This is a genomic window from uncultured Pontibacter sp., assembly GCF_947495565.1.
In the GTDB taxonomy this organism is placed as follows: Bacteria; Bacteroidota; Bacteroidia; order Cytophagales; family Hymenobacteraceae; genus Pontibacter.
Window position 1 is genome coordinate 115,344 of sequence record NZ_CANLZM010000008.1, and the last position, 56,539, is coordinate 171,882.

55 protein-coding genes and 2 pseudogenes (1 of these 57 running past the window's edge) are annotated in these 56,539 nt (G+C 48.4%); 24 read left to right on the plus strand and 33 right to left on the minus strand.

The window, feature by feature from the left end:
- The 9 genes and pseudogenes from Q1B04_RS11750 to Q1B04_RS11790 form a co-directional block, all read right to left on the minus strand.
- Positions 1–185, minus strand: partial view of a SusD/RagB family nutrient-binding outer membrane lipoprotein gene (locus Q1B04_RS11750; RefSeq protein WP_299759009.1) — the 5' end (the start) only. Its footprint begins 1,372 nt before the window's first position; only the first 185 of its 1,557 coding nucleotides appear in the window; it begins with the start codon at positions 183–185; its stop codon lies beyond the left edge, outside the window.
- Positions 186–217: 32 nt separating this feature from the next.
- Positions 218–3,427, minus strand: a complete 3,210-nt coding sequence (locus Q1B04_RS11755; protein WP_299759010.1) for a SusC/RagA family TonB-linked outer membrane protein — start codon at positions 3,425–3,427, stop codon at positions 218–220.
- A gap of 742 nt (positions 3,428–4,169) precedes the next feature.
- Positions 4,170–4,397, minus strand: coding sequence for a hypothetical protein (locus Q1B04_RS11760; protein ID WP_299759102.1), 228 nt, complete (start codon positions 4,395–4,397; stop codon positions 4,170–4,172).
- Positions 4,313–4,702: pseudogene (locus tag Q1B04_RS11765) on the minus strand (SusD/RagB family nutrient-binding outer membrane lipoprotein). The gene Q1B04_RS11760 and the pseudogene Q1B04_RS11765 overlap by 85 nt, the downstream one beginning before the upstream one ends.
- Positions 4,651–5,637, minus strand: a pseudogene (locus tag Q1B04_RS11770) (TonB-dependent receptor plug domain-containing protein); the annotation flags it as partial. The pseudogenes Q1B04_RS11765 and Q1B04_RS11770, both read right to left, overlap by 52 nt.
- A 15-nt stretch (positions 5,638–5,652) precedes the next feature.
- A complete protein-coding gene (locus Q1B04_RS11775) occupies positions 5,653–6,033 on the minus strand; it encodes a carboxypeptidase-like regulatory domain-containing protein (protein WP_299759011.1) in 381 nt (126 codons plus the stop codon).
- Positions 6,034–6,218: 185 nt separating this feature from the next.
- Entirely contained in the window at positions 6,219–8,372 is a 2,154-nt protein-coding gene (feoB, locus tag Q1B04_RS11780; RefSeq protein ID WP_299759012.1) for a ferrous iron transport protein B, read from the minus strand.
- Positions 8,373–8,381: 9 nt separating this feature from the next.
- Positions 8,382–8,624, minus strand: coding sequence for a FeoA family protein (locus Q1B04_RS11785; RefSeq protein ID WP_299759013.1), 243 nt, complete (start codon positions 8,622–8,624; stop codon positions 8,382–8,384).
- Between the two features lie 262 nt (positions 8,625–8,886).
- Positions 8,887–11,343, minus strand: coding sequence for a bifunctional UDP-N-acetylmuramoyl-tripeptide:D-alanyl-D-alanine ligase/alanine racemase (locus Q1B04_RS11790; RefSeq protein ID WP_299759014.1), 2,457 nt, complete (start codon positions 11,341–11,343; stop codon positions 8,887–8,889).
- Positions 11,344–11,603: 260 nt separating this feature from the next.
- On the opposite strand from Q1B04_RS11790, the gene Q1B04_RS11795 reads away from it, so the two are divergent.
- Positions 11,604–12,551 (plus strand): EamA family transporter, encoded by a 948-nt coding sequence (locus tag Q1B04_RS11795; RefSeq protein ID WP_299759015.1) that lies wholly within the window; start codon positions 11,604–11,606, stop codon positions 12,549–12,551.
- Between the two features lie 31 nt (positions 12,552–12,582).
- Here Q1B04_RS11795 and Q1B04_RS11800 read toward each other — a convergent pair whose 3' ends face one another.
- From Q1B04_RS11800 to Q1B04_RS11815, 4 genes are all read right to left on the minus strand, one after another.
- A complete protein-coding gene (locus Q1B04_RS11800; protein ID WP_299759016.1) occupies positions 12,583–13,002 on the minus strand; it encodes a hypothetical protein in 420 nt (139 codons plus the stop codon).
- A gap of 115 nt (positions 13,003–13,117) precedes the next feature.
- Positions 13,118–13,423 (minus strand): hypothetical protein, encoded by a 306-nt coding sequence (locus Q1B04_RS11805; RefSeq protein ID WP_299759017.1) that lies wholly within the window; start codon positions 13,421–13,423, stop codon positions 13,118–13,120.
- 86 nt (positions 13,424–13,509) lie between these two features.
- Entirely contained in the window at positions 13,510–16,101 is a 2,592-nt protein-coding gene (locus Q1B04_RS11810) for a DUF5686 and carboxypeptidase regulatory-like domain-containing protein (RefSeq protein ID WP_299759018.1), read from the minus strand.
- 106 nt (positions 16,102–16,207) lie between these two features.
- Positions 16,208–17,086, minus strand: a complete 879-nt coding sequence (locus Q1B04_RS11815) for a DMT family transporter (protein WP_299759019.1) — start codon at positions 17,084–17,086, stop codon at positions 16,208–16,210.
- A 233-nt stretch (positions 17,087–17,319) separates the two neighbouring features.
- On the opposite strand from Q1B04_RS11815, the gene Q1B04_RS11820 reads away from it, so the two are divergent.
- The 4 genes from Q1B04_RS11820 (at position 17,320) to Q1B04_RS11835 (ending at position 20,701) form a co-directional block, all read left to right on the plus strand.
- Positions 17,320–17,805, plus strand: coding sequence for a regulatory protein RecX (locus Q1B04_RS11820; protein ID WP_299759020.1), 486 nt, complete (start codon positions 17,320–17,322; stop codon positions 17,803–17,805).
- A gap of 157 nt (positions 17,806–17,962) precedes the next feature.
- Positions 17,963–18,511, plus strand: coding sequence for a DUF6252 family protein (locus tag Q1B04_RS11825; protein WP_299759021.1), 549 nt, complete (start codon positions 17,963–17,965; stop codon positions 18,509–18,511).
- A gap of 138 nt (positions 18,512–18,649) precedes the next feature.
- Positions 18,650–19,210, plus strand: a complete 561-nt coding sequence (locus tag Q1B04_RS11830) for a hypothetical protein (RefSeq protein ID WP_299759022.1) — start codon at positions 18,650–18,652, stop codon at positions 19,208–19,210.
- 576 nt (positions 19,211–19,786) lie between these two features.
- Positions 19,787–20,701: a GyrI-like domain-containing protein gene (locus tag Q1B04_RS11835; RefSeq protein ID WP_299759023.1), complete on the plus strand. Its 915-nt coding sequence runs from the start codon at positions 19,787–19,789 to the stop codon at positions 20,699–20,701.
- A gap of 109 nt (positions 20,702–20,810) precedes the next feature.
- Here the strand turns inward: Q1B04_RS11835 and Q1B04_RS11840 are convergent, their stop codons facing one another.
- The 6 genes from Q1B04_RS11840 to carB form a co-directional block, all read right to left on the minus strand.
- Positions 20,811–21,446, minus strand: a complete 636-nt coding sequence (locus Q1B04_RS11840; RefSeq protein ID WP_299759024.1) for a DUF4230 domain-containing protein — start codon at positions 21,444–21,446, stop codon at positions 20,811–20,813.
- A gap of 63 nt (positions 21,447–21,509) precedes the next feature.
- Entirely contained in the window at positions 21,510–22,412 is a 903-nt protein-coding gene (locus tag Q1B04_RS11845) for a pyridoxal-phosphate dependent enzyme (RefSeq protein ID WP_299759025.1), read from the minus strand.
- A gap of 162 nt (positions 22,413–22,574) precedes the next feature.
- Positions 22,575–25,028 carry a YfhO family protein gene (locus Q1B04_RS11850; protein ID WP_299759026.1) on the minus strand — a complete coding sequence of 818 codons (2,454 nt, stop codon included), beginning with the start codon at positions 25,026–25,028 and terminating at the stop codon, positions 22,575–22,577.
- A 42-nt stretch (positions 25,029–25,070) separates the two neighbouring features.
- Positions 25,071–25,349, minus strand: a complete 279-nt coding sequence (locus tag Q1B04_RS11855) for a DUF4834 family protein (RefSeq protein WP_299759027.1) — start codon at positions 25,347–25,349, stop codon at positions 25,071–25,073.
- Positions 25,350–25,498: 149 nt separating this feature from the next.
- A complete protein-coding gene (locus Q1B04_RS11860) occupies positions 25,499–25,648 on the minus strand; it encodes a hypothetical protein (protein WP_299759028.1) in 150 nt (49 codons plus the stop codon).
- 500 nt (positions 25,649–26,148) lie between these two features.
- Positions 26,149–28,962: a carbamoyl-phosphate synthase large subunit gene (gene carB, locus Q1B04_RS11865; RefSeq protein WP_299759029.1), complete on the minus strand. Its 2,814-nt coding sequence runs from the start codon at positions 28,960–28,962 to the stop codon at positions 26,149–26,151.
- Between the two features lie 160 nt (positions 28,963–29,122).
- On the opposite strand from carB, the gene Q1B04_RS11870 reads away from it, so the two are divergent.
- The gene (locus Q1B04_RS11870) at positions 29,123–29,344 is read left to right on the plus strand and encodes a hypothetical protein (RefSeq protein ID WP_299759030.1); all 222 of its coding nucleotides are present in this window, start codon (positions 29,123–29,125) and stop codon (positions 29,342–29,344) included.
- Positions 29,345–29,518: 174 nt separating this feature from the next.
- Positions 29,519–29,926: a hypothetical protein gene (locus tag Q1B04_RS11875; RefSeq protein WP_299759031.1), complete on the plus strand. Its 408-nt coding sequence runs from the start codon at positions 29,519–29,521 to the stop codon at positions 29,924–29,926.
- 1 nt (position 29,927) lies between these two features.
- Here the strand turns inward: Q1B04_RS11875 and Q1B04_RS11880 are convergent, their stop codons facing one another.
- Positions 29,928–30,581: a DsbA family protein gene (locus tag Q1B04_RS11880; RefSeq protein WP_299759032.1), complete on the minus strand. Its 654-nt coding sequence runs from the start codon at positions 30,579–30,581 to the stop codon at positions 29,928–29,930.
- 323 nt (positions 30,582–30,904) lie between these two features.
- On the opposite strand from Q1B04_RS11880, the gene Q1B04_RS11885 reads away from it, so the two are divergent.
- The 3 genes from Q1B04_RS11885 to Q1B04_RS11895 all read left to right on the plus strand — a co-directional run bounded on the left by Q1B04_RS11885 (position 30,905) and on the right by Q1B04_RS11895 (position 33,371).
- Complete coding sequence (locus Q1B04_RS11885) at positions 30,905–31,426, plus strand: hypothetical protein (RefSeq protein ID WP_299759033.1); 522 nt, start codon at positions 30,905–30,907, stop codon at positions 31,424–31,426.
- A gap of 82 nt (positions 31,427–31,508) precedes the next feature.
- Positions 31,509–33,032, plus strand: coding sequence for an HTTM domain-containing protein (locus Q1B04_RS11890; protein WP_299759034.1), 1,524 nt, complete (start codon positions 31,509–31,511; stop codon positions 33,030–33,032).
- Between the two features lie 75 nt (positions 33,033–33,107).
- Positions 33,108–33,371: a hypothetical protein gene (locus tag Q1B04_RS11895; RefSeq protein WP_299759035.1), complete on the plus strand. Its 264-nt coding sequence runs from the start codon at positions 33,108–33,110 to the stop codon at positions 33,369–33,371.
- Between the two features lie 82 nt (positions 33,372–33,453).
- Here the strand turns inward: Q1B04_RS11895 and Q1B04_RS11900 are convergent, their stop codons facing one another.
- Together Q1B04_RS11900 and Q1B04_RS11905 are read right to left on the minus strand one after the other, a co-directional pair.
- Positions 33,454–33,912 carry a hypothetical protein gene (locus Q1B04_RS11900; protein WP_299759036.1) on the minus strand — a complete coding sequence of 153 codons (459 nt, stop codon included), beginning with the start codon at positions 33,910–33,912 and terminating at the stop codon, positions 33,454–33,456.
- 73 nt (positions 33,913–33,985) lie between these two features.
- Positions 33,986–35,071 (minus strand): DUF3616 domain-containing protein, encoded by a 1,086-nt coding sequence (locus Q1B04_RS11905; protein ID WP_299759037.1) that lies wholly within the window; start codon positions 35,069–35,071, stop codon positions 33,986–33,988.
- Positions 35,072–35,159: 88 nt separating this feature from the next.
- Between Q1B04_RS11905 and msrA the strand changes: the two genes are divergently transcribed.
- Positions 35,160–35,660, plus strand: a complete 501-nt coding sequence (msrA, locus tag Q1B04_RS11910; RefSeq protein ID WP_299759038.1) for a peptide-methionine (S)-S-oxide reductase MsrA — start codon at positions 35,160–35,162, stop codon at positions 35,658–35,660.
- A 74-nt stretch (positions 35,661–35,734) separates the two neighbouring features.
- Here msrA and Q1B04_RS11915 read toward each other — a convergent pair whose 3' ends face one another.
- The 5 genes from Q1B04_RS11915 to Q1B04_RS11935 all read right to left on the minus strand — a co-directional run bounded on the left by Q1B04_RS11915 (position 35,735) and on the right by Q1B04_RS11935 (position 38,609).
- Positions 35,735–36,280: a hypothetical protein gene (locus tag Q1B04_RS11915; RefSeq protein WP_299759039.1), complete on the minus strand. Its 546-nt coding sequence runs from the start codon at positions 36,278–36,280 to the stop codon at positions 35,735–35,737.
- A gap of 293 nt (positions 36,281–36,573) precedes the next feature.
- Positions 36,574–36,999, minus strand: coding sequence for a hypothetical protein (locus Q1B04_RS11920; protein ID WP_299759040.1), 426 nt, complete (start codon positions 36,997–36,999; stop codon positions 36,574–36,576).
- A 66-nt stretch (positions 37,000–37,065) separates the two neighbouring features.
- Positions 37,066–37,554, minus strand: a complete 489-nt coding sequence (locus tag Q1B04_RS11925; protein WP_299759041.1) for a zinc dependent phospholipase C family protein — start codon at positions 37,552–37,554, stop codon at positions 37,066–37,068.
- 54 nt (positions 37,555–37,608) lie between these two features.
- On the minus strand, positions 37,609–37,773 hold the full coding sequence (locus Q1B04_RS11930) for a hypothetical protein (protein WP_299759042.1): 165 nt from the start codon (positions 37,771–37,773) through the stop codon (positions 37,609–37,611).
- Between the two features lie 47 nt (positions 37,774–37,820).
- Positions 37,821–38,609 carry a phosphatase PAP2 family protein gene (locus Q1B04_RS11935; protein ID WP_299759043.1) on the minus strand — a complete coding sequence of 263 codons (789 nt, stop codon included), beginning with the start codon at positions 38,607–38,609 and terminating at the stop codon, positions 37,821–37,823.
- Between the two features lie 138 nt (positions 38,610–38,747).
- On the opposite strand from Q1B04_RS11935, the gene Q1B04_RS11940 reads away from it, so the two are divergent.
- From Q1B04_RS11940 to Q1B04_RS11950, 3 genes are all read left to right on the plus strand, one after another.
- The gene (locus tag Q1B04_RS11940; protein WP_299759044.1) at positions 38,748–39,308 is read left to right on the plus strand and encodes a DUF4864 domain-containing protein; all 561 of its coding nucleotides are present in this window, start codon (positions 38,748–38,750) and stop codon (positions 39,306–39,308) included.
- A 129-nt stretch (positions 39,309–39,437) separates the two neighbouring features.
- Positions 39,438–40,454, plus strand: coding sequence for a membrane dipeptidase (locus tag Q1B04_RS11945; RefSeq protein ID WP_299759045.1), 1,017 nt, complete (start codon positions 39,438–39,440; stop codon positions 40,452–40,454).
- Positions 40,455–40,901: 447 nt separating this feature from the next.
- Positions 40,902–41,561, plus strand: coding sequence for a hypothetical protein (locus Q1B04_RS11950; RefSeq protein WP_299759046.1), 660 nt, complete (start codon positions 40,902–40,904; stop codon positions 41,559–41,561).
- A gap of 27 nt (positions 41,562–41,588) precedes the next feature.
- Here the strand turns inward: Q1B04_RS11950 and Q1B04_RS11955 are convergent, their stop codons facing one another.
- Together Q1B04_RS11955 and Q1B04_RS11960 are read right to left on the minus strand one after the other, a co-directional pair.
- Entirely contained in the window at positions 41,589–42,149 is a 561-nt protein-coding gene (locus tag Q1B04_RS11955; protein ID WP_299759047.1) for a DUF4142 domain-containing protein, read from the minus strand.
- A 122-nt stretch (positions 42,150–42,271) separates the two neighbouring features.
- Complete coding sequence (locus Q1B04_RS11960; protein ID WP_299759048.1) at positions 42,272–44,548, minus strand: M20/M25/M40 family metallo-hydrolase; 2,277 nt, start codon at positions 44,546–44,548, stop codon at positions 42,272–42,274.
- Between Q1B04_RS11960 and Q1B04_RS11965 the strand changes: the two genes are divergently transcribed.
- A complete protein-coding gene (locus Q1B04_RS11965; protein WP_299759049.1) occupies positions 44,547–44,750 on the plus strand; it encodes a hypothetical protein in 204 nt (67 codons plus the stop codon). The two genes, Q1B04_RS11960 and Q1B04_RS11965, sit on opposite strands and share 2 nt — an antisense overlap.
- A 39-nt stretch (positions 44,751–44,789) precedes the next feature.
- Here Q1B04_RS11965 and Q1B04_RS11970 read toward each other — a convergent pair whose 3' ends face one another.
- Positions 44,790–45,572 (minus strand): TerC family protein, encoded by a 783-nt coding sequence (locus tag Q1B04_RS11970; protein WP_299759050.1) that lies wholly within the window; start codon positions 45,570–45,572, stop codon positions 44,790–44,792.
- Between the two features lie 156 nt (positions 45,573–45,728).
- The gene (locus tag Q1B04_RS11975; protein ID WP_299759051.1) at positions 45,729–46,226 is read right to left on the minus strand and encodes a YajQ family cyclic di-GMP-binding protein; all 498 of its coding nucleotides are present in this window, start codon (positions 46,224–46,226) and stop codon (positions 45,729–45,731) included.
- 263 nt (positions 46,227–46,489) lie between these two features.
- Between Q1B04_RS11975 and Q1B04_RS11980 the strand changes: the two genes are divergently transcribed.
- From Q1B04_RS11980 to Q1B04_RS12005, 6 genes are all read left to right on the plus strand, one after another.
- Entirely contained in the window at positions 46,490–46,921 is a 432-nt protein-coding gene (locus tag Q1B04_RS11980) for a GNAT family N-acetyltransferase (RefSeq protein WP_299759052.1), read from the plus strand.
- A gap of 28 nt (positions 46,922–46,949) precedes the next feature.
- Positions 46,950–47,504 (plus strand): lipocalin family protein, encoded by a 555-nt coding sequence (locus tag Q1B04_RS11985; RefSeq protein WP_299759053.1) that lies wholly within the window; start codon positions 46,950–46,952, stop codon positions 47,502–47,504.
- A gap of 176 nt (positions 47,505–47,680) precedes the next feature.
- Positions 47,681–47,890 (plus strand): hypothetical protein, encoded by a 210-nt coding sequence (locus Q1B04_RS11990; RefSeq protein WP_299759054.1) that lies wholly within the window; start codon positions 47,681–47,683, stop codon positions 47,888–47,890.
- A gap of 114 nt (positions 47,891–48,004) precedes the next feature.
- Positions 48,005–48,580, plus strand: a complete 576-nt coding sequence (locus Q1B04_RS11995; RefSeq protein ID WP_299759055.1) for a hypothetical protein — start codon at positions 48,005–48,007, stop codon at positions 48,578–48,580.
- Between the two features lie 54 nt (positions 48,581–48,634).
- Positions 48,635–49,747: a DUF4236 domain-containing protein gene (locus Q1B04_RS12000; RefSeq protein ID WP_299759056.1), complete on the plus strand. Its 1,113-nt coding sequence runs from the start codon at positions 48,635–48,637 to the stop codon at positions 49,745–49,747.
- Between the two features lie 143 nt (positions 49,748–49,890).
- Positions 49,891–50,532, plus strand: a complete 642-nt coding sequence (locus Q1B04_RS12005; RefSeq protein ID WP_299759057.1) for a hypothetical protein — start codon at positions 49,891–49,893, stop codon at positions 50,530–50,532.
- 74 nt (positions 50,533–50,606) lie between these two features.
- On the opposite strand, the gene Q1B04_RS12010 is transcribed toward Q1B04_RS12005, so the two are convergent.
- Positions 50,607–51,581: a sterol desaturase family protein gene (locus tag Q1B04_RS12010; RefSeq protein WP_299759058.1), complete on the minus strand. Its 975-nt coding sequence runs from the start codon at positions 51,579–51,581 to the stop codon at positions 50,607–50,609.
- Between the two features lie 301 nt (positions 51,582–51,882).
- Between Q1B04_RS12010 and Q1B04_RS12015 the strand changes: the two genes are divergently transcribed.
- Positions 51,883–52,824, plus strand: coding sequence for a glutamate--tRNA ligase family protein (locus Q1B04_RS12015; RefSeq protein WP_299759059.1), 942 nt, complete (start codon positions 51,883–51,885; stop codon positions 52,822–52,824).
- 240 nt (positions 52,825–53,064) lie between these two features.
- Here the strand turns inward: Q1B04_RS12015 and Q1B04_RS12020 are convergent, their stop codons facing one another.
- The gene (locus Q1B04_RS12020; RefSeq protein WP_299759060.1) at positions 53,065–53,589 is read right to left on the minus strand and encodes a DUF2911 domain-containing protein; all 525 of its coding nucleotides are present in this window, start codon (positions 53,587–53,589) and stop codon (positions 53,065–53,067) included.
- Between the two features lie 188 nt (positions 53,590–53,777).
- Between Q1B04_RS12020 and Q1B04_RS12025 the strand changes: the two genes are divergently transcribed.
- Complete coding sequence (locus Q1B04_RS12025) at positions 53,778–55,181, plus strand: mechanosensitive ion channel domain-containing protein (protein WP_299759061.1); 1,404 nt, start codon at positions 53,778–53,780, stop codon at positions 55,179–55,181.
- A gap of 223 nt (positions 55,182–55,404) precedes the next feature.
- The gene (locus Q1B04_RS12030) at positions 55,405–56,478 is read left to right on the plus strand and encodes a J domain-containing protein (protein ID WP_299759062.1); all 1,074 of its coding nucleotides are present in this window, start codon (positions 55,405–55,407) and stop codon (positions 56,476–56,478) included.
- Positions 56,479–56,539: the final 61 nt, after the last annotated feature.

Below are 56,539 nucleotides of genomic sequence, written 5' to 3' on the forward strand. Positions count from 1 at the left end.
ATACGGGCGTTGTTCCATGCATCTCCTATGTTTGTGGCAAAGTTGTACTGTGCAGTAGCCATTAACTGCGCAGACGTAGCATTTGCCGGTTGGTTAGGGCTAATGTTCATCTCCTCGAAGTCTTCTGTACAAGACGCCATAGAGAACAATGCTGCCCCGAGCAATAGCTTATTATATAACTTCATATTTATTCTATTTGAAATCGTTTATCTAAATATTACAGTCCCAGCGTTAATGTGAATCCATAAGAACGAACGGACGGTAACGCACCACCTTCAATACCCTGCACGTTTGTGATAGAGTTTGTGATGTTTGATGGATCAACGTGATCAGAGTTTGACTGGATCAGCCATAGGTTTCTGCCTACAAATGCAAGTCTCACATTGTTGAAAGGAGTCTTCTCCACTAAGCTAGTTGGCAGGCTGTAGCCTAAGCTAGCCTCACGCAGGTAGATGTAGCTTGCATCAACAATATCAGCCGCATGCACTCTGTAGCCACCGTTAGCATAGAAGTAAGTTTCTGCACCAATAACTGTAGTATTTTCAGTTCCGTCAGCAAGTACACCTGGAGTTACCATTCCTTCTTCACGGATGTCACCTTCAGCTGTTCCTTTTAGCATACCTGAGTAGTTACCCCACATTTGCGTAGTAGAGAAGAAGTCACCGCCTTTCTGGAAGTCAACCAGTGCTGAAAGGCTCACGCCTTTGTAACGGAATGTGTTTGTTACACCACCTGTAAAGTCAGGCAGTACAGATCCGATCACTTTTTGCTCATCAGAACGTGCATACACACCGCTTGCTAGTACAATTTTTCTACCCTGATCGTCATACTTGTAGTCATAACCTACGATAGATCCAAATGACTCACCTTCACGAGCCTGCAGCTGAACTGCAAACGGAGCGTTTGTGATAACCATTGTTTTCTGGTCGTCTGTCAGCTTAACGATTTGGTTTTCGTTCTTAGCCCAGCTAACATTAACATCCCAGCTGAAATCGTTTGTTCTTACCGGAGTACCGTACAGGTTAACTTCAACACCTTTGTTTTCTACTTCACCAGCGTTGATGTATCTGTAAGTGAAGCCTGTAGCGGCTGAAAGGCTAAGTGGAATAATCTGGTTCTCAGTCTTTCTGTTGTAGTAAGTAGCATTCAAACCTAATCTGTCGTCGAATACACGCCACTCAGTACCAAATTCATATTCAGTTGAGATCTCTGGCTTCAGCACTGAGTTAGGCAGTGTGTTTGGCACAGAAACTCTTGACTCTGAACCAAAAGGCATGTTCAACTGGTAAGTCAGGATAGTGTTGTACGGGTCAGTATCGTTACCAACCTGTGCTACGGCAGCACGAACTTTAGCCATGTTCAACCAAGAAGCATCAATCAGATCTGAGAATACATAAGAAAGAGATGCAGCTGGGTAGAAGTATGAGTTCTCATCAGCAGGAAGTGTTGATGACCAGTCGTTACGCGCGCTCAGGTCTAAGAATAGCTGATCCTGGAAACCTAAGGAAGCACTAGCGAACACAGAGTTGATTTGCTTCTCTGTCTTGCTGTCAACGATAGAAGGACGGCCAACTGATGCACCCAGGTTGTATACTTCTGAGCTCAATCCATCCACAGTAGAACCTGCAAATACGTTACGAGTACGCGTCATTCTGTTCACACCTGCAAAAGCGTTCAATGAGAATACATCAGAAAGGTCTTTGTTGAAGTTCAATAAACCTTGGATGTTGTTCTCCATAAAGTCGATCTTGTACAGAGTGTAATCAGAAATACCTTGAGAACCTGGAGCGATACGCTCTTCCTGCGTTTCAGAATATGTATCCGTAGACACTCTTACATCAGCGCTTAGGTAATCAGTAAGCTTATAGTTAGCGTTTACGTTACCGAAGATACGATCTCTACCGTCGTTCTGGTAGTTCTTGTAACGAACCCAGTAAGGGTTGTCAGAGTATTTAGGAGTTGGGTTGTCCCAAGAAGTACGGTTCCAAGTCAGCTGTGTGCCGTCTGGCAACATGTAAGTTTCTTGTCTCTCGATGTCTAGTTGGCGCTGTCCCCACTGCGTAAACTGCTGCAGTACGTTGTTTCCGTCGTAACCAGTACCTGGGCGGCCTTTCGCCTCGTGCGTTACATAGTTCGCGCTGGCAGATACGCTAAGCTTCTCTGTTACATTGTAACCACCGTTAAAGCTTAGGTTATGGCGTACAAGCTCAGAGTTTGGAAGTATAAAGTTCTGATCCAGATTTGAGTAAGACAAACGGAAAGAACCTTTGTCATTAGAGCCGTCTACAGAGACAGAGTTTGTTAGAGTAGTACCAGTCTCGAAGAAGTCACGGATGTTGTCTGGCTGAGCTTCCCATCTAGCTAACTCACCGAAGTTAGGGTTGCCAAGCTCTTTGTCCCAGCTCCAGTAAGGACGGTACAGTTGTCCTTCAAATGCAGGACCCCAAGATTCATCCACATCGTAATCAGGAAGCAGGTCATAGCTGCCTTTTCCGTCACCGTCGTCATATGCACCTTGTCTTCCTTCTGGAAATGCTTCTGGGTTTTCATCAAAGTATAGTTTAGTAAAGCCGAAGCCGCCACCATACTTATTCTGGTATTCAGGCAGTTTATACACACGGTCTAAAGTTAGACCAAGTGAGTAAGTAACGCCAATGCCACCACCTTCTCTGTTGCCTTTTTTAGTAGTGATAACGATTACACCGTTAGCACCACGGCTACCGTAAAGCGATGTAGCAGCAGCACCTTTCAGTACAGTTACTTCAGCAATGTCATTAGGGTTAATATCCTGGATGGCACTACCGTAGTCATAACCGCCGCCACCGCGTTGCTGATCAGAGCTGTTAGAGTTTGAGTTTTCGATTGGAACACCATCTACCACAAAAAGGGCGTTGTTGTTACCACTGATGGAGCTAACACCACGCATAGTAACTCTTGCAGAGCCACCCATGGCGCCTGAGTTTGTACCTACCTGAACACCAGCAATTCTACCTGAAAGGGAGTTTACTACGTTCGTCTCGCGTACTTGGCTCAGTTCATCACCACTCACCGTCTGAGATGAGTAACCGATAGACTTTTCTTCTCTTGCAATACCAAGGGCTGTTACTACAACCTCGCTAAGCTGCTGCGTATTAACAGGCAACCCAACATTAACAGTATTGTTAGAGCCAATATTGCGCTCTACTGATTGGTAACCAATAAAACTGAAAACCAGTGTATTGTTACCTTCAGGAACATTAATTGAATAACTACCGTCTGCTGAAGTAGCAGTACCAACGGTTGTACCTTTTACCAGAACGGTAACGCCCGGTAACGGCTGGCTGGTAGCAGCATCCGTCACTTTACCAGTGATAGCCCTTACCTGTGCCATGGCCTGATGCAACAGGGCCGTCACAAGCAAGAAGCTCAGGAATAGAATTTTCTTCATTGTGTGTTAGTTTAAAGTGAGAGTTTAGGTTAAAAATTATCAAAAACGAAGGTTTAAAAACCTTAGTGGGAAATAATCTGAGAGAAAAAAGCTATACGCCGTTATTCTGCTTCTGCAGCAGTTGCACATTAAGCTTTTGAGAATACACAAAGCACCTCCACCCTGCATAACAATATGCAGGAAAACAGCCACACCTTAGCAGCGTGATGAATTTATGAGACTTTTATTTTTGAAGGAGGAGAAGGTGCAAAACACCGTGATGGCACTAAAGTAAAGAGTAAAGAAGTAATCATAAATTGTTTGTTTAAGGTGAGATACAGTTCAACAAGTTTAACAAAAACCTGCCGTATTAACAAATAATTAGTTTAACTTTTAAAGTATAAAGAGAGCTTTCAAAATTATATATGATATCTCAACAAAACTTAACCAACTGATTATCAGAATAATTTAACCTAACCCACAACATCCGTGAAAATCTTCTTCAAAAAAGCATTTTTAATTAAGTTATGCCACTGAAAATGCGCCACAATGCGTATTATACGTGCTGCATAATTTTAGTTGTTGCATTTTACAAGGGTTAATCTACAAATAAAATATCAATAAAACCAAATTATAAATTAAATAATCAACATATACAACATGATTACAAAAGGATCTTATAAACCAAGAGCCTTTTGTAATATTAAAACAATTAATAGTTAATTGAAATCTAGTTTCATAGGTGACTGGATCTCACAAGCAGCTACATCACATCCCAGAAAAGGCGTGTTGAGCTTTCATCTCCTCCAATGGCTGCCGCCGCTGCTGCACGGTTAGCAGGGTTAAGTGTTTGCTCGTTAATAGGATAAATCATCCTGGTAGGTATGGTTAACTCACCTGCTCCTTCTACAGCCGGGGGTTGTAAGTCTGGGGCATCTGTCTTCTCCACTCCAGCCATGCTTCGTTGCCACGGTTGTAAAGAGCTATCCATTTCTGGGTCCCGATTTTTTCTCGCCAATCACCAGAAGCTATATTGCAGTAAACTTCAGGCTGAGCCAGGTAATTCTGAGCTTCTGCTTCTGTACCTCCTCAATAAGTGATAGAAGCAGTAATGGCAGCATTATAATGCTCTTCTGCAGTCCCCTCTACACCAAAGCCCCGCTCCACAGCCTCTGCCAGCAAAAACTCAACCTCTGAGTAATCCAGCAATATTGCCTCAAAGTTAGGGTCTGCTATTAGTGGGCTCACAGTAGAGAATGCAGCGAAGTTATTCGGGAAGCCATACTCTCCCCCAATAAACTCACCGTCAACATCGCTGAAATAATACTGCCTACAAACGCAGACACCTCAAAACCTTTGTTCTCTACCTCACCGGCATTCACAAACCTGCTGGAGTAACCGCTTGCCGACGATATGGTAACGGGAATGATCTGATCTTCTGTGTTTGATTTATACCAGGTAAAATCGAACCCGAAGAGACTGTTAAAGAATTCGGCTTCAAAGCTTTTTTGCCGCTCAGGCTGCAGAGCTTGGTTGTTTTTAGTGTTAGGGATAGAGAAGAGAGCAATAGACCCAAAGCCTGTTGGCTTGTCATACACATCATATATACTTAACGGTGGCGCATCATTGCCTACTTCTGCATAATTTACGCTAACCTTCCCTAGCGAGAGCCACTCCATATCAATTACATTAGAAAAGAGGAAATTGGCTGCGGCAGCAGGATAGAAGTATGTATTATCGCTTTCGGACAAGGTGGTAGACTTGTCCGAAAGCGCTGACAGCTCCAGAAACAGCACTTCCTTATAGCCAAAATTGGCATTCGCGAAGACACCGTCCACCCCTCTTCTCCACTCATCTTCCACGGGAGGCTTTACAGGGCTGACCGAGTTAGAAAGCGAGTACAGCCCCGGCACAACCAAACCTACGTTAGTGGATGCCCTAACTGATCTGGAACGCTCTCGGCGGAGGTTGGAACCAAGCAGACCAGAGAAGCTAATATCCTCCGTGATAACTTTATTGAAAGTTTGCTGAGCCGTTGTGTTGTTATTGGCATTGCTCGCCGGTACGCCGTCTATCACGAAAAGCGCCTGGTTATTTCCGGTAATAGAGGAGTAACCACGGATAACCACGTTGGTAGAGCCACCCATGGTGTTGTTGGTTCTAACGTCGAGGCCGGCTACTTTACCGGATAGCGTATTCACAAAATCGCTGCTTCTTGTGCGGGTAATCTGATCGCCGCTTACTTCCTATGCAGAGTAAGCAAGCTCGTTGCGGCTGCGCTCTATGCCCAACGCAGTTACCACTACTTCCTGCAGCTGCTCTGCATCTGTAGCCAGTGCTACATCAATTGTATTGGCATTTCCGATATTTCGCTCTACGATTGATTGGTAGCTGATAAAGCTAAAGGCCAGCGTATTGCTACCTTCAGGAAATTGTATGTCATAGCTACCGTCTGCTGATGTAGCAGTACCAACGGTAGTGCCTTTTACCAGGACAGTAACGCCCGGTGGCGGTTGGTTGGTAGCAACATCTGTTTCTCTACCAGTTATTGGCCTTACCTGCGCCATACTCTGATGCAATTGCAGTATGGCCACAAGCAAAAAGCTTGTAAATAGAACCCTCTTCATTATGTGTTAGTTTAAAGTGAGACTCTAATATTAGCTATATACAAGTTTAAAGTTTGTTAAGCCTATACTTACAATAAAGCTGTACTCGCCTGCCTTAACACACGTGAAGAATAACTCCATAAACAGCCAAAGGCCGGGATCTAAAATTCCGGCCTTTGGCTGTTTATACTTTGTAAATTAATGCTCTAGCTGAATAATTGGTAGGTGATAAAAGCCATGACGTAAGCCAAGCCGCTCATGTAAATCAATTGCGCTGCAGGCCAGGTCCAGCTTTTTGTTTCGCGGCGGACAATGGCCAGGGTGCTCACGCATTGCATGGCAAAAAGGTAGAAGATCATGAGCGAGAAGCTGCGGGCAGGCGTAAAGAATGGGTCGCCGTTGGCGTCTTTCTCCGACATCAGCTTTTCCTTTATGGTGGTCACGTTTTCCTCCTCCCCTATACTATAGATAGTAGACATGGTGCCTACAAATACCTCGCGGGCAGCAAAAGAGGTAAGCAAAGCAATGCCAATCTTCCAATCGTAACCAAGCGGCCTGATAACAGGCTCTATAGTGCGGCCAACCATTCCGGCGTAAGAAGACTCCAACTGGTGGGAGGCAATCCTGTTCTCTGTCTGCACCTCTGTTAGACCTTCTGCGCGTGCCTCTGCAAGCGCCTGCTGTTCTGCCTGCTCAAAACTGTTGCCGGGGCCATAAGATGCCAGCACCCAAAGTATAATCGAGATCGCTACAATCACTTTACCGGCTTCAAACACAAATGCTTTTACCTTCTCGATGATTGTAAGGCCCACATTTTTCCAGCGCGGCATTTTATAGGTCGGGAACTCCATGATAAAGTAGCTGCGCTCCCGGGCCTTCAGTATAATTTTCAGCAGCAAAGCTGATAGTATGGCAGCCAGAAACCCGATCAGGTAAAGCGCCATTAGCACAATGCCTTGCAGGTTCAGGAAACCAAAGTAGTACTTCTCCGGCACCACCAGCGCAATCAGTACAGTGTATACCGGAATGCGGGCTGAGCAGCTCATCAGCGGCGTCACAAAGATGGTGATCATCCGGTCCTTCCAGTTCTCGATGGTTCTTGCCGACATCACGGCTGGCACGGCACAGGCCACGCCCGAGATAAGCGGCACCACGCTTTTACCGTTCAGCCCGAACTTGCGCATGATCTTGTCCATCATGAAGGTAACTCGCGCCATATAGCCTGTCTCCTCCAGCACCGCAATAAAAGCGAAGAGTATGGCGATCTGCGGCACAAAAACTAGGATACCTCCCAAACCGGCAATCACACCTTCGGTAAGCAGGTTAACCAGCGGCCCGCTAAAATTTTCCTGGATCAGCGTATTCAGGCCGGCGATACCGCCATCAATTAGATCCATCGGGTAACTGGCCCAGGCAAAGATGGCCTGGAAGATCATGAAAAGTATACCGAAAAAGATAAGGTAGCCAAACACCTTGTGCGTCAGTATCTGATCGAGGCGGTTGCTGAACTTCTCATCTCTCTCCGCCTTCTCCACGCGCACGGCATCGAGTAGCAGCTCGTTAATGCGGGTATAGCGCCCAATAGTTTCGTCGGCCTGCTGTGCATTGGATTTGAAACCGGCACTCTCCAGCTGCTCTCCCAACCAAGCCATGTCCTCCTCATTCAGGAATTTCAGGCTTTTATACTGGTGCGCAAACTGCAGCGCCAGATAATCGGTGCTGAGGCCAAATCGGGTTTTTATACTTTGGAGCAGCGGCTGTAACTGCGTTGGGATATCATAAAATGGCTTCTCCGGTGCGCTCAGGTGCTGCGTCATCACAATTTTGAGGGCAGCAACGCCTATGCCTTTCCGGGCATTCATTGGTATAACCGGCACGCCCAGCTCACGCTGCAGTGCTGCCACATCAATCTTCACGCCCTCCTGCTCGGCCACATCCACCATGTTCAGGGCCAGCACCGCCGGCAGTTGCAGGTCGGCCAGCTGGGTAAACAACAGCAGGTTGCGCTTCAGGTTTGAGGCGTCGGCGGTAACAATTACCAGATCCGGGAAGTGCTTGGAAGTCGGGTCGTAGAGCAAGTCGGTTATCACCCGCTCGTCAAGGGATTTAGGATACAGGCTATAAGTACCCGGCAGATCGATGATCTCAGCCCGGATAGCTGGGGTAAGCTGGCTATAGCCGGTTTTCTTATCAACTGTAACCCCCGGAAAATTACCTACCTTTTGGTTTAGGCCGGTAAGCTGGTTAAAAAGCGATGTTTTGCCAGAGTTCGGATTGCCGATAAGGGCGATCTTTACCTCCTCCGGCTTGGCAGATACACGCTCTGCCGGTTTTATTTCTGGTTGGGTAGCTACAGGCATGAATAAAAACTACTGCTTGAGTAAAATGGTCTCGGCTTCGTCTAAGCGCAGGGAGAGGGTATAGTTGTTCACAATGATAGTGATAGGGTCACCGAGCGGAGCACGGCTGTTCATTTTCACCTCAGTGCCAGGTATACAACCCATTTCGAGTAGCTTCAGGCCCATTTCCGGGTCTTGCAGGCAGCAGATCACACCACGCTCACCTATCTTCATTTCGCGCACCGATTTGCGCCCTTTATGATCTTCTGCCATGTGCTGCACCTGTTACCTCTCTTTATTATTTAGACTGTTTATAAACAACTGCAAGTTACAAGGTGTTCAACTTTAAAGCAAAAGATTTGGCTTGATGGCAGGTTTAATCTCTAAAATGTTGAATTGTTGATTGTTCAATATAGGATAATTAAGGACATCCAAGCTAGCCAAAAAGTGGATTTAAAATTTACGTTTCCAGTTGCTACTGTCCTTCCTATTGCGGTTTAAAGTAATATTTGAAGCAGCAATTCAGCTATCATGCCTACTCCGAATAAAAAATCCGTTTTACCCGGGTACTTACGTTGGTGAGCAACTCGTAAGGTATTGTACCGATTTGCTGCGCCAGCTCCACCAGCGTAAGCTCTGGCCCAAACATAATGGCGGCATCTCCTGCTTTCACCTCTACGCCTGTCACATCCACCATAGTCATGTCCATGCACACGTTGCCGATGATGGGGCAGCGATGGCCGTTGATGAGCACCTGCCCTACCCCATTGCTGAAGCGGCGGTCGTAGCCGTCGGCGTAACCGATGGCGATGGTAGCGGTGGTTTTATTTACATCGGCGATGCCTTTACGGCTATAGCCTACGGTGTCGCCCTGCTTTATACTTTTAACCTGCGACAAAGTGGTTTTAAGAATGCTAACAGGCCGTAATGCTTCCTGCTCTGCGCCTGTGGCCTCTACACCATAAATTCCGATGCCTAAACGCACCATATCCAGCTGGTGCTCCGGAAAACGAACAATACCTGCCGAGTTCAGGATGTGCTTGATGACTTTATACTTCAGGCGCTCCTCCAGCGTGGCAGCCGCACTCCTGAACCTTTCGACCTGAAGCTGCGAGAAATCGTTGTGCAGCGCCTCGTCTGCACCAGCCAGGTGGCTAAAGGCACTGGCTACCTGCACCTGCGGGTGCTGCTCCAGCAACGCGAACAAAGCCTCAAAATCTTCCGGCACAAAACCGAGACGGTGCATGCCGGTATCTAGTTTCAGGTGAATTTTATACTTTAAGCCGGGCTCCAGCAGCGTTACAAAAGCCTGCAGCTGCTCCAGTGAGTAAATTTCGGGCTCCAGGTTATACTGCCGCAGCTTTAAAAAACTATCCGGCGACGGGTTCATGACCATAATGGGTAGGGTGATGCCGTTATCGCGCAAAGCTACGCCCTCGTCGGCATAAGCCACCGCCAGGTAATCCGCACGGTGGAACTGCAGCAAATTAGCCACCTCAAAGCTGCCGCTACCGTAGGCAAAGGCTTTTACCATCACCATCAGTTTGGTATCCGGGGCCAGTTTGGAGCGGTAATAGTTGAGGTTGTGCACCAGCGCATCCAGGTTAACTTCCAGCACCGTGCCATGCACCTTCTGCTGAAAGGCCTGCACAATCTTCTCGAACCCGAACACGCGCGCGCCTTTTACCAGAATCAGCTCGTTTCGGAATGAATCAGGGTTAAATGCTTTCAGAAAATCAGCGGTGGAAGTATAAAAATCAGACTTTGGGAAGAAGCGGCTATACTTGCGGATGGTAGGCCCGATACCGATCAGGCGCTGTACCTTGTGCGCCTGCACCAGTTCGGCTACTTTGGCATAAAGCCTCTCTTCTGGCAAGCCCGACTCCAGCACATCCGAAAGTATGAGCGTGCGCTGCCCGCGCTGCGGCTGGCTGGCCTGCAGGTCCAGGGCAATGGCAAGGCCGGCAAGGTCGTTGTTATAGGTGTCGTCTATCAGGTAGCAGCCGTTGATGGCCTCTTTCATTTCAAGGCGCATAGCTACGGGGTGCAGCCGGTCCAGCCGGTCCTGGATTTCGGAGAGCGGCAGACGGCGGTGCAAAAGTATGGCCAGGCAGTGCAGGGCATTTTCTATCGAAGCCTCGTCAGTGAACGGAATAGCCAAGCGCTGCTTCTCCCCCTCAAAGGTATAAACCACGATGGTTTTATGGCCGGCAGTGGTGCTGCCGTTGATATATAAATCTGTCTCCTTATTTTTTCGGCTCCAGGTAAAACAAGGTATACTTTGCGCCTGCACAGCCTGATGCAGCAACTCATAATCAGGGCAATAAAATAAAATATCTACCTCTCCAAACAGCTTCAGCTTCTCCTGCACCTTCTGCTCCCGCGAGGTAAATCCCTGGTCATGGGCGCTTCCTATGTTTGTGAATATACCGAGAGTAGGGCGGATAATGGCCTGCAGTTTCTCCATCTCGCCGGGCTGCGAAATGCCGGCTTCAAAAATAGCCAATGTATGGTTTGGCTGTAGTTGCCACACGCTCAGCGGCACCCCAAGCTGAGAATTATAGCTGCGCGGGCTCTTTACTACCAACTCGTCCGGGCTCAGCAGCTGCGAGAGCCACTCTTTTACAATAGTTTTGCCGTTGCTGCCCGTTATGCCAATTACCGGAATACTGAACTGCGCCCGATGCCACGCCGACAGCTGCTGCAGCGCCTTCAGGCTGCTTTCTACCTGCAGGATGTTTGCCTCCGGATACAGCTGTTTTAACTCCCCGGCATCGCCTTGCTCCAGCACAAAAGCCCTTACGCCCTGCGCGTATAGCTGCGGCAGGTACTTATGGCCATCGTTATACTTGCCCCTGATAGCGAAGAACACCGAGCCTGCCGGCTGCGAAACCTTACGGCTGTCGGTGAGCAGGTGCACGATGGGCAAGGGCTGCGCGAACTGTACTAGCTTGCCTCGGGTTATACTTTGTAGCTGCTGAAACGTGAGCATGGGCTTTATTTATACTTCGAGCGTTAAAGTTAGAAAGTTGGTTTGAGTAAAAAAGTTAGAAAGCTAGAAAGTTAAGGCCGGGGGAGTTAAAGCTCCTTGCGTGCAGGGAAAGGTCGTGGCCTATCTGAATTATACACATTTTGTGATCGTGTAAATCCTGATTCGTACAATATTAACAACTTAATTATGTAGTAACCGGCAATTAGCAATCAACAATCAAATTCCTGACCTTTGCGCACTTTTATTCTTTTAGTAAGCTAATGGAAACTACTAATACTAAACCATACTACGCCGCCGGCTTGGCAGCTTTCGTTATCTGGGGTTTCATCCCTTTTCCGCTGAAGGCGCTGGCTGCTTACCCAAGCGGGCAAATCCTGTACTTTCGGGTGGCGCTGTCGGTGGGGCTGCTGCTGATCATCTCGCTTTTGTTCCGGCGGAGGCAACTGCTCACTACTTTAAGTCAGGTAAAGGTTTCCGGAGCCCGCGAAAAGCGCCTGTTCATACTTTATACTTTTTTAGGCGGTGTGCTGCTCACCACCAACTGGCTGACCTTTATATACGTGGTCAATCATATCGATATCCAGACCGGTTCTTTCTCGTACCTGCTCTGCCCTATACTTACGGCGGTGCTTGGTTTTTTATTATTGAAGGAGGAGTTGCGGCCCAACCAGTGGCTGGCTATCGGCCTGAGCGCCCTGAGTTGCGCATTAATAGGCAGCGGCGAAATCAGGAGTTTGCTGTTTAGCTTGCTCATTGCGCTGAGTTATGCTTTTTACCTGATTACGCAGCGCATTCTGAAGTCTTTCGATAAGATTGTGCTCCTGAAACTGCAGTTGCTCCTGTCGTTCGTTTTTATTGGCCCGTTTTATACTTTCTTTACCGGCGGCAACGCGCAGCTGGACACGCACTTTTTTGTGCAGGTAGGCTTTTTGAGCGCCGGCTTCACGGTGCTACCGCTGTTCCTGAACCTGTTTGCCCTCAAAGAACTCACCTCTGGCACCATTGGCATTCTGATGTACATTAACCCGATTCTTAACTTCATCATGGCCTTTTTATACTTTGGGGAGCAAACTACAGGCACCAAGGTAGCGGCTTACCTCATCATTTTCATTTCCGTGATTATCTACAACATCAACCTAAAAGGCCGCAAAAAACGTGGCGACGGGCTCGTGATACCCCCTGTGGGAACTACGGCGGTGGTGAAGTAAGGCTGCCCTGGCTTTCGCTAGCGCGGGCTTTTTATACTTTCTTAGCCGCTGCTTTTTGCCACCTGAAACAAGCTATACTTCCTAGCTGCTGCTGATCCACGGCTTTACAACCTGCTTGTTTCATTTTATACTTTGGCTCCCTCAAGGCCGGGAGGCCTCGTCTTCCCGCATCGCGCTGGGACCTTTTCCTGCCCTCGTGCCTCGGGCTGCCTCGCTGTCGCTCGTCACCGGAAAAACTCCATAGGCGCTCAACGGAAAGACTGGGAATTATTTCGGTAGCCCTTGCTGGCGGAGCTTCAACAGAATCCCCCTCCTTAGACAAGGAGGGGTTAGGGGTGGTTGGACCCGGCGATGCAGAAACGCCCCTCTCGGGAGGGAACCAGCCGCTATAAAATTTATCATCCAGCCAAAGCAACAACAGCAACTCCTTTGCCTTAGTAAGCAAAGACAAGAGTGGTTAATCTCATTGCCGCACCTTATCCTGTTCTTAAAAGAAGTACCTTCAACAACAAAAAAGCGCCTCCCTAACATTAGCTGGGGAGGCGCTTTTCTCTCTTTTCTATACTTTAGTTGGTGGTAGTGCCGCGTTGGCGCTGCTCATCCAGTCGCTCTAGTTCTCGGGCGGCGGAGTCTACGTTAGGTTCCGGGTTGCCGAACTGGTCTGCTTGCTCACCGGTTACGGCTGTGTCGCCGATGGGGGCAGGACGCGGCTCGCTAAGGTTTGCGGCTCCTTCGTTTCCTTCTACAACTGCCTCTGCAGTGCCCGTATCACGTTCTTCCTGAAGCGACTCGGCGCTTTCACTACAGCCAAAGCCTACAACCGTGGCAAATGCCAGCGCCAATCCTGATTTTAATATATGTGATGTTTTCATAATTCTCGGTTCATTTGTTCTTCGGATATTTTTAACGGCCTCGGTACAAAATAGGTTATAGAGTCGCGCCTATACTACCTGCTGCCTTAGAACCCGAAACCCACCATGACACCTGTTCTGGCTTTGTTGCCTTCCTGAAAAGAGGTTACAAAATCTACGCGCAGCACTTTAAAGATGTGCTCAATGCCTAGTCCCAGCTCCAAATAATGCCGCGACTCCTGCGTATTTAGATAATTCAGGCTCACCACCTCCTGCCACTTCAGCTTACGGAAAAGCGGTATCTTATTAAATATAAACCCGTTGAAATGATGCTCGTAATGCGCTTCCAGATAACGGTTGTTGGTGCTGTAACGGTAATAGTCTAGTAACTGAAAACCTTCGTAAGTTCCTGCAACCAGCGTGCGGTTGCCGTTAAAATGCTTGTAATCCATTAGCCGCATCCCTTCTTTACCCCAAAAGGTGGCTCCCAGCACACTATACTTACTGCGGCCCAGCAAGCCAAAGCTTACATCATCGCTGATGCTCAAGCCTGCAGTGTTATACTTTACATCGCTTCCGAAAGCCTTTATCCCGCCACGGTAACTCAAGGTAAAAGTTGGGTATTTAGAGCCCAGGTTAATTTTATTATCGGGACGAGAGATGTAGCGCATACCCGGTTTTATACTTAGTGCGGCAGTTACCGTCAGGGCCTGGTGTGGCGTGAAAGACGCACCTGGCAGTTCGGCATTATCAGGCACATTGGAAGTAAAGCGGCTGGGTTCATCTTTGCCCCTGTCCCTGAAAGTAAAATCAGCGGTGTTCTGCAGCGGCATGCGGTGCGCGTAGTTTACCGATGTATTAAGCCTAAAGCCGTTCCAGAGTTCGCTGCGGTAGCTTATCTGGCCAAAGTCGCGCTGGTAGAGCTTTAGGTAATTGCGCTCGGCAAACAAAGTATAAAGCGTGTTTACGAACGGCGAAATCGGGTCCAGGTAATTGATCTGGCTCACGTAGCGACCTCCTTCCACGCTGATGGTGCTGTTCTTGATAGGGTCGTACTGGTAGCTGAGCAGCAGTTTCCCGTTTAGCTTTTTATTGCTGAAACCGTAGCGCACAGCGGGCTCTATCTGGTAATAGCGGCGGTCCTCGAAGTTCTTGCGGTAATTTATGCGCACATCGGCAGCCACACCCTCTACCGTGTTGTACTGCAGTATACTTGGCCCGCCCGTCAGGCTCAGCAGCGGATCGAAGCGGTAAAACTTGCGCTCATAAGAGTTGGAATAAGTATAACCGCCCAGCAGGAAGCTCCCAAAAGAAGGTTTATTCCGTACCGCATCCAACGAGTCCTGGTAGGGTCTGGAGTTTTTAACCACCTCCAGGCTGTCCTTTTTCTGATAATCCACCACCTCCTCCTGCGTAAGCGGCACCGGCCTTACCGATGCCCAATAGGCTGAATCGCGTTTGTTGGCATCGTTCTCCACCAGCAGCACCTCTTTGCTGAACAAGGCATCGCTTACCACAGGCTGTACCGGCTGCGCTGCCTCCTCGGGTGCTATAACTTTATATTTTGGTTTTCTGGCTGGCTTGGCAGCGGCTATCTCTGGTTCAGGACTCGGCTCCGGCTCTACTTCCTCCACCTTTGGCGGACGGGTGTAGGCGGGCTGCACTTTGTAGTTAGAGTACACGCCCATGGCATAGCCACCGCCCTTAAAGCCCAATCCGGCAGCCTCAAAGGTAAAGCGCTGCGACACCGGCATCCATACTTCCTCGGCCACCGGCGCGTACACCTGCCTTACCCGTATCCAGTCTACAAACTCAATTCCGGAATCTTTGGTCAGTTTTAAGTCGGTGCTGTGGATACGCCAGCTGCCATCTACAATATAAATATTGCCTGCAAAAACCGGGTCGTGCTTACGGCGTGGGATAACTTTGATCTTGTTGATGGTGCGGCCGTTCTCCTGGAAAGTGCCCAGGTACTCGAAGCGGTAAAACATGAGGGCGTTGTTGGCCAGCGGCGACACAAAACCGCGTTCGCTCAGCCCCACCACCTTTAGCAGCGGGTCGTAAAAACTAATGCTCATTTCGGAGGCTTGGTTAAAGCTGAAGCCCTTTTTCTGGCCGCTCACCTTGCTCGAGATCATCCGTTCATGAATTTTGTTGGGCTTCTTAAACGCCAGCTCAGACACCGACTCCGACAGGTACACAATGCCTGTATCTACGTCCACTATCTTTACGCCCAGAATTTTAGAGGGCACTTTATCCATGCGGGCAACGCCTTTCATGTATACGCGGGCGCTCCAGGCGTTCACTTCGTCGCGGTGGTACTTGCGCAATTTTATGGCATTGCGCATGATGCCATAAGCCGGGTCTTCGTCGGATGCCTTTACCACCACCTCCTTCAGGTTAAGCACCTCCGGCTGCAGCTGCACGTTCAGCTCCTGCGCCGCCTTGCCAACTGTTACAGTTTGGGTGTGAGCACGGTAACCTACATACTTAAACTCCAGGGTATAGGTGCCGGGGCTAAGCTGCAGTTGGTACAGGCCCTGGTCGTTGGTGGCGGTGCCGCTGGCGGTTTCTTCTATGTAGATGCTCGCAAAAGGCAGGCCTTTGTTGTTTTCATCGGTTACGCGGCCGCGCAGAATGCCTGCCATGGCCATGGCAGGCAAGAAAAGCAGCAGCAAAAGCAGGTAGGTATGGCGCATGTGCTAAAGGGTTAGTAGCAAACGTATCAGCTAAAAATATACGCAGTAAAGGCCTAATCTTCCGCACAAAATCACAAATTTATACTTTGCAAGAGGAGGCGTCTGTTTACTTAGAGCCTGTTTCGGTGGCAAGGGTTGCCTTCCTGCTGATTTTATTTTTGTACTGTACGTTCAGGATCACCCCTAGCAGCACCAGCGCCATACCTGCATACGTCCAGATATGCAGTAGCTCGCCAAAGAAAATAAACCCGAACAGCAGCGCGTAAATAATGCCGATATAGGTTAAGTTGGCTACTTTGGAGATTTCCTCGTGCTGATACGAGAGCGTCATGTAATACTGCCCCAACTGCGTGAACAGGCCCACCAGCAAAAGCACTCCCCAGTCCCAGCCCTCGGGCTGCACCCAATGAAACAACGTATAAACGCCTACCACCGGCAACGTTACCAGCGGAAAGTAGAAGATAATGACCAACGGATGCTCCTGCACGTTAAGCCGCCGCACAATGCTATAGGCCAAGCCAGTAAAGACAGCGCTTATCACACCCAGCCACAAGTATAAACTGTCTATATTCGTCTCCACACCCTCAATTACCAGCACCCCGGCAAACGACAACAGGAAGAAGACCCACTGCCACAGCCGCACCCGCTCCTTCACCATAAAAATACCTATAATGGCCGTAAAGATCGGCGACAGGTACTGCAGCGTGGCCGCCGTGGCCAGCGGAATGTTTTGCAGCACGTTAAAGAAAAGTATAAGTGCTACCGCCCCGAAGGCTCCGCGCGCGAACAGCCATTTCCGGTTATTGCCCCACACGCTCACGCCCGCCCTCCTCAAAAAAGCTACGCTAATTACCAGCGAAATCAACGACCTGAAAACGATAATCTCTTCGGCCGGGATATGCGGCACCCACTTCACGCACACCTGCATCAACGAAAAAAAGAACGTTGAGAGCAGCATGTATATCACTCCTTTTGATAACTTCATCTTTGATACTTTTCACAACAAAGGTCTGGGTTTTGGCTGTAGTTTGCTAATAGTTACCTGCTGTTTGTCTGAATCAGAATTTGCAGGATTAACAGATGCACAGGATTGGAAAAACCTGCACGATTCGGACAGATCACGACCTGTTCCTGCAAATAAAACTTTCTAACCTTCTAACTTTTTAACTTTCTAACTTCAAACCCTGTTTATACTTTAGTAGAAGCCCATTTACACATTTGGAACGCGATAAGAAAAAGAAAACCTATACCCCTAAAGAGGCCTTGCTAAAGGCTGCCTCCTACTGCGCCTACCAGGACCGCACGCAGCAGGAGGTGCGCGACAAACTCTACTCCTATGGCCTGGAGCCCGACGATGTGGAGGAGCTGATCGTGCGCCTGAGCCACGAGAAGATGATTGACGAGGAACGTTATGCCCAAAGCTACGTGCGTGGCAAGTATGGCCTGAAGAAATGGGGCCGCCGCAAAATTATGCAGGGCTTAAAAGGGAAAGGCATTTCTGATTACTGCATTAAACAAGGCCTGAAAGAGATAGACCCGGAAATATACGAGCAAAACCTGCTGCAGCTACTGGAGAAGAAAAACGCCACCGAGAAAGAGAAAAACCCCTTTGCCCGCCGCCAAAAGCTAACTTACTTTCTAATGAGCAAAGGCTATGAAAACGACCTGATACAGGATGCGCTGAAGGGGCTGGAGGAGCAGTAGAAATGTTTGCCTTGCCGCAGGTTTAACGTTGCTTGTTTGTATATTGGTTTGGAAGTCTTGAAGTATAAATTCCTTTTCAACACACAGTGCAGAAATGTCAAATAAGCTTCTGTTTATCTGCTGGTTGGTCAGGCAAAGTACAAACCTTAAAACAAGCATGAAACACTTTCTTAAACTACCCTTGGTGCTCATCTTCCTATTCCTGCTCGCCTGCAAAAAAGATGAAATAGAGCTACTGCCCAAAGCCACCATGACTGGCGCTGACACTATGGGAGCCATTGTAAACAGCAAAGCATGGGTTGCTAACGGCGGCAAGGGCTTTAACGCACCCGCCCCTGTGGAGGGTGGATATCATGGAACTTATACTTTTGACTCAACCCGAAACAATGTGCTCATAGATGCTTACAGAAAAGATAAGACCGGTTTTCAGATTTACCTCAGAGGCGTGTCTAAAACAGGAGAATATCCGTTAACATCTACCACAAATTTAATAGGCGGAGAGCTGAAGCAGCCTGAGAACTATGGCGCCTACTACGTGCCTGGCAAATTATACATGACCACCAGTAAGTCTAAAGGCATGGTCATCATCACCAGAGCAGATACAGTTAATGGTATCGTATCAGGCACCTTTTCCTTTGAGGCTCAGCATGGGCAGGAATCTATAACGGTTTCTTATGGGCGGTTTGATGTCAGCACTTTCAAGTAAATCACCTACCTCAATACAATGGCTACTGCAGCATAACCTATCCATTTAGCAGTAACAGGTTTCAAAAAGTACTATATTCGTTTGCGCTGCACTATCTGTTGAGTATACATGAGTTCAAAAATCTTGAAGCTACTTTAGTTGGCTTTAGCACAGGAAAAAATTTCAATGGGAAATAAAGTCTTGGTACAACCTCATCATATCAACCAGACGGGATGGGAGTATTACAACAAAATGCGGCGGGAGACGAAGAAAGCTGCATTTGTCTCTGGTCCACTTTTGTTGCTGTTTTTTAATTTCTGTACGGCGCTTATCGTTGGCTGGAACATTTATACGTTGTACATTCTCATTTTCCCATTTGCTTCGGTAACACTGTTTTCATACTTTATTCCTTTGGTTATTCGAGGCAAATACATCAACGCGATGGCAAAAAACCTACAGGTAAAAGAGAACTCAATTGTTGTAGAAACTTTCGAGTGGTTTTTCTTAGAGCCTAAATATCTGCAGATAAACAGCTACAATGTTATCTTTAAACATAACAGCAGTGACATACCAAACTTTCCTGCCAACATGAAGCTAAGCCTTAGCAAGAACGGAAAAACGCATCATGTGTACCTAATTAGAGACTTCTTTGATAACTGGGAAGAAATAATGCAACAGTTAAAAGCTATAACATCACTGCGGGATAACCTATCCATTTAGCGGGAACACATAATAACTATGAGGCTTCAAAAAGTATTATACTCCTTTGCGCTGCTATATCTGTTTAGTTTCACTTGCTACGCACAGGTAAAGCTTAAACTGGAGCTTCTATCAGAAAGTAAGGATGCTATTAATATCAGGTTAACCTCCACCAACACTAGCAGTATAGACACGCTTCTCTTTTATAAGCCAACAGCAGAATCATTTTGTGCAACTGTTATAAGTATAGATTTCAGACAAACAGGCACTAATAAAGAGCATACATATTACCCATGTACTGAAATTCTAGATTTAGATCACATACTGCTTCATAAATCCAACTCCGTTTTAATTCCCCCCACAGATGCCTACGTGTTTGAGATTAGCCTAAAGAAGAAAGAAATTTCACCCTACCTAATCAAAGGGGAATATAGCATGCAGGCTTCTCTTTACTATGGATACGGAAATTTTAAATCGGTTTTAGATCCTAAGTATTCAATTTACCGGGGCACGACAACATCAAACGAAGTACTAATACATAATCAATAGTTTACCTCTAAAGTATGCTTTAGCCAAACAAAGTGGTAGCATTAAAAAATGACAAATACAGATAAAGAAATACAGGCTGACTATAAAAAGCGTATTAACCGGGTTTTTACATTTATCGACGAAAACCTGGAGTCGGACCTGTCTTTGGCCACAGTATCTGAAATTGCATTTTTCTCACCGTTTCATTTCCATCGGATTTTTAAGCTTATCACAGAAGAGACGCTGAACGAGTACGTGACCAGACGGAGAATTGAAAAATCAGCGTTGGAGTTGTTGCACAAAAACAGCACGGCCACAGCAATTGCGCATAAACTTGGCTTTAGTGACAATTCTTCTTTTTCCAGAGCCTTCAAAAAATATTATGGAATAAGTCCGACGGAATTCAGAAAGCAAAATCCAAACAGATTTAGCAAGATTCGTCAACTAAGCAAGAACGGACAAGAGTATCCTGACCACAACAAGTACATTTGCATCATTGATAATCTCAGAAATTGGATAAGGATGAATGCTAAAATTAAAATCGCAGAACTGCCGAAAATAAACGTGGCATATGTTTCAAGTATCGGGCCGCAGAACCTTGAAGAAGCTTTCGGGAAGTTAGTTAGATGGGCAACACCTCAGGGCCTGATGAACGACGAGACAAAAATGCTAACGGTTTACCACGACAGCTTTAAAGTAACAGAAGCCAGCAAAGTAAGGATGAGAGCTGCCATTCTGCTAAACAAACCAACTGAGGCAGACGGAGAAGTCGCGCTCACATCAATAGAAGCGGGAAAGTATATTGTAGGCAGCTTCGAGATTGGGTTAAACGAGTTTGAAAAATCGTGGACAGGTCTGTTTCTATGGATGAACGAAAACGGGTACAGAAAAGCAGATAGTAACCCTTTTGAGATGTATCACAACAATTTTAATGAACATCCCGAGAGAAAGGCTATTGTTGATTTTTATATACCGATTGAATAAAAAATACTGTACAGTACTGCATAAGGTTTTAGCATTTATTTAAGTTTAGCACGGGCGGCCAAAGTATAACTTTGCTACCTGCGTGTCGCTTATACTTAAATTCTGCTATTTATCTTTTAGGCCCTGATTCCGGGTTCTGGATTCTGCGCTGCGGCACCAGCACCACGCGGCGGCCGGTCACTTCCTCTAAAATCGGCCTCAGTATTTTTTCGGCGTTTATCTTGGTTTGGTCAAGTATACCGGAGTTTAGAGCGGCCTTTTTGACGTTGGCCTCGGCGTATTTGTAGCTTTCCTGCACCAGGTCTGCATCCTGAAAGTAGGTATTCTCTTTGCTGAAAACTTTGGTCTTGCTCTGGTCGATTTTATAGTAGCAGATCTCCGGCTCCGGCAGCGCCACCTGCACCAGCGAGTCGCCCTGAAACTGTATGTCTGCTTGTGTTATTTTGGTAAAGTCTACACAGCCCACAGCCTCACCTGCCACAATCAGTACTATTTTAGAATTCGGCACCCACCGCGATACACGCTTCTCATACTCTACTACATCTTTAAAATTATAGCGCACCAGCTCCATGCGTCCTAAGTCCTCCACGGAGGTAAGCACAGTGTTAAAGTTGATCACCACCTCCGGCTCCTCCTTCGCTTCCGGCTTGCCGAAGTACTCGTTAAAAGTACGCCACAGAAAGAAGCCGAGTGAAATAAGTATAATCCAGGGTAAAATCTTGATCAGAAAACGAAGTAAAAGCATTAGGGGCTATTATGATTTCAGGTATAGATACGGTAACGCAAATATTATGCTACAAAATTCAGCCTATACCTGCAGCCCCAGCCGCTCCTGAAAACCGGCGTTTCCCTGCAGCCCGCCTGTGTGCACCGCCACCACGCGGCTGCCTCTGGCAAAGTATCCCTGCCCTATCAGGTCGAAGAGGCCATACATCATTTTACCGGTATAAACAGGCTCCAGCCGGATGTAGTGCTGCCGCCGGAAAGACTCCATAAACGCCAGCAACTCCGGCTTTACCTTGGCATAACCCCCAAAGTGATAATCTGTTATGAGTTGCCAGTTGCTGTAACTTTGGCCGCTGTACCCTAGCACCAGCTCCTCGGTCTCCTGCTTCAAAAACTCGCCGCCTTTTAGCGCCGGGAAGCCAAGCGCTTGTTGTTTACCTGCCAGGCTAGCTACAATGCCTGCAAACGTGCCGCCTGTGCCCATTGCGCAGCAGATGTAATCATACTTTATGCTGATGTCATGCACGATCTCTGTGCAGCCTTTTACGGCCAATAGGTTAGTACCGCCCTCTGGCAACAGGTACACCTGGCCGAACTGCAGCAGCAGCTCTTCCAGAAAAGCAGGATCATTTTTAAGTTTATACTTTTCGCGGGTGATGTAGTGCAACTGCATACCACAGGAAGTGGCAAAACTGAGTGTGGGGTTGAGCGGCAGATGCTCCTCACCCCGGATAATGCCGATAGTCTTGAATCCATACTCTTTGCCTGCCGCTGCCGTGGCCGCAATATGGTTAGAGTAAGCGCCTCCAAATGTAAGTATGGTTTGGTGATTTTGCCGCTGCGCCTCCTGCAGGTTATACTTTAGCTTGCGCCACTTATTACCCGAGATGTGCGGGTGCAGCAGGTCCTCGCGTTTCACCCAAAGCTCCACGCCTTGCGCCTGCAGCAGTTTATCTTCCAGCTTCTGTAGCGGTGCCTCCTCCATACATGCAAAATTGGCAAAAAAAGAAGCCCCGGCAACAGCCAGGGCTATACTTTATAGATTGTTAAGTGTTGGATGGTTAAATTGCTGATTGTTGTCTGTGCACGATTCGGACAAGTCACGACCTGCCCCTACAAGAATAACTCTCTAACTTTCTAACTCCACCTACACTTTCTCCACGATCGGCTCCTCCACCGGCTGCTTCTTTACGGCGTAGAAGATGGCGCCTGCTATTACCAGCACCAGCAGGATAGAAGAGATCAGCGACACAGTGTTGCCTGTATAGTATGACTGCGGCGCGAACTTAAACTCGATGGTGTGCTTGCCTTCCGGCACCTCCATGGCGCGCAGCACATAATTGGCGCGGAAGTGATCAACCGGCTCTCCGTCCAGGTAAGCCTGCCAACCCTCAGGGTAATAAATCTCAGAGAATACCACGAGCCCTTCTTTGGCAGCTTCATACTCATACTTCAGGTAATTCGGCTCATACTCCGTCAGCTTGATGTTGGCATCGTCTGCGCTGAAGTAACGCCTTTCAACCGGAAATTTAGTTACATCCACCACAGCGGTTGCACCGGCATCAAACATGGTCAGGGCATCCAGCTCCTCGTCCGGCGATTGCACCGGCTTCACCTCCTCTATAAACCAGGCATTGCCCAGAGCATCCGGCACGCGCTGCACCGGCTGCTTCGGATCTCCGGTGATGGCGTAGCGGGTGTTCAACATACGCAGCACCTCCAGGTTATTACGGGAGATGTGGCGGTCGATTAAGTCCTGGTAGCGGCGCAGCTTGGCGCCATGGTAGCCGCCCACCGACTTGTGGAAGTAGGACGTACGGGCATCGTTAAACGGATTCGGCAGGTTAATCACGCGGTAACTCAAGCCCTTCTCCGGGTCCGTATCCTGCAGGATCATCTGGTCGGCAGGAGTTGGCTGGAAGAAGTTGGCCTCCACACGGCGCTCAAAATCGCCATTGTTCAGGTAACGCTGGTCTACAGACCACAGATCCACTAGCACCAGTATACCTACACCGGCTATGGCTACCGTGGCAGACAGCTTGTTCTTCACATAGAAGTATAGCAGTCCGGCTGCCAGCACGATAAACACCAACGAGCGGAAGGCATCAGAGCGCATCATACTTTCGCGGTCGGCACGGATGGCATCAATCGGGAACTGCGCCTGTATCAGCTGCTGATCAGCGGCTGATACAAAGCTCGCGGTACCGGCAAACAGCCACACCAGCAAACTGATGCCCGCCGTTATACCTCCCGATATAAGTAGTTTCTTATCCAGGTCTTTGATCTGGCTACGCTCGTTTATCAGTTTCCAGAGGGCAAGTATGGCCAGGAACGGAATAGTGATTTGCGCGATAACCAACGCCGATGAAACAGCCCTGAACTTGTTGTAAAGCGGGAAGTAATCGAACATGAAGTAGTTGAAGGACTCGAAGTTCTTACCCCAGGCCAACATCAGGGAGAGGATAGTTCCGGCCACCAACCAGCTCGTCCAGCGGCGATCCACGATGAACAGGCCCAGCACAAACAGGAACACCACGATGGCACCCACGTACACTGGTCCGCTCGTCATGGGCTGCGGCCCCCAGTACATTGGCAGGCCCTGCTTTACCAGCTGCTCGGCCTGTGCTGGCGCGGCTCCCATCTTTGTGAAAGCCTCATATGTTTCAGAATCGGTGTCGAGCGGGGCGCTGCTGCTGCCTCCATAGAAGTCAGGGATGAGCAGGGTCATTGTTTCGCTTACGCCGTAGCTCCAGTTAAAGGCATACTCACGGTCCAGGCCACTGCCTATGTTGTCGCCGCTGTTTGGCTGGGTCAGCTCAGATTTGCCCCGGATGCTGTACTCGCTGTACTCAGCGGTGGTATACAGCCTGCCAAAGTTTACGCCCACAGCAAGTATGGCGGCCACCAACAACACCACACCGCGCTTCAGCAGTTCTGCAAAGGTGCCATGCTTTACAGCATAAATGATTTCTACTACGGCAAACACCAGCACCAGCAACAGCATGTAGTAAGTCATCTGCAGGTGGTTGAAATGCAGGTTCATCGTCAGGCCAACGGCAAACAAGGCCGCACCCACCCAAAGGTTCTTGCGCAGCGCGTAAATCAGGCCGGCCAGCACCATCGGGATGTAGGCAATTGTCAGCGATTTGGTGTTGTGCCCCGCCTCTAGTATGATGAGGTTATAGGAGGTGAAGGAAAAGGCCACCGCGCCGATAATGGCCAGCCAGGAGCTCATGCCCATGGCCACCAGAAGTATGTAGGCGCAGATCAGCGTGATGAAGATATTGCCCGCCAGTGCAGGCAGGTCAAAAGTGAGTATTTTGTGGATGTAGCCCGACCAGTCGCCGGGAAACTTAGTCTGGATAAGGTATGCCGGCATACCGCCAAACATGGAGTTAGTCCAGAGAGCTTCCTCGCCGGTGCGCTCGCGGTAATCTTGTATTTCTTTGGCGCCGCCCTTAAACTGCAGAATGTCGTGCTGGGCAAGGCCTTTGTCCTGAAAAAGGACCGGCGAAAAGTATACCGCCGTCAGGATGAGGAAAATAAGTACGGCGATGGCATGCGGCAGCACATCGCGCTTAAAATTGAAGGAAGTTGTCATAATCTTTCAAAAACCCGAAATAGAGCTTGAAAGATAGTAGTTTTATTTCACTTCTTCATAATCCACGTACTCGCCGCCGTTGAAACTCTTGCGTTCCGGCTGCTCTGGTATGTAATCTATTTTAACATTCCCGTTTGCTCGTTTTGCGCTGCCATTATTGGGCTGCTGCGCCTGCCGCTGCTGGTTCATGTTAGAGTAAAAGAAGGAACCGTTGCGCATTTTTTTCTTGATGAACATCCCCAGCAACCATCTGAATAAAACAGGCGCTACCATTCGAATAAAGAAAATTATGAGTAAGGTGGTGAATATGAACTTGATCATTATGATGCTTTCTCTTTTAAAAGTATACCAGGCATACTACAAAAACAGTACCGATACTATCTTACAACTCCTTTGCCAGTTTTTTGTTATCTGACGTTTTGGCGGTGCACGGCAAAGATAAGGAGTATAGTTTTGAAATGCAGGTTTGGTTAGGTTAGTTCCGGTTTGGTGTAGTGAGTTATACTTTCGTTAGCTGATTTATACTTGCGGTTATACTTTATATTTACGGGTACATACTTGTATAGCTGCTCTTCTGGCACAATCACCCGCATGTGCTTTACCTGCGCAACTGGAGCCAAACTATACTCTCTAGCTTCTGTTGATCCCCGGCTTTACCACCTGCTTGTTTCATTTTATACTTTGGTTCCCTCAAGGCGGGGGTAGGGGCCCTCTTTAAGGGAGGCCTCGTCCTGGGAGTAGGGGCCCTCGATAAGGGCATCGCGCTGTCTACATTTCCTTTGCTCCTGCGTCGCAATTTTGCTGAAGCGAAACCGGAAATCTAGAAGGCGCTCTTTAACGAGGGCCCCTACCCCCACCCAAGGACTGGGATCAGTTTTAGATAGCCACTGCTGACAGAGCTTAAACAGAATCCCCCCCTTAGACTAGTGAGAACGAGAGTTCGAAACTAGCGAGCGTAGCTCTGAGGGGCTGAGGCGGTTAGACCCAGTATTGCAGAAAATCCTATCTATCCTAGAATCCTGTAAATCCTGATTCAGACAAACTGGGAGCTGCCAAGCCTAAAAAAAACCGGCCGCTGCAGTTTATGCAGCGGCCGGTTCAGGTATGCGTTTATACTTTCTTACTTACTCATATACATATTCCGCTCGGAGTATACTTTGGTGAAGTAATCGTCCTGCAGGTCATCGATGAAGTAGATGGCCTCGCCAGTGGATTTCATCTCTGGACCGAGCTCCTTGTTCACTTCCGGGAACTTGTTGTAAGAGAATACCGGCACCTTAATAGCGTATCCGTGCTTGTACGGGTTAAAGGTAAAGTCTTTCACCTTCGCCTCGCCCAGCATAATTTTGGTAGCGTAGTTAATGTATGGCTCTCGGTACGCTTTGGCGATGAACGGGAACGTACGCGATGCGCGTGGGTTGGCCTCAATAATGTAAACTGTCTCGTTCTTAATGGCGAACTGGATGTTGATCACACCTACAGTCTGAAGGGCCACTGCTATTTTCTTGGTGTACTCTTCAATCTGCTTGATCACGTTCTCGCTCAGGTCAAACGGAGGAAGCACCGCATAAGAGTCTCCGGAGTGAATACCGGCCGGCTCGATGTGCTCCATAATACCGCAGATGTACACGTCCTCACCGTCGCAGATGGCGTCGGCCTCGGCCTCAATGGCATTATCCAGGAAGTGGTCTAGCAGTACTTTGTTGCCAGGATGATCTTTCAGCAAGTCGATTACGTGGGCTTCCAGCTCTTTCTCGTTGATCACGATTTTCATGTTCTGGCCACCCAGTACGTAGCTTGGGCGAACCAGCAGCGGAAACTTCAGTTCTTTGCTCAGCTCCAGCGCCTCCTCTGCCGTCTCGATAACAGCAAATGGCGGGTAAGGAATGGCCAGGTCACGCAGCAGTGAAGAGAAAGAGCCGCGGTCTTCGGCCAGGTCAAGCGCCTGGTAGCTGGTGCCCATTACTTTAATGCCGTAACGGTCCAGTTTTTCAGCCAGCTTCAGTGCGGTTTGCCCGCCCAGCTGCACAATCACGCCTTCCGGCTTCTCATGAAGTATGATTTCATAAATATGCTCCCAAAACACTGGCTCAAAGTATAGCTTATCCGAAATATCAAAGTCAGTACTTACCGTTTCAGGGTTACAGTTGATCATGATGGTTTCGTAGCCGCACTCCTTGGCAGCCAGCACGCCGTGCACGCAGCTGTAGTCGAACTCTATACCCTGACCAATGCGGTTCGGGCCTGAACCCAGCACAACCACCTTTTTCTTATCGGAAACAAGGCTTTCGTTTTCGCCCTCAAAAGTACTGTAGTAATATGGTGTGTTCGCCTCAAACTCAGCGGCGCAAGTATCTACCATCTTGTACACACGTCTGATGCCAAGCTCCTGGCGCACGTTAAACACCTCACTCTCGAGGCAGCGCAGCAGGTGAGCAATCTGGCGGTCGGCGTAGCCTTTTTCTTTGGCAGTGCGCAGCAGCTCAGCAGGCAATGTAGAAAGGCTGTATTTCTCAATCTCTTTCTCCATCTGGTCCAGCTCCTCAATCTGGTTCAGGAACCACGGGTCTATCTTAGTCAGTTTCTGGATGGTGCTGGTCGGGATGCCGATGCGCATGGCGTCTTTGATGTTAAACAGGCGGTTCCAGCTTGGGTTAGCCATGCCATGTATCAGCTTGTCGTAATCGGTCATCTCCTTGCCGTCGGCACCAATACCGTTACGTTTAATCTCCAAGCTCTGGCAGGCTTTCTGGAGCGCCTCCTGGAAGGTACGGCCAATGCCCATTACCTCACCCACGGATTTCATCTGCAGGCCAAGCGTGCGGTTCACACCCGGGAATTTATCGAAGTTCCAGCGCGGAATTTTCACGATCACATAATCAAGCGCAGGCTCAAAGTATGCGGATGTTGTTTTGGTGATGGCGTTTTTAAGCTCATCCAGGTTATAGCCAATGGCCAGCTTAGCCGCAATCTTCGCGATCGGGTAGCCAGTTGCTTTAGATGCCAGCGCCGAGGAGCGCGACACGCGTGGGTTAATTTCGATGGCGATGATGGTGTCATCCTCCGGGTTAACGGAGAACTGCACGTTACAGCCGCCGGCAAACTGCCCGATACCGTTCATCATTTTGATAGCCAGGTCGCGCATCTGCTGGTACACGGTGTCTGGCAGCGTCATGGCCGGGGCAACAGTTATAGAGTCGCCGGTATGCACGCCCATCGGGTCAAAGTTCTCAATGGAGCAGATAATGATCACGTTGCCCAGGTTATCGCGCAGCAGTTCCAGTTCATACTCCTTCCAGCCCATGATGCTTTGCTCTACCAGCACTTCGTGTGTTGGGGAGGCATGCAGGCCGCGCGTAAGCGCTGCGTCGAATTCCTCAGGGGTATTAACAAAACCGCCCCCCGTACCACCAAGAGTAAACGAAGGGCGAATCACCAACGGGAAGCCGATTTCCTGGGCTATCTCTTTACCTTCCAGGAAGGAGGTAGCTGTTTCTCCTTTACAAACATTTACGCCGAGCTCTATCATCTTCAGACGGAATTCCTCACGGTCCTCTGTCGTTTCGATGGCCTTGATGTCAACGCCTATAATACGCACATCATACTTTTTCCAGATGCCGGCTTTGTCGCAGTCTATGGCGAGGTTTAAGGCCGTCTGCCCGCCCATGGTTGGCAGCACTGCATCAATCTTATGTTTCTCTAAGATCTCTATGATATACTTTTTCTCCAGCGGCTTCAGGTACACATGGTCCGCCGTTACCGGGTCGGTCATGATGGTAGCCGGGTTGGAGTTGATAAGTATAACCTCTATTCCCTCTTCTCTTAAGGAACGGGCAGCCTGGGAGCCGGAGTAATCGAATTCGCAAGCCTGACCAATAACAATAGGGCCGGAGCCTATGATCAGAACAGATTTTATAGAAGTGTCTTTAGGCATGGTGTGGTATGTATAAATTGCCCAAAGTTAAGGCAAAATGTTGGGCCTCGCAATGTAAAAATGCCTAGCCGGCGATTTATTTTGAGTTTTGCCTCCTTACAGGCGTAAACTATACAGAGACTTTGGCAGTAAATACAAGTATAAACTTAAACCCAAACGTATGCAAAACCCGAAAGAAGACGACTTTATTACCAACTCTGACGAGAGCAAACGCCTGCCGGATGAGAACCCGGAACCCCTGACAGGTATAAAAAAAGAGCAAACTGATTTTCTGGATAGTGAGCCGGAAGGCAAAGAGGAAGGCGGAAACGTGGCGGCTAAAAACGAGGAAGACACACGCAAACTGGATGGAAGCAACGCCAACAACCTGCGTACAAAATAAAATAGTTTCTATAGCGCCTTGGCGGTAGTATAACCTGCCTGCTGAGGCGCTACAGTATAATTATCAAGTTATCGTGATTATAAGAATAATTTTAAAAAAATAGTTTTATAACATAGCATAGGCTTTGATATTATTCAGTAAAGAGTTAATATTAAGAAACATAACACACTGCCTATGGTGCTATCTTCTACTCCCTTTCACCACATAGAGTACTATAGTACTCATAATGTAATTGTAAGCCAGTGGTATGGAGCCTGCACCAGCAGGGAGTACCGCGAAACGCTGCATCACTTTTTGCTTCTGGTGCAATCAATGGGTATACCTTACGCCATTTCGGATCGCCGTTTGCTTCCTCCTATACCTATCGAGGACACCCGCTGGACCTTACAGGAGTTTCTGGAAAATTTCCGCAGACTGCCGCTCAAGCGCTTTGCCTTTATCAACTCCTTCGACCCTATTGCCGAGAAGCAGCTGCAACATTTTGTAGATAACGAAAAGATTCTCCCTTTCCCGTTTGATGTAGCGGTTTTCACAGATCTTACTTCTGCTTACGAGTGGCTTATGGCCGCGGAAACAAAATAGCTTATGCTTCTGTAGTTGGCATCTCCTGCCGTATCCGCTCCAGCGTGGCACTTAGCTGGTCGAAAGGCTGGTAGCCCTGGGCCGCTAAGTATAGCTTTTCATTTGCCTGGCACACGATCGCCGGAAACCCATTTATTCTCCAGTTTGCAACAAGCTCAAACTCCTTTCGGGCTTTTTCGAGGTAATCTCTCACTACAAACTTTTCCCTAAAATCTGCTTCGTCAGCTCCAAAAGCCTGCACCACCGGCAGGTATGTATCTACCTCATTAAGATCTTTCCCGGCTACAAAGTGCTGCTCCTGAATGGCTGCAGCCAACCGCACCTGCTGCTCCGGAAACTGCTCTTTCAGTATTGCCATGGCCACTGCAGGAGGTTCGGAGTTGCTCATATAAACTCCCTTGTCCAAAATCTCGCGGTGGTATACTTCTGTTAATTTTACTCCTGTGGTTTCCTCTAAACGGGGTGCTACCTGCCGGATATAATCAGCCATGCCGCTGATGGGCCTGACATTATTGCCACGGATCATGCCTCCGCTCAGCACCTCAAAAGTATACTTCTGCCCCTGCTCTTCGTGCAAACGTTTGATAACCGGTCCCATGCCATAACACCAGCCGCACAGCGCATCCTGCACATAGTATAGTTTAAGCTTATTCATTACCTGTTCCTTTTTTGTACTTTCTCTCAACCATGCAAAATGGCAAAAGTTTAACAACAGCCTTTTTGTACACACTTTATACTTGTGCAGACTCTTAAGCCAAAAACACCGGAATTGCCTTTTGCCAACCTCGCTCTACAGCAGCGCAAAACTTAAAACATGCTTTATAATTAGCACTTGAAAACAAGCTCCGGCCTCAGAAATAGACTACACCAGGCGCTGGCAGCAGAAACAGTTGTATAACCTGGTTATACTTTTTTTTGTACTTGCCGTAGAATCAGGATTAGATTTCTAAACATTAGTTTAAACAAACACTGATTACTATGAAAAAGAACTTAATAACTTTCTGTGCCACTGCCTTTGCGCTAACGGCTTTTACTTTTGGCTGCACTACTTCTGATGGCACAACCGATAGCGAAGCGATAGACACGACCGAGGAATATGACGGCACCACCACCACAACGGGCACCACAACGGGCACCACAACCGGCATGACCACGGGTACAACAACCGGCACAACTACAGGCACTACCACAACGGGTACTACTACCGGCATGACAACTGGTACAACCGGTACAACCACTGGCATGACGACAGGGACGACAACTGGAACAACCACTGGCATGACGACAGGGACAACAACCGGAATGACTACAGGTACAACTACAGGTACAACTACAGGTACAACCACTGGCACTACGACAGGAACGACCACTGGAACAACGACAGGTACTACTACCGGAACAACTACCACCGGTACAACTACTGGCATGACAACTGGAACGACTACTGGAACGACTACTGGAACCACAACTGGAACCACAACCGGCACTACAACTATGTAATGTCACATAACCTCAACAGATAGTCAGGAAAGGCAGACACCACACGGTATTTGCCTTTCTGCTTTTAAATACTCGATAGCCGATGAAGCACCTGGAGCTATACCTGCGAAAAGTTTTTACCGTAGACCTGAGGGCGCTGGCACTCATGCGGATCTGGCTGGCCGGTATTGTACTGATAGATTTGGCCATACGGGCTACCGACATGGAGGCGCATTACTCTAATATGGGCGTGCTTCCGCTGCATGTGCTGCATCAGTATTTGTGGTTGCCGCAGTTCTTCTCCTTACACGCGCTTAGCGGCCTTTGGCAGTTCCAGTTGGTGCTGTTTATACTTGCTGCCGGCTTTGCCTGCTGCCTTTTACTGGGTTATAAAACGCGCCTTGCCACAGCGGCAACCTGGCTCCTGCTGCTATCGCTGCAAAACCGAAACCCGCTGATAGAACAAGGTGGCGACGACCTGCTCCGGATGCTGCTGTTCTGGGGCATATTTTTACCTTGGGGCCGATTTTACGCTGTGGATGCGGTACAAGCCTGTAAACAGGGAGTCGCTCCACAGCAAACCAGTTACTTTAGCGCCGCCACTATGGCCTATATTGTGCAGGTGGGGCTTGTGTACTTTTGCACAGCATTGCTCAAAAACTCTCCGGAGTGGCACACAGACGGCACCGCGTTATACTATGCCCTTAGTCTGGATCAGATACTGATGCCCCTGGGCCGTCTGATTTACCCTTACCCTGAGCTCCTGCGTATCCTGACTTTCTCGGCTTATTATACAGAGCTGCTGCTGCCTTTTCTGCTGCTTATCCCGTTCTATAATGCCTTCTTCCGGATGGTGGTGGTGCTGGTGCTGGTAGGCTTCCATATTGGCATTAGCCTGACGCTGTTTGTGGGGCTTTTTTACCTGATTAACATAGCTTCTGTGGCCGGTCTGCTGCCTGCCTCTGCCATGAACTGGATCGACAGGCGTTTACTTGGCTCTTTCCGGAGACCGCAACTGGGGCAATTTCGGCATCTTTTCGGGCGGTTCCGTAGCCCTGTTGCTTTACGGGTACAGGTAGCATGGCGCAGCAAGCCGCTGTTTCCGAAAAGCCTGCTGGCGCCTATGCGCAACGGCTTTGTGGCCGTGGCGCTGCTCTACTGTGTCTGGTGGAACTTTAGCGGCACCAGCCTACCCATCTATAAAATACCGGATAGCGGCCGCTGGTTAGGTTACCTGCTGCGCCTGGACCAGCACTGGGGCATGTTTTCGCCTACGGTTTTTAAAGATGATGGCTGGTATGTGCTGGAGGGATATACGGCCAGCGGCATCAACATAGACCTGAACCAGGAAGGCAAAGAGGTAAACTACAGCAAGCCGGCATCCGTGGTATCGCTGTTCAAAAACGACCGCTGGCGCAAGTATTCCGAGAATTATCTGTTTATCCATAACGCTTACATGCGGCCATACTACTGCAACTACCTGATGCGCCGCTGGAACGAAGCACACCCGCAACAGCCCATTCAGCAACTGGAGGTGCTTTACATGAAAGAACCGTCGCTGCCCGACTACCAACTGGCCGTGCCTACCCGCGAGATGCTTTGCAGCTGCGCCAACCAGCCGGAGTAAGTATAAACCTTATCAGTTTTAAAAATTCCCCGTAAAAGATATCTTTATATCAATGTTAGAAAAAGAAAGAATAAAATGAAACGAACATATGCATGTATACTTGCAGGCACTTTGCTGGCTGCAACAACGCTAACAAGCTGCGGCACCGAAAACACAACCGGCGTAGACACTGAAACCAATGCCAATGAGGTTGATGGCAGAATGAACGACGAAGACGGCGACGACGTGACCAACGAAAACATCAGCCCTCTTGACACGGCCCAGAACAGCGCAACCGGAGGAGACACCACGGGCACCATGGGCACTACCACTGGCGGCACCACAACCAGCGGCAACTAAAATCCTATTTAAATAAAAAAGAAGAAGGCAGGCACTTTACAGTACCTGCCTTCTTCTTTTTATGGTTTACCGCAGTTTATACTTATACTTCCTCGGCTTCTTCGTCGCCGCTGAGGGCATAACCCACTGCTGCGGCCACCATACCACCCAGCAAGTAGTAGCCAACGGTCATTGCCTGCGTTTTGGAAGTGCGGTTGCTTGGCTCCTCGCCCAGCCCCAGTGGACCGGGCAGCAATACAGCGCCTGCACCGGCCGCTGCGCCAAGTATGGCTCCGCGCCACCAGGCATCTTTTCCCGTACCCGCCAGGCTATAGTACAGCGAGTTCGACACTACATCCCCGGCCAATGACCAGTTGTGCAGCTCTTCCTCGTCCTGCGGCGGCTCCTCGCCTATACCTTTCATTATTTTAGAAATAGAGCGCATACCCAGTATATCCATGCGGGGTGCCTCCGGTACAAACCGGCGAACGGTTTCGTGCAGCAGCGTAAGGGCACAGGCACCTGCCAGGCCGCCTGCCATCGCTTTTATAGCGTTATTCATAGTTTTATTCGTTTAGATGATCAGCCTTGGGCTATTTAACAAGTATAGGCACTTTGGCTAAAGAAGGTTACAATTACTCCACCAGGCGCAGCACATCCGCATAAACTCCCTCCTTGCCTTGCTTGCGCTCGTCTGTGGGGCTGTCAAACACTACCAGCACATGATGCTCATCCAGCACGGCCAGTCCTTCTGCTTTGTCTTTGCCGGTATGCTCCCCACTGCCGTGCGGCACTTCCTGTAGCCGCTGCAGCTCGTTGTTGTGCAGCAACTGCTCCTGCTGCCCCACGGCGTTTGGCCAGCGGTAGATGGCTATCACACCATCCAGGTCCATGGTGGGGCCGGCCAGCAAGTATAAATCTTTGCCGAAAAACCGTAACTCACGGATGCCTTTGCCGCGCAGATTCAGAAAATGCTTTTTATAAAATTTGCCGTTTTCCAGCGTCTTCAGGTGCAGCTCTCCTTTCCGGTCTTCCTCGGCCTCTACCTCCAGCACCATCGCCCAGCCACGCAGCACCGGCCCGCGCAACCCTATAAAAATACGCTTGCCGTAAATCGCCAGTCCCTCCACATCAAAGCCATTGTCCTTGCCGGGTATGTCCATAAAAGCGGCTATGTGCTCATCCTTCTCCAGCACCTCGGTTAGTATGCTGCTGTGCGTGTCGCCGTGAAGCTGCGCCGCCCGCAGCGTGTGTCCTGGGCTATTGGGGTCATCGGCCTTCTGCATCAGAGTATACTCGCCGGTTTCAGCGTCTTTAAGTATAGGGATGCGAGCCAGCAGGTAGCGGTTAGGGTCGTTTTTAACTTTTGCGAGTTTCTCTATTTGTTTCTGGATGGGTTGATGGCGCTTCGGTTTGCTGCGTTTGAGGCTATGCGAGCCCATTATCCAGAGATAGTTATCGGCAATGCCCATTCCCTCTATATCAATCTCACTTTTGCCTTTTGCAGGTAAATCCAGATAATCTTCCAAATCAAAAGACTGATGCTGCGCGTAAGAGCCATCGGCCTGCAACGACAGACGCTCAATGGTAGTGCGCTCATCGCAACTGAGCCACAGGTTGTTGCCAATCGCCAGCACTGTAGAGAGCCCGTCGCGCACATGCTTCCCTTCGGGGTTTCGGCTGTGCTGAGGGTCAAACTGAAGTATAACCTTCTTTTTCATTATGCAGTTTTAAAGTATGGATAAGGCATTTTACGAGCTGCCGCACCTGTTTGTAATGCGCCAGCTATAAGAAAACAACGAAAGGACTATGGAATTGACAAAAGATAGACAACTACAGAAAGCCACCTTCGGGGCGGGTTGCTTCTGGGGTATAGAAGTTACCTTCAGGAACACGCCCGGCGTAGTAGATACGGAGGTAGGCTATATGGGCGGGCATACCCATAACCCAACTTACCAGGATGTATGCGCTGGCTGCACCGGCCATGCCGAAGTAGTGCAGGTAACATTTGACCCAAAACAGGTGAATTTCGACCAGCTGCTGCAGGTGTTCTGGCAAGCGCATGACCCCACGCAGTTTCACAGGCAAGGCCCGGATGTGGGCTCTCAGTATCGTTCCGTTGTATTTTACCACAACGATGAGCAACGCCTGATGGCCGAAACCACCAAGGAGAACTGGCAGCAGTCGCCGGAGTTTAGCGGGCGTCAGATTGTTACTGAAATTGTACCCGCCGACACCTTCTACCATGCTGAGGAATATCACCAGCAATACCTGATAAAACGGGGTATGGCCACCTGCCGCACCAGCTGAATTGACTTAAATTAGAAACTACAAAGCCGAACCTGCTTGAGGTTCGGCTTTGTAGTTTTATCTGCTTCGCTAGCTTATTTTACACGAGCGTCTGTGCTCGAAGAACTTGAGTTGGAGCTAGAGCCAGTATTTGAGCTGCTGGAGCCGGAGTTGCTTGGCTTGTTCTGCTGCTGCTTTGCGTTAATATTATGCATGGCTTCTTTGGCAGTAGATGCTGCTGAACCTACCTGGCTTTTGATTTTGTTTTTGTTTTTCTGGCTTAAAGCTACCCAGCCTGCGCCTAACGCCAGTACGGCACCGCCTACCATGGCTTTCTGCTTGGTTGTCATGTTGCTGAACTTAGTAGCTGCGGTGCTGCCAAACTGTGTCAGTTTTTCCTGCATATCCTTTACGCCGCCTTTGCCTGTAGTAGCTTGCTGGTTGCTGCGGCCCTGCATGTTATTGCTGCTGTTGCTGCTTCCTTGGCTAGAGCTATTTTGGTTCAGGCTTGATCTGTTTTGTGTAGAGCTGCTTTGGTTTGCGTTGCTCTGCGTGCCGCTAGAAGGCGTTGTATTTGCTTTAGCCTGAGTTTGTGAGGTTGAGCTATTAGAGGTCGTGCTATTATTCTTGTTCGTTTCCATTTGATTTCTTTTATCGATTTATAAATGATATAATTTTGTGCAGTCCGGATTGATCGGAGTTATTCCGGCTAATCCATAGCCCGCAACTATATTTATCGTTAAACTCAACGCATAGTTACGTTTGCAGCTATATTTTTCAGTAGCGGTTGCGTTCTCTTTAAAGTTTAGCCGGTTTGCTAAGTAATTAATCAGCTCTACTTCCCGACACAAAAATTATACTATTTTAAAAGTTTACTGCCCGGCATGTAGTTGCCGCAGCTGCACCAGGTATTCCTGCGTATCCTCCCACTCCTTTAGCTCCTCCTTATCTCGCCGCCCGGTGGTTTAGCTTTTTCAAAATATAGCAACAGCTCCTGCTGCAGTGCCCGGTTGGCTTGCTTAAACTCTGATTTGGCCAGCTTTTTCAGCAGCTTGGCGTAAGTTTCGTCGGTGAGGGAATAGGCGCCGGGGCGTGTTGGGTTGCCTGTATCGAGCTGCAGGTTTTGCAGCTGTGGTCTCTGCTGCTCCAATTGCTTTAGCATGGCTCCATACTTGTCTACGATTACGTTAAAGCTTTCCATGTACAATTTTTCTGCTTCGGGAGCCGGAGGCACAAATGCCAGAGGCCGCAGCGGCCCTATTTTAGGCAGTACTTTTATAACCCAGGCTGCCGCGCGCGCAAAAAAGTGCGGCCGCTCATACTCCCTGCCCCACTGCTTATGAAAGCTGGACCGGCTCATGCGATACATAAATTGCTGCCTGGTTACACCGGGGTGTTCCTGCTGTATCTGGCTTTTCTTCGCCTGTCAGGCCGCTTTTGTCAGCTCCGGAAAAACGCTTCGGATGGTATAGCGGTAACTGCCTATGGCCAGCGGCAAACTGGTAAACACCTCCTTCAGCTCCAGCCCGTAAGTCTCCATAGACGCTTTCTCCAGCAGCTCCTTCGATACCTCAAAGCCGATAAACTCCTGGTAAGCTTCGGGCGCATAATTGCCGCGCGCCACCTGCAGCACATCAAAACCAAACTCAGTTTTTATATGGGAGATGGCATCATCGGCAAACGTTACGGAGTGGCCAAACTCCTGCTGCACTTCCGGGTAAACCAGCGGCACCGCTCTGTTGGTACCGATAGGGTGCCCGTAGATATCTGCGTTAAAGTGCGCCATGGCACCTAACGCAAATCCGAGCTCTTCTACAGTAGCGGCATGGCGTACCAGGCTCTCTACAAAATCGCCGCTGCGCACATAATGCGTCAGGTCCGTGAAAAAAGTGTTGCCGAAAGGATAGTAGCCCATGTCCTGCACAATGGAGCCTCCGTAAGCTTGTGCATGGGCTTTTTTCAGCTCCTCCTAGGTTGCCTTTGGGTAGCGCTTCAGCAGCAAGGGCTTTAGATTGGTTTCCCAGGCGGCATCTACCACCGCCTGGTGCGTCAGTACGCCATAAGCCTGTGCAGGCGAGAAGCTGAAAGCCAGCAGGGCAAGAAACAGCAGGCGCATATATAGTTGTAGATTCATACTTGCCCTGTTACGAAACAATGGACAAAAAGTGCGCTCTGCCTCTCCTACGAATTGTTGAGCTTCTTTTTGCGGTACTGCATCACTTCCATAAAACTAATACCCACCAGCAGCCACAGCAGCCCCAGCAGCAAGCCAGCCAACACATCCGAAAGGTAGTGCACTCCCAAGTATATGCGGCTGAAGCAAATCAGTAAAATAAGCAGAAGCGCCAGTGTTACCAGCAGTCGCCGTTGCCAGGGCACGCGCAACCGGCGGTGCAGGAGGTAAGCAATCATGCCGAACAGCGCTATTGCGGTAGTGGCATGCCCGCTCGGGAAGGAGAAATGTTCCACCACATAATAAGCCACATCGGCCATAGGGCGATTACGGCTGATAATGGTTTTGCCGAATTTAACAGATAAGCCCACACCGGCTAAGGTTATCCAGAAAGCAAAAAGCGCCACCCAGTTCTTTTTCACAAGCAAAACCAGTGAGACTACTGCACCTATTATAAAAACAGCCTCCTGATTACCAAGCAAAGTGATCAGGTATAGCGCCTGGCTAAGCCAGTCTGAGCGCATGCTGTAGAGCATGGTGGTAAACTGTTTGTCCACCGTCACGATCCACTCCGATTCTACCACGCTTTCAGTGAGGTTGGAGAGCAGCATGATGTTAACCGCGCCTGCCAGCACCATCAGCGTCAGGGGCAGCCCAACAAAATAATTGGTATCAAACCGGGCGGCCATAAAAGAGGTGAGCCGCGGAAAACGCTGCCTCAGGCGCACAACAACTGGCTGGTGTAGCACCCAGTTTGTCGCAGACCGGACTTTATCTATCAGGATGATTTTTTTCATAGTATACTGCTGATGAGGGTATACGCACACATCACCCTTTGTTTTACATTTTCTGGCATTGGCTATCCAGCAGCATACATTTACCCCAAATCCAGGCTGTTTCACAACAAAGCTCGCCTAAATAAAGTACATATTTACATGAAGGCTCCGGAGAACATATTCGACAAGATCATGCTGGCAATTGGCGTGCTGCTGCTCGTGTTGTTCTGGATGCAGTTTCCTGCTATGCCTACAGCCAATGAGCATCACTACGCCACCTATACTTCTGCCAGCTCTGAGATAGCACATACATCTAAATGGACGTATTTGAAGCCTGACAAAGCACTTTCGCCGCGCCAGGTTATAAGTATACAGCTACGCGCCCTGCAGCAAAACGACCCTGCCGACAGCGGTGTGATTACCTTATTCAACTTCTCATCACCGGCAAACCGGGCTTACCTTGGTCCGCTTAAACACTTCCGAATGATGGTGAGAGAGCCTTCTTTCCGTCCAATCCTTAACTTTAAAAGTTACAAAACCGGACAACTCGTTGTGTCTGGCAAAAATGCTTACCAACTGGTGCTGGTAGAAGCCACGGACGGACAGCAGGAGGCATTTATGTTTATACTTACCAAACAGCGCAAAGGCACTTACAAAGATTGCTGGATGACCGAGGGAATTGCCCGTATGGAAACGTCTCACCTTACTAGCCAATTGTAAAACCTGGTATACCTTTAGCTAACTCCGGCCTAACGCATTTGCAGGTTTTATACTTTACTGTTCCACCTCGCAGCATCAGTTTTCGTATTTTCATCTTATCTTAAGGTTCTAAACCCATACTTCTGCAACATGAGCACAACACCTGTGGCGCGCCTGCCTATTTTCGATATGCATTGTGATTTACTGGTATACCTTACCGATGTGCCTAATTCTGAGATGAACAAGGTAGAGGAGATTGGCTGTGCTGTGCCCTCGCTGGTGGAAGGTAACGTAAAGCTGCAGGTGATGGCGATTTACTCTGCTACCGGGGCAGGAAGCACAGATTACGCAGCACTGCAGCGTGACATGTTCCGGCAGCTAGCCGACGGAGACAACTGCCTGACCGCCGTTACGGATGTGCCGCAACTGCAGCAGGTTTTGCAAACGCCGGGAGGTACGGGCATGGTGGCAGCCATCGAAAATGCAGCCGGGTTTTGTGAAGAAAACGAACCGCTGGAGAATGGTTTTAAGCGCCTGGAGAAGATGATAGAAGTATGCGAGCGCATTCTATACATCAGCTTTACCCATCACACAGCCAACCGGTTTGGCGGTGGCAACTCTTCTGACCCCACGCACGGCATTACCACAGATGGCCGCCTGCTGCTCGACTACCTGCATGGCCGCCGCATTGCCGTGGACCTTTCCCACACCAGCGACGCCCTGGCTTTTGATATCCTGGACCACATTGACATAGAAAAACTGGATATTCCTGTTATGGCCAGCCACTCTAACTTCAGGCCGGTATGGAAACATGAGCGCAACTTGCCCGACGAGCTCACACAGGAGATTATTCGCCGCAAAGGCCTGATTGGCATAAACTTTCTGCGCAAGTTTGTAAACACCGATGACCCGGATGCTCTCTTACACCACATCCAGTACGGTTTTGATCATGGCGCTGAGGATGCGCTTTGCTTTGGGGCCGATTATTTCTATTTCGCCGATGAGCAGGACTTAAGCCGATTCCCATTTTACCACCAGGCGCACCAACAGGCTAACAGTAGTTATACTTATATACTAAACCGCCTGCAGCAGCAGTATTCTAAAGAGCAGCTGCAGAAGCTGGCCTTTAGCAATGCCCAACGTTTTATAGAGCGTATCTGGAGTTAGAACTGATTCTCAGGTAAATTTAAACATTGGTTTTCTACTTACAATTTTCCTATATTTAATGAGGCTATACTTTAAAATGGCGCTCTCTGAAAGATGGCGCTCTCTGATAGTTTTTTACAGCAGCAGAGCTTTCCTGCTGTAAAAAAATTATATTTATAGGGTTTGGTACAATGTTACTTCGCTTGCTACGATTTATATTGCCTGTGCCAGTAGCTGCCTTAAATTAATCAACAAAAAATCAACTAGTTACAACAGGATAATTATAGCGCAAAATTGACCTGTTTGTGTTAAAATCACATGGCCTGCTAGCATGATCTATACCTTTATAGCCTGTATGATGCAGGAGAGGGTAAAATTTGTATATATATTAGTTGCCATGTGTCGTAAAACTCCGTATATATTTTGATAGTGCCTATACTGCAACCAGAAACTTAAAGCCGCAACGCCATGGATGCTCAGGAATATTCGCCACGTTACGTCCAGATAAACGAACTATACATCGATACGGTGGTGATAGATGAAACCGAATTTATCACGCTCTGGTGCTTTACGGTGCTCGATGATGAGTATAAGTTTGTATACCTGGGCTGTGATTTTTGCCAGTTCAACCAGATACTTATTGCTGCCGGCGAGAAGGGCAAAGAAATCGCTTTGCACATGGCTGAGCTGCTGGACCAACCTTATGAGTCGCCAACGCTTATTCCGGTAAAGGAGAAATTCGGGGAGTACCTGGAGCTTTCCGGTCATGACATTATCGTGTATGAGCCGCTGGCGCTGGAAGACGATCTTGAAGCTTTGGATGATGAAAACGAAGACCTGCCTTTAGAGCAGCTGTTTGGCGGAAAATCAAACAAGACACGCCAGAAGTACATTATTTACCAGCTAGACAAGTTATACCCTTCTAAAGTATATGAGCCGGAGAAGCAGACGTCAGAAGATTTGACGGAGTGTTTTGAGGACGATTCGCTGGAGCTGGCCCAACTGTATTACGATTACTTAAACGCCGTGGAGAACGGCTACAACGATACCGAAGCACGTCAGGTTGCCGGTTTGGAGCGTGAGCTTTTCTTCCGGATGGCCCGCAAAGCCTCAGAGCTCTGGAAATAAGAGTCTGCTTGTTTTTTATACTTTAGTTTATTCTTCTTCAGCCTCTGCTACGTCTGCTTGGGCTATGCTATTTATTTCTTCCTGCAAGTGTGTTCGCATATCCATTAGCCAAATACGGGTTTTCGGGTTCTCAGCTTTCAGAAGCGCTTCTTCGTAGCGCTTAAGCTGCGCATTGTGTGTGCTTATCACAAACTCTCTGAAATGCATATCTAACTCCTCCCCCTCCAGCATCTTAAACTCCAGCACTAAACCTAAATCGGCGGCGCCCAGGCTATCTGGCAACTGAATGTTATTATGCTGCTGCGCCAGCACCTTCAAGTCTTCCAGCGCCTTGTTGTGGAAGTTAACTGCCTCGGCTGCAAATGTTCTTATCTGGCTTGAGGTTCCTTTTTCTGCAGCTACTTTGCCAATTTCCACCTGCAGCATATTACTGCTGGCGGCATAATCCCAGAAAGCGGGTTCGTGCTGCAGTGTTCGTTTCTGTGGCACATCCTTTTGGTTCTCCGTTTCAGATGCAGGGCCTTCGCAGGATAAAGCGATTAAAAAAAGAGTGGCAAGGGCAAACGTTAGTAATTTATCTAGGAGCATGTAATATCGGGTGCAAGTATAAAATAGTCTTTATCTATACTGCACACGCTACTGCTTAGGTTGGGCTCAGACTAAAATTCCTGACAAAATATAACTTAAGCTTTTTGACATTCTAAATTAAGCTAGAAAGTATAACTTTTCCGCACTACTGTCAGGTTGCTGTCGCGGCCCTGCTCCGGAATAACGTGCGCTGGCCGGGGAGCTTTTACCAGCTCCTGCGGCAGACCTATACTTTGGTCGTAGAGGTGCAGCGTGAGTGGCATTTCAGAGCTAAGCCGAAGCTCCAGGATAACTTCTTTTGATGCGGGCAGCCCATGCAGGCGCGTAAAGTATACTTTGCCGGCAGCAGTCTCTATAGGTTTCAAAGCCAATTCTACACCAGCCATTTTTATACTTTGCAGCGCATCGGCTTCCTGCGTCTTCAGTGCCAGCTCCAGGTGAGCCGCATTGCGTGGAGACCTAAGGCGCAGCCGTAGCAAACGTGCATTGCCGGCCACGGAGTCTTGCAGCACTTTGGCTTCGGGTGCAGGAATATCTATCGCCTTTGCCTCGCTTTTAAGGTACTGTATAGAGGCATGCGGATACATTTCCAGCAGCGGCTCTTTAGCAGCGGAAGCGAAAAACTGCTGGTTCCAATCGTCGGTGTTGGCAAAGCGCGTGGCCCACCAGGCTTTGCCTGTATCGGAGTTCAGGTAGTAGCTTACATGGCTGTGCAGCGGCCGCTCGGCAGAAGGTTGCTCACGGGCAATAGCTAAAGCCACTGATAGCCCGCCTGCCAACAACAGCATCAGCGGCAACAGCGGAGCATTTTTCCAGATTAGCGTGCGCATAATTAAAATCAGCAGCGGCAACAGCAGGCCTGCCAATAGCAGCGTGAGCACAATAGTACCGTAAGGCAACTGCAAGGCAAAAGCTGTAAACACCACCTGCGCTATCGGCAAAAGCAGAAAAATGGCAGGCACAGAAAAAAGCAACAAAATAAGCGAGTGCTTTGGCTGCATTGCGTAACTACCCTGCCAGCCTGTAAGCAGCAACGCCAATGTACCGCCCAAACTAAACAGCAACGGAAACAAGAACAGGTAAGCTCCGTTTGATGCCAGCAGGTACACAGTCATCAAAAGTATAAACTGAAGTATAAACACACCCAGCAGCAACGAAAGCAGGCGTACCCACCGCAAAACCAGCCAACTCAGCAACAGAAAAAGCCCTAGCGCCAGCAGCAGGTAGGCTATAAAGAAAGTATCGGAGCTGTACACGCCGTTATGGCGATGCGAGAGCGGCAGCTGTGCCCAAACAAACTCGTTTATCAGGTAAAACAGAATTGTGACTACAGCAAGCAGCAGCAGGTACAGCACGAAACCCATCATAATGCCACGCCCTTTTACCACTCCTTGCTGCAGTGCCACCCGCACCGTTACGAACAGCAGCAGTGTGGTAAGCGCCATCCAAAGCAGGTTCAGGCTCGATTTATAGTTTACCACCCAGCTGCCTATAACGTTAAAAAACACCCTGTTCTGCCCCTTGGTCTGGTCTAAGGAAGTATGCCCGAAATGGCGCGTCAGCGCCAGCAGGTTGCTGCCATGGTGCTGCAGGCTGCGCAGGCTTAGGTTTTCGGGTGCATCGGTGCTTTTGTGGTAGTGCACAAAGCCATCAATAAAAGCAGCGTTTAAGCCTGAGTAACCTGCATCCTTAAATACAGTAAAGTCGGTATCGTTCGGCATCCGGCTGTAAATCTCGTAAGCCAGCGAGCTAAAGAAAGGGTACGGTGCGGCCTGTGCATACTGCCTGGCTACCCAGCCGTTTTCCGGGCTCAGCTCAAAAGTCATACTTGGGCCTTGGTTGCCGCGGCCTTCCAGGTTTATCACCAGCGCCACCTCCTTTACCCAAGGGTGCTTCAGAAAAGCCCTGGCGCCGTAAAGCCCGTACTCCTCCCCGTCGGTTAGCAGCACTAGTACATCATGCTGCAGCGGCTTTTCCTGCTTTAAAGCCCGGATGGTTTCAAGTATAGCGGCAACGCCTGCGCCATCATCTCCGGCGCCGCGCGCGTTCGGCTGCGAGTCGTAGTGCGCCATCAGCAGTATGGCTTTGCTTGTAGCGCCTGCGCCTTTTAAGCGGCCAACCACATTATATACATAGCCGACAGTAGCCGCGCCGCCCTCACCGTTTACAGCTGTAGTCTCCTGCACCTGCGGCTGCAGACCTAGCTTTTCCAGCTCCTGCAACAGGTAGTTTCTTACCTCAGCGTGTGCCGCTGTGCCCATGGCGTGGGGCTCCTGCGCTATCTGCCGTACATGCCGCATGGCGCGCTCCGCCGAAAACACTGTGGCAGGCGCATCAGCGGGCACAGGCGCAGGCGGTTTTAGCAACCATAGGCTCAGCAGGGATAACCCTATCAGCATGAACAGCAGCAGAACAGCAACAGCAGTATGGCGTTGGCGCATAGCAGGATTAGATAGTCTGCAGCTAATATACCTAAAATCCGCAGATAAGCTGCTTCAGCTCAAAGGTTTTGCGCAAAGTATGGCTCAATCAAAACTAGTGCTAACCGTATGGATTTTGGAAGTATGGGCAGGCAAAAACGAGAACCGGCACCGCCTGTAGCAGGGGTGCCGGTTCTCGTTTAAATTTATAGCAAAGCAACTATACCACTTCTTCCTTCTCTGGCTCCAGCACTTCGTTTTGGCGCAGGTGCACCGGCTCGGTTTTCTTGCGCAGCTGCAGGTTCAGCATCTCTACTAAAAGCGAGAAGAACATGGCAAAGTAAATGTAGCCTTTCGGAATGTGCTGATGCAGCGCCTCTACCACCAGCATAAAGCCAATCAGGATCAGGAACGATAGGGCCAGCATTTTTACCGTCGGGTGCTTGTTCACGAAATCGCTTACATACTTGGCGAAGATCAGCATAATGCCCATGGCCAGAATAACGGCGATAATCATGATCAGCACTTCCTGCGCCAGCCCTACGGCTGTAAGTATAGAGTCGAAGGAGAATACAATATCTATCAGGATGATCTGGATGAGCACCTTACTCATTGTGGCGCTGGCTTTATTTGCTCCGTGGCCCTCTTCCTCTCCCTCCAGCTTATTGTGGATTTCGGTAACTGACTTAGCCAGCAGGAACAAACCACCGGCAAAAAGTATGATATCGCGCCACGATACGGCAAAGTCCTCTTCCGTAAACGGCAGGTTGATGGAGAAGATCGGGTCAGAGGCGCTTACAATCCAGGAGATAAACAGCAGCAGGATTACCCGGAATATCAGGGCTAGCGACAGGCCAATATTACGGCCCTTTGCCTGCTGGTCTTTTGGCAGCCTGCCCACAATAATCGAAATAAAAACAATATTATCTATGCCCAGCACCACCTCCATAAAGGTCAGGGTGAGGAGGCTTATCCAGGTGTCCGGATTGGCAAATATTTCCATAATTCTTTAGTTGCTAATTGTTTGTTGTTGATTGTTGTCGGTAGTCATCAGCAGCACTTACGTTTTCTGCAAAGCTTATTTTTGGCATGCCATACAGAGCGTATACAGGTTTTCCGTGCAGCTAACAATCAACCCTATAGAAGTGTAACAATTAAGCTAGCTTTTCATGTTTACGTACTGCAGCGGCATGCCAATCTCCTCTGCGTTGGTGCGCAGCAAGGCAATTACCCCCTGCAGGTCGTCTATCTTCTTGGCAGTAACGCGTATGGTTTCGTCCATCATGGCAGCAGAAACTTTCATTTTGCTGTCTTTGATGATCTTCATGATTTTTTTGGACGTATCCTTATCGATGCCCGCTTTTACTTTTATATCCTTCTTCATCATAGCGCCTGACTGGTAGGCCTCCTTCGAGAAATCAAGGGCGGTGGCATCCAGACCCTGCTTCACCATTTTACCGATAAGCACGTCTTCACTATGCTGCACGCGCATATCGTTTTCCATCGAGATGTTCACCTCGTTGTTCTTCTTATCAAACTCGATACTTCCTTTGGTATCGCGGAAATCGTAACGGTTCATGATCTCCTTGCGGGCAACGTTTACGGCGTTGTCCATAGTTTGCGGGTCTACTTTGCTTACAATATCAAAAGATGCCATAATTTTAGGTATTAATCTTTAAAAACTGATTTACTGCAATAAGCTGACAAAGTTATTTTTTAATCGCCAATTGTCAGTAGCAAATCGCTGGTTAAATCATCTTTAAAATTATAGCATGGCTAAATTATTAATTGCCTGCTTGCAGTTACTTTCAGATGAAGCAAACGTACTTTGGCCTCCAACGCACCAGGCAAAACATCTGTTAACTAAATTTTCAGCGTAAGCTACACGCTGACAAAACGATAAACAAGCAGCACGACACCATGAAAATTATAGAACCCGCCACTCCCGAGCAATTTACCCAATATTACCGCCTGCGCTACCAAACCTTACGCCAGCCCTGGGGCCAGCCAGAAGGCAGCGAACGCGCCGACGACGATGCCACTGCCATACATGCCCTGCTGGTAGACAATGCCGGTGAGGCTGCAGGTGTTTGCCGGCTGCACCTGAACACGCCACAAGAGGGGCAGTTGCGCTTTATGGGCATCAGGGCTGACCAGCAGGGCAAGCAACTGGGCAACCTGCTGCTGCAGTACCTGGAGGAACGTGCCCGCACCTTAGGGGCAGAGCGCCTGACGCTGCAGGCCCGCGAAAATGCCGTGAACTTTTACCGACGCAACGGGTATGAGGTATTAGAGAAAACATACCTGCTGTTTGGCTCTATACAGCATTACCTGATGGCCAAGCAGCTTTAACCTGCACTTTGCGCAACACTACTACACTATGAAAAAACAAACCAAACTATGGCTTGCTGCCGGTGCCGTGCTGGCTGGTGCGGCCATTATCAGCAGCCGCAGCCGCACACATGCTCCGCTCCAAACAGTGCCCCACTTAGACCTGGACAAGTATAAGGGCCGCTGGTACGAAATTGCCCGGCTTCCGCAGCGCTTCGAGAAGGGCTGCCACTGCGTGTACGCCGAGTATAGCCTGAACCCGGAGGGCTATGTAGACGTGAAAAACACATGCCGCAAAGGTGACCCCTACGGCAAAGAAGACAGCGCAACAGGCAAAGCATTTCCGGTGGAGGGCAGCAGCAACAGCAAGCTGCAGGTGCAGTTTTTCTGGCCCTTCCGGGGCGATTACTGGATTCTGGAACTGGACACCGAGTATACTTATGCCTTGGTGGGTGCTCCCGACCGCGAAAGCCTTTGGGTGCTTTCCCGTACCCCCACTTTAAACCAGGATGTGCTGGAGCGCCTTGTGCACCTGGCCGACCAGAAAGGCTTTCCGGTGGAGAAGCTGCTGCTAACCGACCAAAGCTGCTTTACACAAGGTTAAACATTGTATTTACATAATTGCCCAGCTGCCAGAGCTCCTATACTATGGCAGCTTTTTTATTTTCAGGTGCGGCAGCAGCATAACTAAAATAAAATTTTAACAATAAAGCAATATCATTATTGAAATATTCTTATATTGTTAAAGCACTATAATGCTAAGCTTTAACTGATAAGATCATGGCCTATACTTTCCGAGACATCTGGGTTGCCATCAATAAACTGCTGACCCTTATAAACGCTATACTTTTCAGCATGCTGGGAGGCTCGTTGTACAACCATAAGAAGAAGCGATATGTAAAAATCCCTCTTGTGGCCAACATAGCGCTGCTGCTGGTATTAGGCACTACAGTAGGCGCTTATATCTATAAACTTTTTATAGTTGGCTAATCAAGAGAGAAACGCGCTTCTTTATATAGTGCAGATAGTGGGAGTAGGTACTCCTGCTATCTGGTAATTTGGAGTAAATGAAATTAATTTCTAAATAAATTATAATATTAAGCAATGAAAAGAACATTTATTGTTTTGGGGTTAGTCGCAAGTTCTATTTTGACCTATTCTTGTGAGAATAATTCTGAAAAAGGTGAAGCAAAAGAGATACAAATTGAAAGACAAAGTCTTTGGACTGATAGCTTAAAATCAGAGTTTGTTGAAAAAAATGCTTCTACGGATTATGAAAAATTCATAATTGATAAACTGATTGAGGATAACAAATTTGAAAAAGGTCCTGAACTTATTCAAGAAGAATTAAAAAAAGAAAGCTTTGCCACCTATAAAAACATAAATTCAATGAGTTATTTGGTGGAGGTAGACAAGCTTGCCGGGAAATCAAAAGCACAAATAGAAATTATATTAGGGCAACCAAATAAAAAGGAAAAAGTGAATCCTTCAAGCGCACCTTGCCCTTGTGACAAATATATTTACCTTGATAATCTTGTTGAAATAGTTTATATCAAAAATAAAGCTGACTGGATTACTATAAATAACGCTCCATTTTTTGTCAAAGTTAAAGACTCTGGCTCATATCGTTCGGTTGATAGATTTGATGATTACACTTACGTCAAAGTAAAAACCAGATAGAATAGCAACCAATAATGTTGTGTAGCCCATTAGGGTAAAGTCAAGAAAAAACTTATGAGATTTAGAAAAAGAGTTAAAGTTTTCCCAGGGTTTTATTTGAATTTTTCCAACTCTGGAGTTAGTTCTACAATTGGTGTAAAGGGAGCAAGTATTAACTTTAGTAAAAAAGGAACCTATTTAAATACAGGCATACCAGGAACAGGTTTATACAATCGGCAGAAAATCGGAGGCGAACAAAAAAACTTATATTCCGGCAGTGTTCAAAATGTTCCAGTTTTCGATGAAGTAATTTATGAACCGGAAATTCTTATTGGAGAAATAAAAAGTGAAGCAACTGACAAACTGACCAGCGCAAGCCTCATTGAACTAAAGGAAACACTTCAGGAAGTCTATAAAGATAGAATTGAAATTACCCAAGAAATTGAGAAGACTAAAGAGGAAGTTAAAGCAGCAAGAACAAATAGTTTAATTGCAAATATTTTCCTCATTGGTTTCTTTATCAAATCATTTAAGAATAAGGTAATTGAAAAAGAAGAATATTTACTAGACCTTGAAAATCAATTAAAAAATAGCTATGTCAACATTGATGTTCACTTTGATAGAACGTTCGAGGAAAAATATAATTCTTTGCTTAACTCTTATAAAGAACTTTTAACTTCTGAGATAATTTGGGATATCACTTCTACTGTACAACAAGATACAAGAGTTACAAGAAGTGCTGCATCTACAGTGGTAACTAGAACTCCTGTTAGATTCAATTTTGACGATATTAACATTATAAAATCAAGTTATCCTGCCTTTCATTTTGAAAATAAAAATGGCGGGGATTTATATATCTATCCTGCATTTATAATTGTAATCACTGACAAAGAGGAATTTGCGTTAATTGACATTAAGGATTTTGAATTAACTTTTTCACAGCAAAGATTTTTGGAAGAAGGAAAAATCCCACCAGATACAAAAGTTGTAGATAAGACTTGGGCAAAAGTTAATAAAAATGGCTCACCAGATAGAAGATTTGCAGGCAATTATGAAATACCAATTGTTAGCTACGGAAAAATTGAAATCAAATCAAAGTCTGGTCTAAATGAATCATACTCTTTCAGCAGTTTTAACAAGTCAGAAGCTTTTGCGAAAAACTTTATCGAATACCAACGTTCACTTTAAAAACAATATCCCCTAACACGAGCTTTGCGTTAGGGGCAGTTTATCATTTAAAGAAACATTTTTAGCAAGAAATAACCTTTATAGTAGGCAGCCATTTTACGTTTCAAAAGTCTACTATCGCAAAACCTAACCCCTTCCTAATCATGATGAAAACAATATTCCCGCTACTGGCACTCTGTCTTGTGTTTCTTTCAGGGTGCGCCATTACCTCTACCTCTACTGCTAAAGTGCAGGAGCTTGCAAAGCCTTATGTGGGCATCATGACGCTGGTAACCGACATCGACACGGACTTTAATCAACTGGATTCTGCAACGTATGAGCAGCATATCAGAGGCAAATTCAATAACCTGGAGAACCTGAAATACAGAAAGCACCTGGAGAAAACGCTGGCCCGAAACCTGGAGCAGCAGCAGCAGGTACAAACGCGTATCGTTAAGTCTTCTGACGTATTTGAGCTAAACGCCAATGTGAGCTACAGCGAGTTTCTGGAAAAAATCAGGGCTACGGGCGTGGATGGCATTCTGCTGGTAAACCTGCGTAACTACTGGTACACCAACGATTACACCACCGTGCACTTCGACCACGTAAGTACCACCACTACAGACACAGAGCCGAGCGCTGTTTTTTATACTTACCTGCTGGATTCGCAGACGCTGCACCCGGTATGGTTCGCAGATTCTATGGTGCAGGGCATATCAGCTGGATACGATACTTTGCACAACCACCTGGCACGCTCCATTTCCCGGAAGCTACGCAAGGATAAGTACATAATGGCTAAGTATTAGCAGCCTCTGTAAAGTATAAAAGCCGGGCCAAAGTATAGATTTATACTTTGGCCCGGCTTTTATACTTCAGCGTTTTAGGCTACCAGTTCTACGCTGCCTTTTTGCTCGGCTGGCGCTGCCTTCTGTTGTTGCTGCCGCTGTTGCTCCCACTCCTGCTGCAGCATTTTAGAGGTTTTGCGGCTGCCGTCGTGGCTCCAACCCGGAGGTCCGAAAACATACATAAACTTAGCCTTCCAAGACTTCACGCTGCGCACATCCTTCCAAATGTCGTTAAACTCATGGAAATTCAGTGTGATAGGGTCGTGTTTGGTTGGCGGGTGCAGCACGCCAAACTTAGTTTCCAGGTTCTTGTCTTTATCCAGATACGTACCAAACAGCTTATCCCAGATAATGAGTATGCCGCCGTGGTTGCGGTCCAGGTACTCTATGTTGCAGGCGTGGTGCACCTGGTGTACCCAAGGTGTGTTAAACACCTGCCCAAACACCGGAATTTTAGGTACCAGTGTAGAGTGCAGGAAGAACTGGTAAATTGAGTTAAACGACATGCACAGCGCAATCATGACGGGATTGAACCCAAGTATTGGCAGCCACAGCCAGTAAATAGGCTTGTACAGAAAGATCGTCCAGCCGTTGCGGAAAGCGGTGCCCAGGTTAAACTTATCGGAGGAGTGATGCACTAGGTGCGCTGCCCAAAATATTCTGATAGTGTGGCAGAAACGGTGATGCCAGTAAAAATTGAAATCATCGCCGATGAGGCAAAGCACCCACACCCACCAAGCCCAGCCAAGGTTTTCGTACCCCAGAAACTCTACACGCAGCGGCTCAAACAATTTATAAAACAGGAAAAATAAGCCGATCTGGTAAGCTTTGGTGAGCGTGTTTAGCAGCGCTGCCCCTAAGCCAACCCAGGTGCTGGCCATAGAATCTTTAAAGCTGTAAAGTTCCTTATCCTCCCGGTAACTGATGTAAGCCTCGCCCGCTATAAGTATAACAAAGATAGGCACAAAGTAAGTGAAAGGGTTAGGCATCTGGTCAAACAGAATTTCCATAGGCAAGTGTTGGGTAAGTATAATATAAAGCGGCGCACTTGATTTAGGGCACCGCACAATCCACTAATTTACGTAAATTTATACTTCAGTCCTATTTTAGCGGTTGCAGCTGAAGCTGAAAAATCATAACTGAATATATAGTTTACAGCTTAAACTTATTACAATATCTAAAGTTTAAAAGAGTAGGCAAAATCTTATTTTTCGCAGCTAAACCCTGCTTTGCCAGCCTTGTAACTGGCAGCAACAACCTGATTAGTGTATCTACTGACATAAGCTAAAGGCGCTAAGAACCTGCATCCCTATGGCCCAAACGCAAAGGCTAAAAACACGCATCGCCCCTACTCCCAGCGGCTACCTGCACCTGGGCAACGCGCTCTCGTTTGCCATTACCTGGGCACTGGCAAGGCAGCAAAACGGCACCATTATACTTCGCATTGATGATCTAGATAACGCGCGCTTCAGGCAAGAGTACCTGCAGGATATTTTTGATACGCTGCACTTTATGGGCTTGGATTATGATGAAGGCCCAACCGATGCCGAAGGTTTTTTGAAGCACTACTCACAGCACCTGCGCCTGCCACGCTACCACGCCTTGCTACAGCAACTCGTGGAGAAAGGCGAAGTATACGCCTGCCCCTGCTCCCGTAAACAGCTGTCGGCTTTGCTAGATAGCGCCTGCAGCCTGCATACCTGCCGCCATGAACTGCTGCCCCTGCAGCAGCCCGATATTGCCTGGCGCATCCACATTCCGCAAAACACAAAGGTGAGTTTTACAGATCAGCTGCTGCACACCTGCACCATACATCTCGCTGAAGAAATGCCTGACTTTGTGGTGCAGCGCAAAGAGGGCATACCCGCTTACCAAATCGCCTCGCTCTCGGATGACCTGGAAATGGGCATAAACACTGTTGTGCGAGGCGAAGATCTGCTCACTTCTACGGCTGCGCAGCTTTACCTAGCCCAAAAGCTTGGCGCGGAGCAGTTTTCAAGTATAAACTTTGTGCACCACCCGCTGGTGCTGGAGCCGGAGGGCGGCAAGCTTTCCAAGTCGCACGATTCGCTTTCTATAGCGGAGATGCGTAAAAATGGCCTTAGCAGCAAAGCGCTTTGGCAAACAATAACCCGCACGTTGGGCTGGGGCGAGGCAGGCGTAGTAGACGCTAAGAGCTTTTTAAACAGGTTTGCACTGGCAGATTTAAAGCAGCCCGGCAAACAGAGCCTGCAGGCGCAGGGCGCTGAGTAACCGGGTTAGCCATTCCTGCCATACTTTGCAAAAGGAGAAAGGCTGTAAGTGTGTTGGATAAAGTATAAATTCCGTTGCTACCGCCTGACACTAAAGCAAGCAGCGGCTCGCATACAAGTATAAAATAGGTTAAGCAGCTCACGCCAGCTGGAAATTCTGCCCGTGCACAAGTGGCTCAACCATAAAAAACGGCAGCCACTTTTCAGCAGCTGCCGCTCATTACACTTTGTTCAGAAAACGCTACTGTACCGCCTGTATGCTAACGGGCACCTCCAGGTTCTCCCAGCTCAGCAGCAGCCCCTGGTCAGTTACATCATACTTCAGCCGCTCGTTCATCTCACCTGATTTTCGGGGAGTAACGGTTACGCGCAGCGCGTCCTCCTTCTCGTCGTACTGCGTGCCCCACTGCTTTGCTTTTTTGTTGAAGATCACCACCCACTCATCCTCGCCTGGCAAAGTATAAAAGCTATACGTACCTGCCGCCAACGGTTCACCTTCCACCATCACATCCTTATCAAACGTAACAGTGGTCGCCTCGTTGGCTCCGGAACGCCACACCTGGCCGTAAGGCACCAGCCCACCCCAAATGTTACGGTCTTTCACCGATGGGCTGCTGTAGTTAACGGTTACGTTGGCATCGCCTACTTTACCTGAGGCAGTGGCTGCCGGACTGGCTTTAGGTTTTGCGTCTTGCGCATGCACGCCGAAAGACATCAGAACACCGATCAGCAGCATCCACAGACTTACCAGATTTGACTTATTCATAATTTTTGCGGTTTTAGTTCAACATCAGCATACGTAAAAAGAAATCGGAAGTATAAATACCTGCCTAATTATCAGAAGATAACACAGCGGCAGCACCGCCTCTCTTCCGTGCCATGGCGTCTGCTTCTGCTTTCTTGCGTATAGGGGGAGAAGAAACAAAACGAAGCACCCACTGAAAAACCGATACCATGCCATCATTCTTCAGCAACAGGAACACCAGAAGCTCCACCCGCACCCAGGCTAAGAAAACAACCTATACAAAAACCAGCTATACCTCGGGCGGCGGCGCTCCTTACGGTTCAGGTCGCAGCACCTCAACTTCCGAAAGAATAAGAGTTAAAGCCAGGATGAGGCGGGTCAGGCGCAGCTCGACAGTGGAAGGCGCTAAAGACAGGCTCAAAAACTTTCGGCAGGCTTCTATCCTGGCAGTAGCCGTAACCGGTTTTATAATGCTGCTTTTTAACCCAAGCGAAGACGGGCTGGCACAGGATAACAGCCCGGAAACAGTGGATTCTGTAGCGATTGTGGAGGAAGTGGCCGTGGAGGATTTGCAGCTGACTGACTCTGCCGAAAGTATAGCCGCTGAAGACACCACTACCATGGCTTCATCAAGCAAAGAGGCTGCAGGCGAAGCCATCGGTGCGCTGCAGGGCCTCTGGGACAGCTTTTTCTACAACCTGCCTAAAATGCTGATTGCCCTCGGCACCTTGGTCCTGGCCTGGGGCGTAGCCCGGCTGCTGCGGCTGCTACTGCAAAAGGTGCTGGGCCGCTGGGAGAGGTCCAATGCTATTATATCGTTACTCTCGATTGGGGTGTGGCTGCTGGCCATTGGTATTGCCATTAGCGTGGTGGCCGGCGACATAAGAGCGCTTGTAGGTTCATTGGGTTTAATCGGCCTGGCCCTGTCGTGGTCGCTGCAGACGCCAATCGAAAGCTTTACCGGCTGGCTCCTCAACTCTTTTCAGGGATACTATCGCGTAGGCGACCGCGTGCGGGTAGGCGAGGTATTCGGGGATGTTTACCGCATTGATTTTCTGACAACCACTGTCTGGGAAATTGGCGCACCCTACCAGCCCGGTTTTGTGCAGGCAGAGCAGCCTACAGGTCGTTTAGTTACCTTCCCGAACAACGAAATCCTGACAGGAACTGTGATCAACCTGACGCGCGATTTCCCTTATGTGTGGGATGAATTGGCTGTAGGTATAGCCAACGAGTCGGATATACCGCTTGCCATGGAAGTGATGGGCAATGTAGCCGAAGAGTTGCTGGGCAACTACATGGTGGCGCCCGCCAGAAACTATGCCGCCCTGCTGAAACGCGCCGGTCTGGATTATGACATCGCTGATAAGCCGCAGGTTTTTATTACCCTGGAGGAGGCCTGGACCAATGTTATTATCCGTTACCTGGTAGGTGCCCGCGAACGCCGCAAATGGAAAAGCGAGCTATCCATGCGCCTCGCCAAGGAAACAGCCAAGCCCGAATATCGCAAAAAGATCATACCTGTATACCCAAGGCAGCAACTGCAGTTCATCGACCCTACTGGCATGGCCGTGCAAGCTGATTTTATGGAAAGAGGAGGCAAACAAGTATAAACCGTACTCTCTTTTAAGCAAAGCACATTTGCAGGAAATATGATGTTTTGTGCTGATAACCGGGCTGCGATTAAGGTCAGGTTAGAGCTTTAAAATCATGCTTACAAGCTATAGAAAGAAGCTTAGGATGTGATTATACCTATTATTGTGCAGCGGTAAAGTATGGCGCTAAAATCGGTAGCTTTGCACTTCTTTTCAGTAGATTACCATTTCGCATACAGCTATGCCAAAATCCGATAAACTTGCCCGGCAGTTTACGCCGCAAATCGCCACTCCGGAAAATAACCGGCTAACCGAACTGCAGCAGCAGTTTAACCAAAAGGTAAAACAGATAGACCACCTGAAGCAGGAAATTGCCGCCAGACATGCAAGTATAAACCAGGCGCAGAGGCGTATCGAAAAAGAGCTGCGCCCCCTGATAAGGCAAGTAACAGAAAAGCGCGTGGAGCTGGCACGGCTACTAGACGAAGCCTATACGTTGCCGTTTTTCAAGAAACGTGAGAGTGAGAAACTCGCCTTGCTGATTGCAGACATTGCTCAGGAACTGATCGAGCGATACGGGCGCGAGGACATGCTGCACCTTTACAACAAGTATGCTGCGTCTCCTTATGAAGCAAGTATAAACCGCCACGAACAGCATACCCCAAATGAGGCAGAGGATATATTCAAAGATATTTTCGGTGATAACGCTGATGCAGAAACCGGTAGCTTAGATGATTTTGAAGATATACAGGCACAGCTGGACCGGGAGATGGAGCAGCGGGAACGGGAAAAGCAAAACCGCCAGAAAAGCCGGAAAACTAAAGCGCAGCTAGCAAAAGAAGCCCAGGCGAAAGCGGAACTCAGCAACATCAGCAAAGCCAGTCGCAAGTTATACACAGAACTCGCCAAGCAGTTGCACCCCGATAAAGAGCAGAACGAAACCGCACGCGCCTGGAAAGAAGAAGCCATGAAACGGGTGACGCTGGCTTACCACCACGACGACTTTTTTGAGCTGCTGCGCCTGCAGGCAGAGTTTATGCAGGAACAGGGACCAACATTGCAGAAGCTCCCGGATGCACAGCTGGAGTATTACATAAAAATGCTGACAGACCAGACAAACAGCCTGCAGGCAGAACTTCAGCGGTTTTCTACCGGACCCGATGCTGCCTTTTACACCAGTTTTTGCGGCAGCCCCAAACAAATGGACCACAAGTTTAAAGCCGCCAAAGAAGACCTAAACATGGAGCTGCAAAGCCTAAAGCAAAACCTCCGCGACCTGCAGGACCCGCAGCTCATCAGAATGCTTTTGAAGTAAACATACTCCCACCCCTAACGCGTATACAGGGCATATCCACAGAAACCTAACATAGCTCCAG

What these genes read in the sequence shown, in the direction of transcription:
- Q1B04_RS11905 (WP_299759037.1), bottom strand. Translation starts at nt 35,071, where the DNA reads ATGAAAAAGAAGGTTATACTTCAGTTTGACCCTCAGCACAGCCGAAAC.
- Q1B04_RS11940 (WP_299759044.1), top strand. Translation starts at nt 38,748, where the DNA reads ATGAAGGCTCCGGAGAACATATTCGACAAGATCATGCTGGCAATTGGC.
- Q1B04_RS11855 (WP_299759027.1), bottom strand. Translation starts at nt 25,349, where the DNA reads ATGATCAAGTTCATATTCACCACCTTACTCATAATTTTCTTTATTCGA.
- Q1B04_RS11985 (WP_299759053.1), top strand. Translation starts at nt 46,950, where the DNA reads ATGAAAAAACAAACCAAACTATGGCTTGCTGCCGGTGCCGTGCTGGCT.
- Q1B04_RS11760 (WP_299759102.1), bottom strand. Translation starts at nt 4,397, where the DNA reads ATGGATAGCTCTTTACAACCGTGGCAACGAAGCATGGCTGGAGTGGAG.
- feoB (WP_299759012.1), bottom strand. Translation starts at nt 8,372, where the DNA reads ATGCCTGTAGCTACCCAACCAGAAATAAAACCGGCAGAGCGTGTATCT.
- Q1B04_RS11875 (WP_299759031.1), top strand. Translation starts at nt 29,519, where the DNA reads ATGGTGCTATCTTCTACTCCCTTTCACCACATAGAGTACTATAGTACT.
- Q1B04_RS12010 (WP_299759058.1), bottom strand. Translation starts at nt 51,581, where the DNA reads ATGGAAATTCTGTTTGACCAGATGCCTAACCCTTTCACTTACTTTGTG.
- Q1B04_RS11825 (WP_299759021.1), top strand. Translation starts at nt 17,963, where the DNA reads ATGAAACACTTTCTTAAACTACCCTTGGTGCTCATCTTCCTATTCCTG.
- Q1B04_RS11835 (WP_299759023.1), top strand. Translation starts at nt 19,787, where the DNA reads ATGACAAATACAGATAAAGAAATACAGGCTGACTATAAAAAGCGTATT.
- Q1B04_RS12020 (WP_299759060.1), bottom strand. Translation starts at nt 53,589, where the DNA reads ATGAATAAGTCAAATCTGGTAAGTCTGTGGATGCTGCTGATCGGTGTT.
- Q1B04_RS11795 (WP_299759015.1), top strand. Translation starts at nt 11,604, where the DNA reads ATGGAAACTACTAATACTAAACCATACTACGCCGCCGGCTTGGCAGCT.
- Q1B04_RS12025 (WP_299759061.1), top strand. Translation starts at nt 53,778, where the DNA reads ATGCCATCATTCTTCAGCAACAGGAACACCAGAAGCTCCACCCGCACC.
- Q1B04_RS11810 (WP_299759018.1), bottom strand. Translation starts at nt 16,101, where the DNA reads ATGCGCCATACCTACCTGCTTTTGCTGCTGCTTTTCTTGCCTGCCATG.
- msrA (WP_299759038.1), top strand. Translation starts at nt 35,160, where the DNA reads ATGGAATTGACAAAAGATAGACAACTACAGAAAGCCACCTTCGGGGCG.
- Q1B04_RS11790 (WP_299759014.1), bottom strand. Translation starts at nt 11,343, where the DNA reads ATGCTCACGTTTCAGCAGCTACAAAGTATAACCCGAGGCAAGCTAGTA.
- Q1B04_RS11950 (WP_299759046.1), top strand. Translation starts at nt 40,902, where the DNA reads ATGGATGCTCAGGAATATTCGCCACGTTACGTCCAGATAAACGAACTA.
- Q1B04_RS11815 (WP_299759019.1), bottom strand. Translation starts at nt 17,086, where the DNA reads ATGAAGTTATCAAAAGGAGTGATATACATGCTGCTCTCAACGTTCTTT.
- Q1B04_RS11900 (WP_299759036.1), bottom strand. Translation starts at nt 33,912, where the DNA reads ATGAATAACGCTATAAAAGCGATGGCAGGCGGCCTGGCAGGTGCCTGT.
- Q1B04_RS11980 (WP_299759052.1), top strand. Translation starts at nt 46,490, where the DNA reads ATGAAAATTATAGAACCCGCCACTCCCGAGCAATTTACCCAATATTAC.
- Q1B04_RS11890 (WP_299759034.1), top strand. Translation starts at nt 31,509, where the DNA reads ATGAAGCACCTGGAGCTATACCTGCGAAAAGTTTTTACCGTAGACCTG.
- Q1B04_RS11945 (WP_299759045.1), top strand. Translation starts at nt 39,438, where the DNA reads ATGAGCACAACACCTGTGGCGCGCCTGCCTATTTTCGATATGCATTGT.
- Q1B04_RS11920 (WP_299759040.1), bottom strand. Translation starts at nt 36,999, where the DNA reads ATGAGCCGGTCCAGCTTTCATAAGCAGTGGGGCAGGGAGTATGAGCGG.
- Q1B04_RS11930 (WP_299759042.1), bottom strand. Translation starts at nt 37,773, where the DNA reads ATGAATCTACAACTATATATGCGCCTGCTGTTTCTTGCCCTGCTGGCT.
- Q1B04_RS11870 (WP_299759030.1), top strand. Translation starts at nt 29,123, where the DNA reads ATGCAAAACCCGAAAGAAGACGACTTTATTACCAACTCTGACGAGAGC.
- Q1B04_RS11915 (WP_299759039.1), bottom strand. Translation starts at nt 36,280, where the DNA reads ATGGAAACGAACAAGAATAATAGCACGACCTCTAATAGCTCAACCTCA.
- Q1B04_RS11785 (WP_299759013.1), bottom strand. Translation starts at nt 8,624, where the DNA reads ATGGCAGAAGATCATAAAGGGCGCAAATCGGTGCGCGAAATGAAGATA.
- Q1B04_RS11960 (WP_299759048.1), bottom strand. Translation starts at nt 44,548, where the DNA reads ATGCTGATAGGGTTATCCCTGCTGAGCCTATGGTTGCTAAAACCGCCT.
- Q1B04_RS11755 (WP_299759010.1), bottom strand. Translation starts at nt 3,427, where the DNA reads ATGAAGAAAATTCTATTCCTGAGCTTCTTGCTTGTGACGGCCCTGTTG.
- Q1B04_RS11845 (WP_299759025.1), bottom strand. Translation starts at nt 22,412, where the DNA reads ATGGAGGAGGCACCGCTACAGAAGCTGGAAGATAAACTGCTGCAGGCG.
- Q1B04_RS11975 (WP_299759051.1), bottom strand. Translation starts at nt 46,226, where the DNA reads ATGGCATCTTTTGATATTGTAAGCAAAGTAGACCCGCAAACTATGGAC.
- Q1B04_RS11880 (WP_299759032.1), bottom strand. Translation starts at nt 30,581, where the DNA reads ATGAATAAGCTTAAACTATACTATGTGCAGGATGCGCTGTGCGGCTGG.
- Q1B04_RS11775 (WP_299759011.1), bottom strand. Translation starts at nt 6,033, where the DNA reads ATGAAGAGGGTTCTATTTACAAGCTTTTTGCTTGTGGCCATACTGCAA.
- Q1B04_RS11965 (WP_299759049.1), top strand. Translation starts at nt 44,547, where the DNA reads ATGAACAGCAGCAGAACAGCAACAGCAGTATGGCGTTGGCGCATAGCA.
- Q1B04_RS11970 (WP_299759050.1), bottom strand. Translation starts at nt 45,572, where the DNA reads ATGGAAATATTTGCCAATCCGGACACCTGGATAAGCCTCCTCACCCTG.
- Q1B04_RS12015 (WP_299759059.1), top strand. Translation starts at nt 51,883, where the DNA reads ATGGCCCAAACGCAAAGGCTAAAAACACGCATCGCCCCTACTCCCAGC.
- Q1B04_RS11840 (WP_299759024.1), bottom strand. Translation starts at nt 21,446, where the DNA reads ATGCTTTTACTTCGTTTTCTGATCAAGATTTTACCCTGGATTATACTT.
- Q1B04_RS11955 (WP_299759047.1), bottom strand. Translation starts at nt 42,149, where the DNA reads ATGCTCCTAGATAAATTACTAACGTTTGCCCTTGCCACTCTTTTTTTA.
- Q1B04_RS11990 (WP_299759054.1), top strand. Translation starts at nt 47,681, where the DNA reads ATGGCCTATACTTTCCGAGACATCTGGGTTGCCATCAATAAACTGCTG.
- Q1B04_RS11925 (WP_299759041.1), bottom strand. Translation starts at nt 37,554, where the DNA reads ATGGGCTACTATCCTTTCGGCAACACTTTTTTCACGGACCTGACGCAT.
- carB (WP_299759029.1), bottom strand. Translation starts at nt 28,962, where the DNA reads ATGCCTAAAGACACTTCTATAAAATCTGTTCTGATCATAGGCTCCGGC.
- Q1B04_RS11805 (WP_299759017.1), bottom strand. Translation starts at nt 13,423, where the DNA reads ATGAAAACATCACATATATTAAAATCAGGATTGGCGCTGGCATTTGCC.
- Q1B04_RS12005 (WP_299759057.1), top strand. Translation starts at nt 49,891, where the DNA reads ATGATGAAAACAATATTCCCGCTACTGGCACTCTGTCTTGTGTTTCTT.
- Q1B04_RS12000 (WP_299759056.1), top strand. Translation starts at nt 48,635, where the DNA reads ATGAGATTTAGAAAAAGAGTTAAAGTTTTCCCAGGGTTTTATTTGAAT.
- Q1B04_RS11935 (WP_299759043.1), bottom strand. Translation starts at nt 38,609, where the DNA reads ATGAAAAAAATCATCCTGATAGATAAAGTCCGGTCTGCGACAAACTGG.
- Q1B04_RS11850 (WP_299759026.1), bottom strand. Translation starts at nt 25,028, where the DNA reads ATGACAACTTCCTTCAATTTTAAGCGCGATGTGCTGCCGCATGCCATC.
- Q1B04_RS11995 (WP_299759055.1), top strand. Translation starts at nt 48,005, where the DNA reads ATGAAAAGAACATTTATTGTTTTGGGGTTAGTCGCAAGTTCTATTTTG.
- Q1B04_RS12030 (WP_299759062.1), top strand. Translation starts at nt 55,405, where the DNA reads ATGCCAAAATCCGATAAACTTGCCCGGCAGTTTACGCCGCAAATCGCC.
- Q1B04_RS11885 (WP_299759033.1), top strand. Translation starts at nt 30,905, where the DNA reads ATGAAAAAGAACTTAATAACTTTCTGTGCCACTGCCTTTGCGCTAACG.
- Q1B04_RS11895 (WP_299759035.1), top strand. Translation starts at nt 33,108, where the DNA reads ATGAAACGAACATATGCATGTATACTTGCAGGCACTTTGCTGGCTGCA.